The sequence below is a fragment of the Aromatoleum sp. genome, assembly GCF_036675785.1.
In the GTDB taxonomy this organism is placed as follows: domain Bacteria; phylum Pseudomonadota; class Gammaproteobacteria; order Burkholderiales; family Rhodocyclaceae; genus Aromatoleum.
In genome coordinates this window covers 1-55,734 of sequence record NZ_JAKFEF010000069.1, presented here as the reverse complement: position 1 = coordinate 55,734, position 55,734 = coordinate 1, and the positions used below count along the sequence as shown (strand labels likewise).

General features: G+C 67.7%; 51 protein-coding genes, 2 tRNA genes and 1 pseudogene (1 of these 54 only partly in view). 26 read left to right on the top strand and 28 right to left on the bottom strand.

Annotated elements, in window-relative coordinates:
- The 4 genes in view from mltB to V6M37_RS14665 are tightly spaced (at most 14 nt apart) and all read right to left on the bottom strand, a layout consistent with a single transcriptional unit that may run on beyond the window.
- On the bottom strand, window positions 1–831 hold the 5' portion of the coding sequence (mltB, locus tag V6M37_RS14680; RefSeq protein WP_332674542.1) for a lytic murein transglycosylase B. It extends 180 nt beyond the left edge of the window; only the first 831 of its 1,011 coding nucleotides appear in the window; the start codon lies at window positions 829–831; the stop codon falls past the left edge of the window.
- Window positions 828–2,774 carry a transglutaminase TgpA family protein gene (locus V6M37_RS14675; protein ID WP_332674540.1) on the bottom strand — a complete coding sequence of 649 codons (1,947 nt, stop codon included), beginning with the start codon at window positions 2,772–2,774 and terminating at the stop codon, window positions 828–830. The genes mltB and V6M37_RS14675 overlap by 4 nt, the downstream gene beginning before the upstream one ends.
- Window positions 2,767–3,726, bottom strand: coding sequence for a DUF58 domain-containing protein (locus tag V6M37_RS14670; protein WP_332674537.1), 960 nt, complete (start codon window positions 3,724–3,726; stop codon window positions 2,767–2,769). The genes V6M37_RS14675 and V6M37_RS14670 overlap by 8 nt, the downstream gene beginning before the upstream one ends.
- Window positions 3,727–3,740: 14 nt before the next feature.
- A complete protein-coding gene (locus V6M37_RS14665; RefSeq protein ID WP_332674535.1) occupies window positions 3,741–4,658 on the bottom strand; it encodes an AAA family ATPase in 918 nt (305 codons plus the stop codon).
- Window positions 4,659–4,790: 132 nt separating this feature from the next.
- Here V6M37_RS14665 and V6M37_RS14660 point away from each other — a divergent pair, with 132 nt between their 5' ends.
- From V6M37_RS14660 to bamC, 3 genes are all read left to right on the top strand, one after another.
- Entirely contained in the window at window positions 4,791–5,717 is a 927-nt protein-coding gene (locus V6M37_RS14660) for a histone deacetylase family protein (protein WP_332674533.1), read from the top strand.
- Window positions 5,718–5,823: 106 nt separating this feature from the next.
- Window positions 5,824–6,702, top strand: coding sequence for a 4-hydroxy-tetrahydrodipicolinate synthase (gene dapA / locus V6M37_RS14655; RefSeq protein ID WP_332674531.1), 879 nt, complete (start codon window positions 5,824–5,826; stop codon window positions 6,700–6,702).
- Window positions 6,703–6,726: 24 nt separating this feature from the next.
- On the top strand, window positions 6,727–7,866 hold the full coding sequence (bamC, locus tag V6M37_RS14650; protein ID WP_332674528.1) for an outer membrane protein assembly factor BamC: 1,140 nt from the start codon (window positions 6,727–6,729) through the stop codon (window positions 7,864–7,866).
- 111 nt (window positions 7,867–7,977) lie between these two features.
- Here the strand turns inward: bamC and V6M37_RS14645 are convergent, their stop codons facing one another.
- Both V6M37_RS14645 and V6M37_RS14640 read right to left on the bottom strand, forming a co-directional pair.
- Entirely contained in the window at window positions 7,978–8,250 is a 273-nt protein-coding gene (locus tag V6M37_RS14645) for a hypothetical protein (RefSeq protein ID WP_332674526.1), read from the bottom strand.
- A 175-nt stretch (window positions 8,251–8,425) separates the two neighbouring features.
- Window positions 8,426–8,914, bottom strand: a complete 489-nt coding sequence (locus V6M37_RS14640; RefSeq protein WP_442881018.1) for a DUF7931 domain-containing protein — start codon at window positions 8,912–8,914, stop codon at window positions 8,426–8,428.
- Between the two features lie 137 nt (window positions 8,915–9,051).
- On the opposite strand from V6M37_RS14640, the gene rlmD reads away from it, so the two are divergent.
- Both rlmD and V6M37_RS14630 read left to right on the top strand, forming a co-directional pair.
- Window positions 9,052–10,353, top strand: a complete 1,302-nt coding sequence (gene rlmD, locus V6M37_RS14635; RefSeq protein ID WP_332674520.1) for a 23S rRNA (uracil(1939)-C(5))-methyltransferase RlmD — start codon at window positions 9,052–9,054, stop codon at window positions 10,351–10,353.
- Between the two features lie 302 nt (window positions 10,354–10,655).
- A tRNA-Ser gene (locus V6M37_RS14630) sits at window positions 10,656–10,745 on the top strand.
- A 123-nt stretch (window positions 10,746–10,868) separates the two neighbouring features.
- Here V6M37_RS14630 and V6M37_RS14625 read toward each other — a convergent pair.
- Together V6M37_RS14625 and V6M37_RS14620 are read right to left on the bottom strand one after the other, a co-directional pair.
- Window positions 10,869–11,282, bottom strand: a complete 414-nt coding sequence (locus tag V6M37_RS14625; RefSeq protein WP_332674519.1) for a secondary thiamine-phosphate synthase enzyme YjbQ — start codon at window positions 11,280–11,282, stop codon at window positions 10,869–10,871.
- A gap of 198 nt (window positions 11,283–11,480) precedes the next feature.
- Entirely contained in the window at window positions 11,481–12,731 is a 1,251-nt protein-coding gene (locus V6M37_RS14620; RefSeq protein WP_332674661.1) for a DUF445 domain-containing protein, read from the bottom strand.
- Between the two features lie 247 nt (window positions 12,732–12,978).
- Between V6M37_RS14620 and V6M37_RS14615 the strand changes: the two genes are divergently transcribed.
- The gene (locus V6M37_RS14615) at window positions 12,979–13,434 is read left to right on the top strand and encodes a septal ring lytic transglycosylase RlpA family protein (protein ID WP_332674517.1); all 456 of its coding nucleotides are present in this window, start codon (window positions 12,979–12,981) and stop codon (window positions 13,432–13,434) included.
- Window positions 13,435–13,538: 104 nt separating this feature from the next.
- Here the strand turns inward: V6M37_RS14615 and V6M37_RS14610 are convergent, their stop codons facing one another.
- The 4 genes and pseudogenes from V6M37_RS14610 to V6M37_RS14595 form a co-directional block, all read right to left on the bottom strand.
- Window positions 13,539–13,751: a hypothetical protein gene (locus tag V6M37_RS14610; protein ID WP_332674515.1), complete on the bottom strand. Its 213-nt coding sequence runs from the start codon at window positions 13,749–13,751 to the stop codon at window positions 13,539–13,541.
- 120 nt (window positions 13,752–13,871) lie between these two features.
- Window positions 13,872–14,341, bottom strand: a pseudogene (locus V6M37_RS14605) (CaiB/BaiF CoA transferase family protein); the annotation flags it as partial.
- A 318-nt stretch (window positions 14,342–14,659) separates the two neighbouring features.
- Complete coding sequence (locus V6M37_RS14600) at window positions 14,660–15,061, bottom strand: cupin domain-containing protein (protein ID WP_332674513.1); 402 nt, start codon at window positions 15,059–15,061, stop codon at window positions 14,660–14,662.
- 71 nt (window positions 15,062–15,132) lie between these two features.
- Window positions 15,133–15,888 (bottom strand): SDR family oxidoreductase, encoded by a 756-nt coding sequence (locus tag V6M37_RS14595; protein WP_332674511.1) that lies wholly within the window; start codon window positions 15,886–15,888, stop codon window positions 15,133–15,135.
- A 168-nt stretch (window positions 15,889–16,056) separates the two neighbouring features.
- Between V6M37_RS14595 and V6M37_RS14590 the strand changes: the two genes are divergently transcribed.
- Both V6M37_RS14590 and V6M37_RS14585 read left to right on the top strand, forming a co-directional pair.
- A complete protein-coding gene (locus V6M37_RS14590; RefSeq protein WP_332674509.1) occupies window positions 16,057–17,646 on the top strand; it encodes a winged helix-turn-helix domain-containing tetratricopeptide repeat protein in 1,590 nt (529 codons plus the stop codon).
- A gap of 369 nt (window positions 17,647–18,015) precedes the next feature.
- Complete coding sequence (locus V6M37_RS14585) at window positions 18,016–20,661, top strand: AAA family ATPase (RefSeq protein WP_332674507.1); 2,646 nt, start codon at window positions 18,016–18,018, stop codon at window positions 20,659–20,661.
- A gap of 486 nt (window positions 20,662–21,147) precedes the next feature.
- On the opposite strand, the gene V6M37_RS14580 is transcribed toward V6M37_RS14585, so the two are convergent.
- From V6M37_RS14580 to V6M37_RS14570, 3 genes are all read right to left on the bottom strand, one after another.
- A complete protein-coding gene (locus tag V6M37_RS14580; RefSeq protein ID WP_332674660.1) occupies window positions 21,148–21,714 on the bottom strand; it encodes a LysR substrate-binding domain-containing protein in 567 nt (188 codons plus the stop codon).
- A 3-nt stretch (window positions 21,715–21,717) separates the two neighbouring features.
- Window positions 21,718–22,035 (bottom strand): LysR family transcriptional regulator, encoded by a 318-nt coding sequence (locus V6M37_RS14575; RefSeq protein ID WP_332674505.1) that lies wholly within the window; start codon window positions 22,033–22,035, stop codon window positions 21,718–21,720.
- 321 nt (window positions 22,036–22,356) lie between these two features.
- Complete coding sequence (locus V6M37_RS14570; protein ID WP_332674503.1) at window positions 22,357–23,166, bottom strand: DUF1835 domain-containing protein; 810 nt, start codon at window positions 23,164–23,166, stop codon at window positions 22,357–22,359.
- A gap of 210 nt (window positions 23,167–23,376) precedes the next feature.
- Here V6M37_RS14570 and V6M37_RS14565 point away from each other — a divergent pair, with 210 nt between their 5' ends.
- The 9 genes from V6M37_RS14565 to motD all read left to right on the top strand — a co-directional run bounded on the left by V6M37_RS14565 (window position 23,377) and on the right by motD (window position 32,894).
- The gene (locus V6M37_RS14565) at window positions 23,377–23,985 is read left to right on the top strand and encodes a pseudouridine synthase (RefSeq protein WP_332674502.1); all 609 of its coding nucleotides are present in this window, start codon (window positions 23,377–23,379) and stop codon (window positions 23,983–23,985) included.
- Window positions 23,986–24,022: 37 nt separating this feature from the next.
- Window positions 24,023–24,478 carry a DUF192 domain-containing protein gene (locus V6M37_RS14560; protein WP_332674500.1) on the top strand — a complete coding sequence of 152 codons (456 nt, stop codon included), beginning with the start codon at window positions 24,023–24,025 and terminating at the stop codon, window positions 24,476–24,478.
- Between the two features lie 209 nt (window positions 24,479–24,687).
- Window positions 24,688–25,827, top strand: a complete 1,140-nt coding sequence (gene flhB / locus V6M37_RS14555; protein ID WP_332674498.1) for a flagellar biosynthesis protein FlhB — start codon at window positions 24,688–24,690, stop codon at window positions 25,825–25,827.
- A gap of 35 nt (window positions 25,828–25,862) precedes the next feature.
- A complete protein-coding gene (flhA, locus tag V6M37_RS14550; protein WP_332674495.1) occupies window positions 25,863–27,959 on the top strand; it encodes a flagellar biosynthesis protein FlhA in 2,097 nt (698 codons plus the stop codon).
- A gap of 122 nt (window positions 27,960–28,081) precedes the next feature.
- The gene (gene flhF, locus V6M37_RS14545; RefSeq protein WP_332674493.1) at window positions 28,082–29,569 is read left to right on the top strand and encodes a flagellar biosynthesis protein FlhF; all 1,488 of its coding nucleotides are present in this window, start codon (window positions 28,082–28,084) and stop codon (window positions 29,567–29,569) included.
- A gap of 1 nt (window position 29,570) precedes the next feature.
- Window positions 29,571–30,380 carry a MinD/ParA family ATP-binding protein gene (locus V6M37_RS14540; protein ID WP_332674492.1) on the top strand — a complete coding sequence of 270 codons (810 nt, stop codon included), beginning with the start codon at window positions 29,571–29,573 and terminating at the stop codon, window positions 30,378–30,380.
- A 113-nt stretch (window positions 30,381–30,493) separates the two neighbouring features.
- On the top strand, window positions 30,494–31,270 hold the full coding sequence (locus V6M37_RS14535) for an RNA polymerase sigma factor FliA (RefSeq protein ID WP_332674658.1): 777 nt from the start codon (window positions 30,494–30,496) through the stop codon (window positions 31,268–31,270).
- 19 nt (window positions 31,271–31,289) lie between these two features.
- Complete coding sequence (locus V6M37_RS14530) at window positions 31,290–32,030, top strand: flagellar motor protein (RefSeq protein ID WP_332674490.1); 741 nt, start codon at window positions 31,290–31,292, stop codon at window positions 32,028–32,030.
- 30 nt (window positions 32,031–32,060) lie between these two features.
- Window positions 32,061–32,894: a flagellar motor protein MotD gene (motD, locus tag V6M37_RS14525; RefSeq protein ID WP_332674487.1), complete on the top strand. Its 834-nt coding sequence runs from the start codon at window positions 32,061–32,063 to the stop codon at window positions 32,892–32,894.
- 11 nt (window positions 32,895–32,905) lie between these two features.
- Here the strand turns inward: motD and parC are convergent, their stop codons facing one another.
- The 5 genes from parC to V6M37_RS14500 form a co-directional block, all read right to left on the bottom strand.
- Complete coding sequence (gene parC / locus V6M37_RS14520) at window positions 32,906–35,275, bottom strand: DNA topoisomerase IV subunit A (protein WP_332674485.1); 2,370 nt, start codon at window positions 35,273–35,275, stop codon at window positions 32,906–32,908.
- A gap of 242 nt (window positions 35,276–35,517) precedes the next feature.
- The gene (locus V6M37_RS14515; RefSeq protein ID WP_332674482.1) at window positions 35,518–36,309 is read right to left on the bottom strand and encodes a TIGR01458 family HAD-type hydrolase; all 792 of its coding nucleotides are present in this window, start codon (window positions 36,307–36,309) and stop codon (window positions 35,518–35,520) included.
- A gap of 83 nt (window positions 36,310–36,392) precedes the next feature.
- On the bottom strand, window positions 36,393–38,366 hold the full coding sequence (locus V6M37_RS14510) for a DNA topoisomerase IV subunit B (protein ID WP_332674480.1): 1,974 nt from the start codon (window positions 38,364–38,366) through the stop codon (window positions 36,393–36,395).
- Window positions 38,367–38,514: 148 nt separating this feature from the next.
- Window positions 38,515–40,446 carry a DNA mismatch repair endonuclease MutL gene (mutL, locus tag V6M37_RS14505; RefSeq protein ID WP_332674478.1) on the bottom strand — a complete coding sequence of 644 codons (1,932 nt, stop codon included), beginning with the start codon at window positions 40,444–40,446 and terminating at the stop codon, window positions 38,515–38,517.
- A gap of 35 nt (window positions 40,447–40,481) precedes the next feature.
- Entirely contained in the window at window positions 40,482–40,727 is a 246-nt protein-coding gene (locus V6M37_RS14500; RefSeq protein ID WP_332674475.1) for a hypothetical protein, read from the bottom strand.
- Here V6M37_RS14500 and purN point away from each other — a divergent pair.
- The 6 genes from purN to V6M37_RS14470 are packed head-to-tail and all read left to right on the top strand — an operon-like array spanning window position 40,711 to window position 47,191.
- Window positions 40,711–41,394 carry a phosphoribosylglycinamide formyltransferase gene (gene purN / locus V6M37_RS14495; RefSeq protein WP_332674474.1) on the top strand — a complete coding sequence of 228 codons (684 nt, stop codon included), beginning with the start codon at window positions 40,711–40,713 and terminating at the stop codon, window positions 41,392–41,394. The genes V6M37_RS14500 and purN overlap by 17 nt on opposite strands.
- Window positions 41,376–42,743, top strand: coding sequence for a DUF3108 domain-containing protein (locus tag V6M37_RS14490; protein WP_332674472.1), 1,368 nt, complete (start codon window positions 41,376–41,378; stop codon window positions 42,741–42,743). The genes purN and V6M37_RS14490 overlap by 19 nt, the downstream gene beginning before the upstream one ends.
- Window positions 42,744–42,756: 13 nt before the next feature.
- Window positions 42,757–44,040 (top strand): RsmB/NOP family class I SAM-dependent RNA methyltransferase, encoded by a 1,284-nt coding sequence (locus V6M37_RS14485; protein ID WP_332674470.1) that lies wholly within the window; start codon window positions 42,757–42,759, stop codon window positions 44,038–44,040.
- Window positions 44,033–44,611, top strand: a complete 579-nt coding sequence (locus V6M37_RS14480) for a phospholipase D family nuclease (protein ID WP_332674468.1) — start codon at window positions 44,033–44,035, stop codon at window positions 44,609–44,611. Before V6M37_RS14485 ends, V6M37_RS14480 begins: the two co-directional genes overlap by 8 nt.
- Window position 44,612: 1 nt before the next feature.
- Entirely contained in the window at window positions 44,613–46,007 is a 1,395-nt protein-coding gene (locus V6M37_RS14475) for a mechanosensitive ion channel family protein (RefSeq protein ID WP_332674465.1), read from the top strand.
- Between the two features lie 14 nt (window positions 46,008–46,021).
- Complete coding sequence (locus tag V6M37_RS14470; RefSeq protein WP_332674463.1) at window positions 46,022–47,191, top strand: DesA family fatty acid desaturase; 1,170 nt, start codon at window positions 46,022–46,024, stop codon at window positions 47,189–47,191.
- A gap of 56 nt (window positions 47,192–47,247) precedes the next feature.
- Here the strand turns inward: V6M37_RS14470 and queD are convergent, their stop codons facing one another.
- Window positions 47,248–47,697 carry a 6-carboxytetrahydropterin synthase QueD gene (queD, locus tag V6M37_RS14465; protein WP_332674461.1) on the bottom strand — a complete coding sequence of 150 codons (450 nt, stop codon included), beginning with the start codon at window positions 47,695–47,697 and terminating at the stop codon, window positions 47,248–47,250.
- A gap of 131 nt (window positions 47,698–47,828) precedes the next feature.
- On the opposite strand from queD, the gene V6M37_RS14460 reads away from it, so the two are divergent.
- Entirely contained in the window at window positions 47,829–48,683 is an 855-nt protein-coding gene (locus tag V6M37_RS14460; RefSeq protein ID WP_332674460.1) for a radical SAM protein, read from the top strand.
- A 22-nt stretch (window positions 48,684–48,705) separates the two neighbouring features.
- On the opposite strand, the gene V6M37_RS14455 is transcribed toward V6M37_RS14460, so the two are convergent.
- Window positions 48,706–49,011 (bottom strand): helix-turn-helix domain-containing protein, encoded by a 306-nt coding sequence (locus V6M37_RS14455; RefSeq protein ID WP_332674459.1) that lies wholly within the window; start codon window positions 49,009–49,011, stop codon window positions 48,706–48,708.
- Window positions 49,012–49,265: 254 nt separating this feature from the next.
- Here V6M37_RS14455 and V6M37_RS14450 point away from each other — a divergent pair, with 254 nt between their 5' ends.
- Together V6M37_RS14450 and V6M37_RS14445 are read left to right on the top strand one after the other, a co-directional pair.
- Window positions 49,266–50,489: an aspartate kinase gene (locus V6M37_RS14450; protein ID WP_332674458.1), complete on the top strand. Its 1,224-nt coding sequence runs from the start codon at window positions 49,266–49,268 to the stop codon at window positions 50,487–50,489.
- Between the two features lie 47 nt (window positions 50,490–50,536).
- A tRNA-Ser gene (locus tag V6M37_RS14445) sits at window positions 50,537–50,630 on the top strand.
- A gap of 117 nt (window positions 50,631–50,747) precedes the next feature.
- Here the strand turns inward: V6M37_RS14445 and V6M37_RS14440 are convergent.
- From V6M37_RS14440 to V6M37_RS14415, 6 genes are all read right to left on the bottom strand, one after another.
- A complete protein-coding gene (locus V6M37_RS14440) occupies window positions 50,748–51,077 on the bottom strand; it encodes a hypothetical protein (protein WP_332674455.1) in 330 nt (109 codons plus the stop codon).
- A 53-nt stretch (window positions 51,078–51,130) separates the two neighbouring features.
- Window positions 51,131–52,147 carry an RNA methyltransferase gene (locus V6M37_RS14435; RefSeq protein ID WP_332674453.1) on the bottom strand — a complete coding sequence of 339 codons (1,017 nt, stop codon included), beginning with the start codon at window positions 52,145–52,147 and terminating at the stop codon, window positions 51,131–51,133.
- Window positions 52,148–52,313: 166 nt separating this feature from the next.
- Window positions 52,314–52,817 carry a DUF4112 domain-containing protein gene (locus V6M37_RS14430; protein ID WP_332674452.1) on the bottom strand — a complete coding sequence of 168 codons (504 nt, stop codon included), beginning with the start codon at window positions 52,815–52,817 and terminating at the stop codon, window positions 52,314–52,316.
- Between the two features lie 193 nt (window positions 52,818–53,010).
- Window positions 53,011–54,162 carry an ABC transporter substrate-binding protein gene (locus tag V6M37_RS14425; RefSeq protein WP_332674450.1) on the bottom strand — a complete coding sequence of 384 codons (1,152 nt, stop codon included), beginning with the start codon at window positions 54,160–54,162 and terminating at the stop codon, window positions 53,011–53,013.
- Window positions 54,163–54,321: 159 nt separating this feature from the next.
- Window positions 54,322–55,050 carry an SDR family NAD(P)-dependent oxidoreductase gene (locus V6M37_RS14420; RefSeq protein ID WP_332674448.1) on the bottom strand — a complete coding sequence of 243 codons (729 nt, stop codon included), beginning with the start codon at window positions 55,048–55,050 and terminating at the stop codon, window positions 54,322–54,324.
- A gap of 48 nt (window positions 55,051–55,098) precedes the next feature.
- On the bottom strand, window positions 55,099–55,734 hold a 636-nt coding region (locus V6M37_RS14415), incomplete at its 5' end, for a cyclase family protein (RefSeq protein WP_332674447.1).

Below are 55,734 nucleotides of genomic sequence, written 5' to 3'. Positions count from 1 at the left end.
GGCCGGCGGTGTGCCGTTCGCCGTAGTGACGCCGGCGTGCGTGAGCGTCTCGGGCGGGAGCGCCGGCTCGATGCCGGCGTCAACGAGGGGCTGCGGATCCGCGCCCGCGATTCGAGCGGGTTCGGCGACCGGTTCCCCGCGTCGCCAGCCGTGTTCGGCGAGGTAGCGCGCGACGCTGCCGATCGCGTCGTCGGGCCCGGATTCGAAATCGATTCTCCCGTTGCCGTCGAAGTCGACCGCGTATGCCCGCATGCTGCTCGGCAGGAACTGCGGATAGCCGATCGCGCCGGCATATGAGCCTTGGTAGCTGAACGGGTCGCGCTCCTGTTCGCGCGCGAGGAGGAACAGGTTTTCGAGCTCGCGGCGGAACAACGGTCCACGCGGCGGGTAATCGAATGCGAGCGTCGCGAGCGCGGACACCGTCTCGAAGCTGCCGGCATTGCGGCCGTAAAACGTTTCGACGCCGAGGATCGCGACGACGATTTCGGGCGGGACGCCGTAGCGTTGGGCGGCTTCGCGCAACGCCGCCTCGTTTTCCTGCCAGAAAGCGACGCCGTTTTCGATGCGCGCGACGTCGAGAAAGCGCGCGCGGTAGCGCTGCCAGGAGCGCACGCCCGGCTCGCCGGGCGGCGTGATCAGCCGGATCACTCGCGGATCATGCTCGGCGCGGTGGAGCGCCGAGAGCAGTTCGGCGGTGTCGAAGCCGTGTTTTTCCGCCATCTCCCGCGCAAAGGCTCTGACGTCCTCGCGCTCGAGGTAGGACGCATCGGACTGCGCGGGACCCGCGAGCAGCAGGAGCGCGAGCAGCGCGCCGGTAATCGTGACCTTCATTGAAGCTTCAATCTCCTGATTCGCCGGTAGAGTTCAAGAACTGCTCCCGGTTCGGCGAGTGGTCCGTATCGCAAGCGGGCGTAGTTCGCCGCGATCGCGTGCAGTGCCGCAGCCTGGCGGGGAAAGGCGTTTGCCGCGCGAACGCCGTAGTCGACCGGGCCTTCCCACGGCTGTCGCGCGACGCCGCGCTTCGCGAGCTTCCGGCAAAAAGCGGACCACGCCCTGTCGAGCCGATCGGCGGTGTTCCGCTGCAGGAAGGCCCCCGCGAAGAGCAGCAGCATCAGTCCCGCACCGGTCGCGCCCAGCAGCACGGTGAGGGCTTGCCAGTCGGTACCGGGGAAACCGAGTCGAGCGAGCAGTTCGCGCTGCCGGTCCGGATTGTATCCAAGAACCCACTGGTTCCAGGTATGGGATGCCGCTTCCCACTGGTTGCGCACCGCAAGCAGCCACGCAAACTGCGTGCGCCTCATGAACGGCAGCGGTTCGCCTTCGGGCAGCGCCGCCCCAAGTCCGGCCTCGATCCGCAGCGGCGCGGCGAGCGCGGTCGGATCGACGCGGACCCATCCCCGTCCGGCGAGCCAGACTTCGGCCCACGCATGCGCATCCGACTGACGCACGACGAGGCTGCCGTCAATCGGGTTGATTTCGCCGCCCTGATATCCGGTGACGACGCGCGACGGGACGCCCGCGGCCCGTATCAGGAACACGAACGCCGACGAGAAATGCTCGCAGAAGCCCCGCCGCGTATCGAACAGGAACCCGTCGACGCTGTGCTTGCCTAGCCGCGGCGGGTTCAGCGTGTAGGTCAGGCGGCTCGCCCGCAGGTGGGCGAGCGTGCGCTCGAGGATCACGGCGGGCGAAGCGTCGCTTTCGGCGAATTTCCGGGCGAGCGCCCGCGCGCGCGGATTCGACTCGGGGGGAAGGTGGCGCGCGGCGGCGAGAACGGCAGAATTCTCGTCGAGACCGATCAGAGCGGATGGCGTGGCGACGAGGTCGAAGCGGCTGCGGCCGCGGAGCGGCGCGTCGGCAAGCAGGCGATGGTCGCTCGCATAGCGCGCGCCGCGAACCACACCCGCCGGATAGTCGAGCGCGAGCAGCCAGTTCTGCCCGTGAGGTTCGAGCGTGAGACGGTAGCGGTACGTCGGGCCGGCCGCGCGGTACGACGGCTGCGACGCGACCGTGTAACTGCCCGGCCGCCACGTTTGGCCGTCGAACGTCGTCAGCACGGGCCCGCGCCAGTAGCGCTGCGCCCGTGGCGGCGGGGCGGCGCGGAATGCTGCGCGGAACGCGATCGCGTCGGACAGGCCGAGTTGGCTGATCGACCCGGGCGTCATCGAATCCGACAGCCCGGATCGCCCGGCGTACGCGTCGGCCGGCAATCCCCACAGCGGCCCCTGCACACGCGGGAACAGCACGAACAGCGCGATCATGAACGGAAGGCCCTGGGCGAGCAGCAGGGCGCCAGTCCGCAACTGGGCGGCGAGCGGCGCTGCCGCGTCCTGAAGACTCGTCAGCGTGACAATCGCGAGCAGACTTCCGACGAGCGCGAGCGCGCCGATGGCCGGCGTCTGGTCGTAGAAGAACAGCCCGAGTTGCAGGAAAAAGCTTAGCAGCACGCAGGCGCGGACGTCGCGGGCGCTGCTGCTTTCGAGGACCTTGAGGCACAACAGCGCCGCGAGCAGCGCGACGCCGGAATCCCGTCCGAAGAAATGGCCGAAATGCAGCCTGACCCCCACCGCGGTGCCGAGCGCGAGGAACAGGATCGCGACGCGGTGACCGGCCGCGCCCTTCTGCCACGGCAGTTGCGACCGCCATGCGAGCAGCAGCGCGCAGATCGCCAGGAGCCACGGCGGCAGATGGATCGCGTGCGGCGCGAGCGTCGCGGCCGCGGTCGCCAGAAGCCAGCGCGCCGACTGGTGGTCGAGCGGGAACCATCTAACCATGCCGTGCTTCCGGCAAGCCGAACAGCGCGAGCCGCCTCAGGCAGGCTTCCTCATGGGCCACGCCGGCATCCGGACCATACCGGCCGTCCGGGAGTTTCAGCGAAAAAGCGACCGAAGCGGCTTCGGCGGCAACGACCCACGCGGCGAGCCGGCGAAGCCGGGCTTCGACGTCGAGGTCTTCCGGGAGGGCATGCCAGTCGAGGGTCACGTCGCCCCCTTCCGCGCCGGCAAACTCCTTCGTCAGCATCGGCCCGCCGCGGGCGACCGCCTTCCACGCGACGTGGCGCGGCGAATCCGTGGGTCGGTGCCGTCGCAGTCCCGCGAAATCCTCGTCGCCGGATCGCCGGGACCGCTCGCCGGAGTCATTCGCCGTCCGGCGAGGCAGCGGCGGCGCGTCGCGTTCCGGCGCCGGATAGACAAGGCAATCGAGATCGGGGACCAGCACGCACCACGCGCGGATCAGGCCGAGCGGATAGGCGGTTTCGAGCACGACACGGCCGAGCGGCTTCCAGCCGCGCCGCTTGCTCGGGACCGTCAGCGCGACGTCGATCGTCTCGCCCCCCGCGAGTTCGAACGACGTGCCCGCCCCGGGTGCTCCGAGCTTTAGCGCCGGCCGCCGGCCCTTTCGCGCATTGCCGACGAGAAGGTGGAATTGCGCCGTTTCTCCGGCAAACACCGGGGCGGCGCGGCCGGGCCGGACCGACAGGTGGAGCAGGTTGCGGAACGCATGGATCATGCTCGCGACCCCGACGCCGCCGAGCAGGAAAACGAGCGCGAAGCCGAGGCCGAGGTTGTAATTGATCGAGGCGATCAGCATCACCAGGAGCGCGCTGGTGAAACCGACGCCGGCTCGGGTCGGCAGCACGAAGATGCGGCCCTGGCCCAGGACGATCGGCGACGGTTCGGGCGGCCCCGCACGGAGCAGCCAGCCGGACAGCCGGTCGCGCAGCATCGCAAATCGCCGCATCAGACGACCGGGACGCTGCGGATGAGGCGGGTCAGGACGTCGGATCCGGCCGCGCGCCCGTCGGTGGTGAGATGCAGCCGATGTCCGGCAACATGCGGAAAGACCGCCTGCACGTCCTCCGGCAGCACGTGGTCGCGCCGGTCGATCAGCGCCCACGCGCGCGCGGCTGCGAGCAGCGCGAGTCCCGCGCGCGGGCTGAGGCCGACCGCGAGTTCGGCGTCCTGCCGCGTGCTCGCGAGCAGCGTCTGGACGTAATCGATCAGCCGCTCGGCGACGGTGACGTCGCGCGCGGCGCGCTGGAGATCGAGCAAATCGCGCGGGCGGATGACCTGTTCCTGGCGCTCCAGCAGCTGGCGCCGGTCCTCGCCCATCAGCAACGCGCGCTCGGCGCTGCGATCGGGATACCCGAGCCGGATGCGCATCAGGAAGCGGTCGAGCTGGCTTTCGGGCAGCGGAAAAGTGCCGATCTGGTGCGAAGGATTCTGCGTCGCGATGACGAAGAAGGGCTCGGGCAAGACGTGTGTCTCGCCGTCGGCGGTGACCTGCCGTTCCTCCATCGCTTCGAGCAGTGCGCTCTGCGTCTTCGGCGTCGCGCGGTTGATCTCGTCGGCGAGGATCAGCTGCGCGAAGATCGGGCCGGGGTGGAAACGGAACGCGCCGGTGTCGCGGTCGAAGACCGAGACGCCGAGGATGTCGGCCGGCAGGAAATCGCTCGTGAACTGGATGCGCTGGAACTGCAAACCGACGAGGCGCGCGAGCACGTGCGCCAGCGTCGTTTTGCCGACGCCGGGGATGTCCTCGATCAACAGATGGCCGCGCGCGACGAGGCAGGTGAGCGCCAGCCGCAGCTCCCGTTCCTTCCCGAGAATGATGCAGCCGGCCGCTTCGAGAAGGCGCGTCGCGTGGCGGTGGGGCATGGTTCGGCGTACTGTGAAATTGGCGGTGAAGCGGCGATAATAGACGACAAAGACCATCAGGCCGCGCCCGAGGCGGGACCGGCCAGTTCGAGGATCGAGGCGTGAGCTTGCCGCGCCGGATAGAGGGGGAGTATGACGACGACGGCGTTCATCACGCACCGCGAGTGCTGGCTGCACGACATGGGTAGTTTCCACCCGGAATGTGCGGACCGGCTCGCGGCCATCAACGACCGGCTGATCGCCGCCGGTCTCGACCTTTACCTGTCGTTCTATGATGCCCCCCAGGCGACGCCGGAACAGATCGCGCGGGCGCACCCCGAAAGCTACCTCGAAGAATTGAAGGCGAGCGTTCCCGAGCACGGCATCCGCCACCTCGATCCGGACACCGCGATGAATCCCGACACGCTGAAGGCCGCGCTGCGCTCGGCCGGTGCCGGCGTGCTCGCCACGGACCTCGTCCTGAAGGGCGAGATCGAGAACGCATTCTGTGCGGTGCGTCCGCCCGGCCACCACGCTGAGCGATCGAAGGCGATGGGATTCTGCTTCCTGAACAACATCGCGATCGCCGCGCGCCATGCGCTCGAGGCGCACGGGCTCGAACGCGTCGCGATCGTCGACTTCGACGTGCACCACGGCAACGGGACCGAGGACATCTTCCGCGACGACCCGCGCGTGCTGATGGCGAGCATCTTCCAGCACCCGTTCTACCCGTACAGCGGTGCGGACTGCACGTCCTCGCACATGGTCAATGTTCCGGTGCCGGCCGGCACGCGCGGCGACACTTTCCGCCAGATCGTCAGCGATATGTGGGTGCCGGCGCTGCGCGACCACAACCCGCAGATGATCTTCATCTCGGCGGGTTTCGACGGCCATTACGAAGACGACATGGGCTCGCTCGGGCTCGTCGAATCCGACTATGTCTGGGCGACGCAGCAGATCAAGGCGGTCGCCGAGGACTGCGGGCACCGGAACATCGTCTCGATCCTCGAGGGCGGGTACGCGCTGTCGTCGCTCGCCCGCTCCGTGGTTGCCCACATCAAGGCGCTGGCCGACCTGTGATGCCGTCCGCCGCCCGACCTCGTGTCGGCGGACGTTACCCGGACCCGCACTAGTCGTCGTGCGGCGATCGGGTAGAATCAGCGTTTTTAATCTTTCGGCCACTCCCATGATTACCGGATCGATTGTCGCCATCGTCACCCCGATGAACGAGGATGGCAGCCTGGATTTCCCGCGTCTGCGCAGCTTGATCGACTTCCACGTGGCCGAAGGCACCGACGGCATCGTCATCGTCGGCACGACCGGCGAGTCGCCGACGGTGGACGTGGACGAACATTGCGAGCTGATCCGGGTCGCCGTCGAACACGCGGCGGGGCGGATTCCGGTAATCGCCGGCACCGGCGCGAACTCCACGCGCGAAGCGATCGAGCTGGCGCGTTTCGCGGAGAAGGCCGGCGCCGCCGCGCATCTCTCCGTCGTGCCGTATTACAACAAGCCGACGCAGGAAGGCCTGTACCGGCACTTCCGCTCGATCGCCGAAGCGGTCGAGCTGCCGCTGATTCTGTACAACGTGCCCGGGCGCACCGTCGCCGACCTCGGCAACGACACTGCGCTGCGGCTTGCGGAACTGTCGAACATCGTCGGCATCAAGGACGCGACCGGCAGCATCGACCGCGCCTGCGACCTGATCGAACGTGCGCCGCGAGACTTCGCGCTCTACAGCGGCGACGACATGACGGCGGCCGTCTTCATCCTCCTCGGCGGCCACGGGACGATCTCGGTGACGGCCAACGTCGCGCCGCGCGCGATGCACGAGATGTGCGCCGCCGCGCTCGCCGGTGACACCCGGAAAACGCGCGAGATCAACGCCCGTCTCGTCCCGCTGCACCGCGACCTCTTCTGCGAGGCGAACCCGATCCCGGTGAAGTGGGCGGTGGCGCGGATGGGACTGATCCAGGCCGGCATCCGCCTGCCGCTTACGACGCTCTCGCCGGCGCAGCACGAGCGGGTGCAACTCGCGATGCGCCGGGCCGGCGTGAATGTTTGAATCCTCGAGGACCGCTTGAAACTCATGAACCGCACTGTCCGCACTTCTGCGTCACTCATCGCGCTATCGGTTGCCCTCGCAGGGTGCTCCGGTTCGCTTCTGGAATCGAAGAAGATCGACTACAAGAGTGCGCAGAAGCTGCCGCCGCTCGAAATCCCGCCGGATCTCACCGAGCCGACACGCGACGACCGTTACGCCGTTCCCGATGTTTCGCCGCGCGGCGTGGCAACGTTCTCGGCCTACAGCAACGAGCGCGCGGCCCAGCCGCAGGCGAAATCGGGCGCCGACGTCCTCCCTGCCGTCGAGCGCATGCGCGTCGAGCGCGCGGGCACGCAGCGATGGCTCGTCGTGCCGGGGTCGGCGGACATGCTGTGGCCGCAGGTCAAGGATTTCTGGCTCGAACTCGGCTTCATCCTCGACGTCGAGCGGCCGGAAGTCGGGGTGATGGAAACCGACTGGGCCGAGGACCGGGCGAAGATTCCGCAGGATTTCGTGCGCTCGACGCTCGGCAAGGTCCTCGACGGGCTGTTCTCGACGCCCGAACGCGACAAGTTCCGTACGCGCTTCGAGGCAGGCAAGGAGCCCGGCACTGTCGAGATCTACATCAGCCATCGCGGCATGATGGAGATCTACCCGAACGAAGCGAAGGACACGACAGTCTGGCAGCCGCGCCCCGCCGACCCGGAGCTCGAAGCGGAAATGCTGCGCCGGCTGATGGTTCGTCTCGGCGCGGACGAGGCACGCGCGCAGGCGATCGTCAAGGCCGCGCCGGAACCGCAGCGCGCGGAACTCAAGAGCGCGGCGGGCGGAAAGGTCAGTCTGGCGCTCGAAGAGTCCTTCGACCGGGCGTGGCGGCGAGTCGGCCTGGCGCTCGATCGAACCGGCTTCACGGTCGAAGACCGCGATCGTTCGAAGGGGCTGTACTTCGTCCGCTATGTCGACCCTGAAGTGGGCGCCCAGTCGAAGAAGTCCGAAGGATTCCTGTCGAAGCTCGCGTTCTGGCGGGACAAGGAGGATGCCGTCGCGGGCGGCAGCGAATACCGCATCCGGGTGCAGGGCGAGGGCGAGGCGTCGACGGTGTCGGTGCTCACGCGCGAGGGCGGCGAGGACCCGTCGGAGACCGCAGGCAAGATTCTCGGCCTGCTGCAGCAGCAACTCCGCTAGGAAAGAAGGGGGCGCTTCCGCGGCGCCCCGCTTCGCGAAACTCGACCGCTGCATGGCGAGGACACAAAAAAGCCGGCTCGCAGCCGGCTTTTCGTTGTCGCGAAGCGTGGATTACTTCGCTTCTTCCTTCGCGGCTTCGACGGCTTGCTCGGCGCCTTCCTTCGCAGCTTCGACGGCCTGCTCGGCACCTTCTTTGGCGGCTTCGACCTGGTCGGCCGCGCCTTCCTTGGCGGCTTCGACCGATTCCTTGGCGGCCTGCTCGACCGGCGCGGCCGCCGGGGCGGTCTGCTCGGAGGTCGGGGCGACAGGCGCGGCCTCTTCCTTGTTGCCGCAGGCGGAAACGGCGAGGGCGATCAGGGCGGCGGCGAGGAGCGATTGCTTCATGTTCTGAATCCTTTTTTTGACGGGGGTGAGGACAGCAGTTGATCAGCGTCGTCTGCCGATGGCATTGTCCGGATAAGCCGGACGAGTGGGCAGCCGAAAGACCAACGAAAATTCTAGCACGGACGCCTATTTCAAAGGCACCTTCGTGTTGCGCCGCCACAACGCCCCTTGTCCGCTAAATCCCAAGAGGGGCGCCGGTTGTCGTCGGCGTGCCACTCATCCACATCGTTTCGAATTGGGCGAGAAGCATCGACGAGGTCCGCTCATCCTCGACGGCCAGTTTGCCGCGCGGTCCGTCCCGGTCGAAGCGCGTGACGACATGCCGTTCGTCTGCGACGAGAAACGGTTGCGTCCAGCTCAGGAACGGGGTGCTCGTGACGCGCAGGGCGGCGCGGTGGGTGAACGCGCCGATCAGCGCGACGAGGCGAGGGCATTCGCGTTCGGCAAAATCGGCCGCGTGGACGAGGATGCGCACCGCTTCGCGGCGGGGCGACGTGCGGCACAGCCTGTCGAGGGCCACGATCGCCGCCGAATTCTCCAGGCCGGCGTCGCGAAGGTCGGGATCGAATATCGCGATCGTGCTTGTCGCCACGTCGAGCGCGGCGAGCATCGCCGAACGGTAGCTCGCATAGCTGTCGAACCGGCGCGGTGAAAATTCCTTCATCGGCTTGCTCCTGCGGTAGCAGTCGGTACTTCCGGATTCTCGCGCCACGCTGCGCGATTCGCCGCGGAATTATAGGCGGCAGTGTCAAAACCGGGCCGCCGGCCGGTAAAATCGCGCTCTTTTGGGGCGGGCCGTCCATGCCTACCGCAGTCATCGAGTCGCTGGATCATGAAGGCCGCGGCGTCACCCATGTCGACGGCAAAGTCGTCTTCGTCGAAGGTGCGCTGCCCGGCGAGCAAATTGAATACTCGGTGTATCGCAGCCGACCGAGCTACGACCTCGCGCAGGTGACCCGCATCGTCAAGTCCGGTGCGCAGCGGGTCGCGCCGCGCTGTCCGCATTTTTCGGTCTGTGGCGGTTGCTCGATGCAGCATCTGGACCCCGTCGCCCAGGCGGCAGGGAAGCAGCGGGTGCTCGAAGATGCGCTGTGGCACGTCGGCAAGGTGAAACCCGCGGTCGTTTATCCGGCGATTCACGGGCCGTCATGGGGCTACCGCTACCGCGCACGGATTGGAGTTCGGGTCGTGCCGAGCAAGGGCGGTGTGCTGATCGGCTTTCACGAGCGACGCAGCAGCTACATCGCCGACATGCAGCGCTGCGACGTTCTGCCGCCGCACGTGTCGGAAATGCTGCCCGCGTTGCATGAGCTGATCGGTGGGCTTTCGATCGCGGACCGGATTCCCCAGATCGAGGTTGCGGTCAGCGACGCGACGACGGTCCTCGTCTTCCGCAACCTGCTCCCTTTGACTCGGGAAGACGATGCACGGCTCGCCGCTTTCGCCGCGGAACATGGAGTGCAGGTGTGGCTTCAGCCCGGCCGACCGGAGAGCGCGCACCACCTGCACCCGAAGAACGTGCCGGAACTCGCCTACACGCTGCCGGAGTTCGACCTGAAGCTGGCCTACTTGCCGACGGACTTCACGCAGGTCAATAACGACGTCAACCGGCTCCTGATCCGCCGTGCGATGCAACTGCTCGACCCGCAGCCGGGCGAACGCATTGCCGACCTGTTTTGCGGTCTCGGAAATTTCAGCCTGCCGATCGCCCGCCGCGGGGCGCGGGTCATCGGCGTCGAGGGCAGCGACGCGCTCGTTGCGCGCGCGAGAGAGAACGCGCGTCGCAATGGTCTCGAAGCGCGAAGCGAGTTTCATGCGGCGAATCTGTTCGAGGTGACCGAGGACAGCCTCGCCGCGCTCGGGCCGCTCGACAAGTTGTTGATCGACCCGCCGCGCGAGGGCGCGATCGCGGTTGTCAAGGCGCTCGGTCCGCAGCAATTGCCGCCGCGCATCGTTTACGTCTCGTGCAATCCCGCCACGCTCGCGCGCGACGCCGCCGTGCTCGTGCGCGAGAAGGGCTACCGGCTCGCCGGTGCCGGCATCGCCAACATGTTTCCGCAGACCTCGCACGTCGAATCGATCGCGCTGTTCGAGCGCGACTGATGAGTCGGCGGTGCGAGCGTGCTCGCGCCGGAAGAGGACGTGTGGCGCGCAAAAGCGGCTGCTGCGCGACCGCACGAGGCTGCTGCGCGAGACGGCGAAGAATCGACGGCGACCGGCAGGAGTGCGGCCGCGTGTCGCCGGACTGAGACGGACTGAGATATACTCCGCCACTCCCCGAAACGGGGCAGAGTGGTCGATTGCACCGGTCTTGAAATCCGGGAAGAATCGCTTTGATTCTTAACCGCTTTTTCATCGAGTCTCCGCAATTTGCGGAAATCGTCTCCGCAACTCAGAGCAAAAACGGAAGCGTGGCCGAGTGGTTTAAGGCAGCGGTCTTGAAAACCGCCAGGGGTTCACGCCCCTCGTGAGTTCGAATCTCACCGCTTCCGCCAATCGGCGCCTACGTCCTTTCGAGCAGCTTCAGCAGGCTGTGCAGCAGCCGATTTTCGGCTGCGGGGCTGTCATCCTAACGCCATTGGCCGGCCGTCGAAGCGGAGGGCGCTGCGTGGCGGCTGTCAACGAAGCACTGTCACGACGATCTCGCGGACATGGCCGCGCGTGCGATGTTCCCACAGGTAGATCCCGTGCCAAGTTCCGAGCAGCAAGCGGCCGTCGCTCACCGGGACGGTGACGAAGGTGCCGCTCAGCATGCTGCGGGCGTGCGCAGCCATGTCGTCGGCGCCCTCGAGATTGTGCCGGTAGGCCGGGTCCCCATCCGGTGCCCAGCGTCCGGCCAGCGTCTCCAGATCCCGGCGCACGTCGGGGGCTGCGTTCTCGGTGATCAGCAATGAACAACTGCTGTGCCGCACGAATACGTGAGCGACGCCAGCCCCCGCCGGGCACCGCGCGACAATCGCCGTGACCTCGCCGGTGACTTCGCTCATGCCCCGGCCTTTGGTATGGAACTCGAACACTTCTTGATGCGTCATCGGTCACTCTCTTCGTTGGGCCCGGTCGCCGGGCAGCGGCACGAATCCGCGACGAGGCAGGCGTCCATGTTTCTGCCGTTGCGACTGGCTCCTGCACGGAGCGAGGCGTCCGCGGAGGAAACTTTCGCCATGCAGCGAGGAAAGCCCGCCGCGACGGGAGCACGCAGCGCTCGAATCGCGAGCGTTCAAAGGTCTCGCCTACCAGGCGCGCGAACCCAGCAACGTCAGCCCATGCAGGAGCAGTCCGATTCCTCCCCCGACGACCGTCCCGTTCAGCCGAATGAACTGAAGATCCCGTCCGACGCTCAGTTCCACCTCGCGCACGAGGTCCTCGTCCTTCCAGCCCCTTATCGTTGCGGCGATATGGCGGGAAAGCGCGTCGCGGAAGTCGTCCGCGAGGGCGACCACGGCGGATTCGAGATGGTCTTCGAGGGAGTGGCGCAACGCCTGGTTCTCGGCGAGGGTCGTGCCGAAAGCGCTCGCGGCGGCGCTGATCCTTTGTCTGAGACGCGAGTCCGATTGATGCAGGTCCTCGCGCAGCCAGGCTTTCAGCTCGTCCCAGAGACCATTCAGGTAGCCGGCCAGGACCGGGTGCGTCAGTACTTCCAGCTTCGCGGCGTTGGCCCGCGCCACAAAGCCGGCGTCGTTCGTCAGGCGAGCGATGAATTCGGCGACCGTTTCGTCGAAGGCCCTGCGACGCGGGTGGAGCGGGTCGTCGCCGATGTCGTGCAGCCAGCCGTTGATGCCCCGGACGATGCTGGCGGCGATCTTGCAGGAGAATTCTTCGGTGTCGGTGACGAGGCCCACGGCCTTCAAGGTCTTCGGATACTCCTTGCCGGCGATCTCGATGATCATCGCGGCGAAGGCGGTCTGCACCTCCGGGGCGTCGAGCCAGCGTGCCAATCTCCTGAGCCCCGCATCCAGCAATTCCTGGTGCCGATCGTCGATGGTCAGGGTGTCGAGGACTTGCCCCGCGACGCCTGACACGTCGATCTCTTTCAGCCGTTCGCGGATGCTCGCGGCCAAGAGGCTCCGCACGCGCTCGTCGTCGATGAAGTCCAGCCATCCGGCCAGGGCGGCGGCCAGCTTCTCGGCGACGATCTGCGCGTTGTCCGGCCGCTGGAGCCAGTCGCCCAGCCGATCGGCGGGGCCGAAGGCGCGCAGCTTCTGCACAAGGGTATCGGTGGCGAGGAACTTGTCGCGAACGAATTCCGCGAGGTTGTCGGCAAACCGCTCCTTGTTCGCGGGAATGATCGCGGTGTGGGGAATGGGCAGCCCTAGGGGATGCCGGAACAGCGCGACGACGGCGAACCAGTCGGCCAGAGCGCCGATCATCGCGGCTTCGGCAAACGCGGCGATCCAGCCCCAGATTCCGGCCCCGTGCTGCAGGCGCGCGACGACGAAAAGGGCCGTGACCGCGACCAGCAGCGCGCCGGCCAGCCGCTTCATCTTCGCCAATTGGCGCGCCTTCGTGTCACCGAACGTAGACGGCATATCAGCTCCCGCGGAGTGCCCGTGAGACTTGGGAACTCATGGGCGACGCACGAAGCGTAGCCTTCGGCGCGTGATACGGTAAGACGCGCGTGCGGCGCACACCGTCGTCGCCGGGCTGCGGGCGCACCGCTTGCTGGCACGGCACGGGAGCCTCCATTGGCGAAAGCGGGCGACTAGGAGGAACGACGGAAAGGAGAGCGGAATGTGTCCGGGATGCTGCAATGACGGGCCGAAGCGCCGGCTCGAGGCGTCAGTGTGCGCGTTCGCGGCCGCGGTACTGCTGGCGTTTCCCGCGCACGGCCACGACAAGGCGCGCGGCAAAGCGCAGGTGCTCGAAACCAGGCTCGGGCTGGCTTCGTACTATGCGCGCAGCCTGCACGGGCGGGAGACGGCGAGCGGCGAGACCTTCGACCGGACCGAGATGGTCGCCGCACATCCACGCTATCCGCTCGGGACGCGCGTGCGGGTGACCAACCGGAAGAACGGGCGCGCGACCGAGGTCCGCATCAACGACCGCGGGCCGACACGGCCGAACCGGAAGGAGGGCGTCATCATCGATCTCTCCCCGGCGGCCGCGGCGAAGCTCGGGATGATCAAGGACGGCCGATCGCACGTGAAGGTCGAGGTGCTGGAATGGGGCGACGACGAAAGGAAATGACATCCGCGAGGATTCCCGGAAGCGCGAGGTGAACGCGGGGCCGGTCTGTGCGCGGGGGCGGGCCCCGCGCGCCGCGTGGCGAGGACAACGAACTCCAGCTGCCTTCACGCGGCGCCTGGGGCATCGACCGATCTCCCGCGCCGTCCGACTATCGTCAGACGATCCCCTCCCGTCGAAGCGCCTCGATCTTCTCGGCCGTCGGGCAGCTCGAAGCGGCCGACCATCTCGCGCGCTGCGTAATGCGGGTCTTCGTGGATGTCGGCCGCGGTGGAGATCCGTCCGCTCGGCACGTCGGCTGCTTCGAGCACGTCGAGCATCTCGTCGAGATCGCGCTGCGACGTCCACGTGGTGATCGCGGCGTCGAGTTCACGCCGACCCGTACCGGCGGGCGGTCCGGGTAGCCGGCGAGGTAGCGCAGGCCGCCCATCGACTCGGCGATCGCCGCGAAGCCGGGGCGGTCCTTGTACGGGCCGGTCTGGCCGTAGCCCGACACGAGCACCGTCACGAGCTTCGGGTTGATCGCCGAGAGCACCTCCCAGCCGAGCCCCAACGCTTCGAACGAGCCCGGGCGGAAGTTCTCGATGACGATGTCGGCATCGCGGACGAGGTCGCGAACGATCTGCTGCGCGCGCGGCGACTTCAGGTTCAGCGTCACCGACTTCTTGTTGCGGCTCTGCGAATACCACCAGTACGACGTGCCCTTGTGCAGCTTGCGCCAGGTGCGCAGGGGGGCGCCCCCGGCGGGCGATTCGATCTTGATCACTTCGGCGCCGAACTGCGCGAGCAGGCTCGTGGCATACGGGCCGGCGATCAGCGTGCCGAGCTCGACGACCTTGACGCCGGCGAGCGGCAGCGGCCGCTGGTCGGTGCCGTTGCCGACATTTTCGTTGGGGTGGGGGTGTGCCATCTCGCTTCCGTCCTTTCGCGTCTGTCGAGGTCGGATGGCGGATCGCGATCCGTCCGTTTCGGGAAGCGATGGCTGGCGGATCGCGAGAAATGAATACCGCGGAACGGCGCGGTATTCCTGCTTTATGCATCGCAGCATTGCCGGAATCAGATGGCGAGAGGCGCGCTGAGTGGCAGGCCGGAGCGGTCTCACTCGCCGCGTGGCGGGATGCGCTTCGCTTTCCCGCCCTACGATTTCGTCATGGCGCGTAGTCGTAGGTCGGACCGAGCGCAGCGATGTCCGACGCCGCCTGCGACGCGCCGCAGGCGAGCTTCGAGGTCAATGCACCGGCGTCGAGATGGGTTCGCCGCTGTTCTTCATCAGGACGACCAGAAACTTGGCGGGATCGGTGACGCTGGCGTTGCGCGAGATCGTGTGGATATCGTCCGGGCCTTCGTAGAAGGTCTGGCCCGGTGTCAGCGTGACGGATTTGCCGCCGCGCACTCCCATCACGATGGACCCCTCCAGCACATAAACGAATGCGTGCGCATTGTGACGATGCACGGGGCTTTCTCCGCCGGGTGGATACTCGACCGTGATGACCGTCGCGTCCTTGCCCGGATAGTCGGCCAGGGCCTTGGTCATCAGCGGGGTCACGCGCGCCCCGGGCGGCGGCTGTTGTGCGTCGGCGGCGCCGGCTGCCAAGAGCAGCAGCATGGCGAAGGTTCTGAAATTGGGCATGGCTTGTTCCTCGTTGTCGTCGGGGAGGGGCGGTCGTGAGGGGGGACGGGGCGGGTCGATGAGGCGTCGGCTTATTCTTGCGCCGCCGAGCGGCTGAGCCAGTTCTGGAAACGCGTCGAGCCGATTCGCGCGTTATCGCCGGTGACCAGCGAGCGATCATCCAGCTCGCTGCCGAAATAGCGCGCATGAACGTCGGCGATGACCTCGCGCTGGTCGTCGCGGGCGGCGAGAAACTTGCGCGCCAGTTCGTCGAGCGGGAAGCGGTCCGGTCCGCCGACCTCGACGATGCCGTTCACCGGTGCTCCGACCGCGAGATCGGCGAGCACCGCCGAGACGTCGTCCGCTGCGATCGGCTGGATCAGGGCGGGCGAAAGGCGAATCGTGCCGCCGTCGACACTCGAGTTGATAATGCCTTCGATGAACTCGAAGAACTGCGTCGCGCGCAGGATCGTGTAGGGAATCTTCGACGCCTTGATCAGGGCTTCCTGCGCGACTTTTGCGCGGAAGTAACCGTTGTCGGGAAGGCGATCGGTGCCGGCGATGGAAAGTGCGACGTGATGCTCGACGCTGGCGGAGGCTTCCGCGGCAAGCAGATTTCGGGTCGACGTTTCGAAGAACTCCATGACTGCCCGGTCTTCGAACGAGGGCGAGTTCGACACGTCGACGACGACCTGCGCGCCTGCCAGCGCTTCAGCCAACCCTTGCCCGGTGAGGGTGTTGACGCCGGTACGGGGCGATGCCGCCACCGTCTCATGCCCGTGGCGCCGCAGCCTGCTTACAATGTTCGACCCGATAAGGCCGCTACCGCCGATCACTACGATTTTCATGCTCTGCTCCTCGATTCAGTTTCGATCACGACAGGACGGCGATCGATGGACGCAGTGTGCTCGGCGGGCGGGCGGAAGACTTTGCGGAAGCCTTGGGTTTTCATTGCATTTCGCTTGGACGCTTGTCCAAGAACCCGCCGATCGACCGTGCCATCGATAGGTCCCTGAATGCTTTTGGTCTTTGACGACTGCGTGCTCGACCTCGACCGGCGGGAGCTCAGCCGGGCGTCCCAGGCCGTTGCCACTGCGCCCAAGATTTTCGACCTGCTGGTCTGTCTGGCGCAGCACCGCGAGCGCGTCGTCAGCCGGGACGACCTGGTCGATGCCGTATGGGGCGGTCGAATCGTCTCGGAATCGACGCTCGCCAGTCACATCACCGCGGTGCGCAAGGCGGTCGGCGACGACGGCCAGCAACAGCGGGTGATTCGAACGATTGCCCGCAAGGGATTCCGGTTCGTCTCCGACCTCAGGGAAGCCGAGTCATTGGGGGGCGTCGGCCCGGGGGGCGCCCAGCCCGCCCCATCGATCGAAGTCCCGGCCTCCGCGCCGGACCTGCCCGCGAAACCGTCGATCGCCGTCCTGCCGTTCGTGAATCTGACCGGAGACCCGGAGCAGGATTACCTAGCCGACGGCGTCGTCGAGGACATCATCGCGGCCCTGTCGCAGCATCGCTGGCTGTTTGTCGTCGCGCGCAACTCGAGCTTCACCTACAAGGGTCGTGCGGTGGACGTGAAACAGGTCGGCCGCGAGCTGGGCGTTCGCTACGTGCTGGAAGGCAGCTGGCGCAAGGCCAACGACCGGGTGCGGATCACGGGACAGCTGATCGATGCGACCTCCGGCGCGCACCACTGGGCCGGCCGCTTCGAAGGTGTGCTGGGAGACATCTTCGAACTGCAAGACCAGATCACCGAGACCGTGGTCGGCGCGATCGCGCCGCAGCTCGAACGGGCCGAGATCGAGCGTGCGAGGCACAAACCGACCGGCAGCCTCGACGCCTACGACTACTATCTGTGCGGAATGGCCAAGCTGCATCAGGGAACCCGGGAAACCATCGACCAGGCGCTGCCGCTCTTCGAGAAGGCGATCGAGTTCGATCCGGATTTCGCGTCGGCCTACGCGATGGCGGCGTGGTGTCACTGCTGGCGGAAGATCAATGGCTGGATGACCGACCGCCCGCGCGAGGTCGCCGAGGGGATCCGGCTGGCTCGCTGCGCCGTGGAGGTGGGCAAGGGCGACGCGGTCGCGCTCACCAGAAGCGGCCACGTGCTTGCCCATCTGGCCGGCGACCTCCCGGGAGGCATCGCATTGCTGGACAAGGCGCTCGTGCTCAATCCCAACCTCGCGGCGGCGTGGTTTCTCGGGGCATTCCTTCGGCTCTGGCACGGCGAAACCGACGCCGCCATCGAGCACTTTTCGCACGCCATGCGTTTGAGCCCGCTCGACCCGGAGCTGTATCGAATGCAAGCCGGAATGGCGGCCGCGCATCTCTTCGTCGGCCGCTTCGATGCTGCGTCGTCATGGGCGGAAAAGGCGGTGCGGGATTTGCCGAGTCTATTGCTGGCCGTGGCCGTGGCCGTGCTCGCGGCGAGTCATGCGCTTGGCGGGCGGACGGGCGAAGCGCGGCGGGCGATGGATAAGCTGCGTGAGCTTGATCCTAAGTTGCGTATTTCCAATCTTGCGGATTGGCTGCCGATACGACGGGCGGAGAATCAGGCGATCTTGATGGACGGCCTGCGTAAAGCAGGGTTGCCGCAATAAGGGGCACAGAGCTTCTGTGCAAGAGCCGCGCTCCTTACATCCGTCGCGAGATGTTTCCCCCACTGGGTAGGTGTCGGTAATCAGCGTCGGCTCCATACCGAGTACACGACCGATTCGAACAACTGCCCTCGTAGTTGAAGCAGGCTTTCGCGGACGTGGCGATCAATGCCTGCTGCTCGGCCGAAGAGGACAGTCGACCGTATCGGGTTACACGTCCGCTACGGGCTAAAAGTCGCCGCTTGACGCCTCGCCGTCTTCCACGAAACGTCGAACACGGCTTTTTTCGAAAATACTTTGACATAGAATGGAGGCATCGTGCCGAACCCGCGCCCGACCGCATAACCGAAAACAATCGCTCCGCGAACAGACATGTCTAAATCCCTACCCGAATTCAAACGCTTCCTGGCCAAGTCGGCCCCGACTCTGTCCGAACACGAGAAAAAACTGGCCAACCTGATGCTGGGGGGGTTCGACGAAATCGCGGCGGTCGGGACGGCCGGAGGCCGACGCGGGAAGGTCTTGGCGAAACTCATCGTCGAGAAGGGGGACGCGGCGCCTCCGGCACTCGAAATCGAGGCCGACGAAGCGCACGCCAACGAGAGCGAGATCGTCCGGCTTACCAAAGTGGCGGTCGAGCATTTCCGGGGGTTTTCGGACAAGCACACTTTCGAGTTCAAGAACCCGTACACGTTCGTCTACGGGCCGAACGGGACGGGGAAGTCGAGCCTCTGCGAGGCGCTCGAATACGGATTGCTCGGCTCGATCCACGAAGCGGACTCGAAGCGGATCCCCGTCTCGGACTACATAAGGAACGCCACATCGAGGAAGTCGGCGAAACCCGTCCTGTACGGAGATACCGCGAAGGAGCAGGGAATCGAAGTGAAAGCGGACCCCCGCAGTTTCGAATTCTGCTTCATCGAAAAGAACCGGATCGACGGATTCGCGCGGGTGGCGGCCAATACCCCGGCCGCCCAGCAGGCGCGGTTGGCCGCACTGTTCGGGTTGGAAGAGTTCAACGCGTTCGCAACGCAGTTCAACGAGAGCCTCGACCCTTACCTGGACTGCGTCGGAAAAAAGGGGAAGGATCTCGCGGACCGGGCGAAGGGCATCGCCGGACACAAGGCGATCCTCGAAGGCCTCCCGGTGAAAGCCAAAGCCGCTGAAACGCGAGGCGCCGCGCTGCTCGCGAAATATCCGGAGTGCAAGGACCTCGAGGAAATCAAGGCCGCCCTAACCGGCCCCGAAGGGAACGGCGGCAAGCAAAAGGCGAACAACACCGAAATCGGCCGCCTTCAGAACCTTAAAACGGCCGCTGATCCCGGGACGGACGGCATCCTAGCCGACGCCGACGGACTGCTCCGGCTCATCAAAGAGAAGGCGGAATCGGAAGAGTTCCTCAACCAGTACAAGGACCAGCTTTCCCTTCGGGACCTTTACGGCGCGATCCTGGGGAACCGCGAAAGGTTCGGGAACGAGTGTCCCGCGTGCGCCTCCGAACTCTACCGCGACGGTCGACTCGCCGTTCCAGTCGATCCGTACGGCAACGCGGAGGAAAAGCTGAAGCAATTCGACGCCGCCCTGAAGGCCGAAGGGCGGGTCAAGGAAATCCGGGAGGCCTTCAACCTCGGCTGGCGGGATTTGCTTTCGAAAATCGCCAAGCTTACGGCGTCCGCCGCGGCCGTCGGGTTCGTCGGAGCGCCCGAGGTCGGCTCGTTCAGCACTGAGGCTTCCGACGCCAAGGATGCGGCGGGCATCGAGACCTTCCTCCGAGCCGTACCGGCCAAGCGTGAGCTCCTTCAGGCGCTGAAGGACGCGACCGCGACCCATAACGGAAAGGTCGAACATTCCAAAGCCGCGATCAAGAAGCTCGAGGACGATAACCTCGCGATCTCCAAGGACGTCGAGGAAATCGTGGCCATCTCGACCCTCGTCGCTGCGAACGCGAAGAGCGAGACGGAGGCGACGCAGGCTATCGAGAAGTTCAACCGGGAGAACGAGGAACTCATCAGGGAGGCGGAAGCCGAGAAACCGGGAGTCGCGAGAAACCTGAGCTACAGCCTCGCTTACGTCTCGCTCCGCGGCAAGCTCCTGGCCTACAACGCCGGACTGCCCTTGGCCTTGGCCGCGGACCTCAACGAGAAGACGCTCAAGTTCTACAACGAGATCAACAAGAACGACCACCCTTCCGACAGGCTCAAGTCCCTGAGGTTGCCGACGTCCGTCGGGGAGAGGATAGAGATCGAGTTCGAGAACGGGGATCGGTGCGACGCGCTCCAGGTCCTCAGCGAAGGGCACATTCGCTGCCTCGGGCTCGCGATCCTGCTGGCGAAGATCACCAGGGACGGCCTCCCGTTCCTGATATTCGACGACGTCGTGAACTCGATCGACGACGAGCACCGGGGTGCGATCATCGACCTCATCCTGAATCCGGAAGAGGTCGGCAAGAGGCAACTCATCGTCACGACCCACGGTGAGGATTTCGTGAAGCGCCTCGAGAACGCCGTGCCGATGAAGAAGTACAAGGGAACGGTGACCCGAATCGACTTCCTCGTGCCGTTCGCCGCCAAGAAGATCACCGTGAAGCTCGACTCGCCCCGCCACTACCTCACGGTGGCTGCCCGAAGCTACGAAGAAGGGCGTACGCGCGACTCCCTGAGTTACGTCCGGAAGGCCTTCGAAGAGGAACTCAACCGTCTCTGGAAGAAGATTGCCAATAAGAAGCTGTCGGCGCAGATAAGCGTCGGGATGAGGGGGCCGGGAGACCCCGACCTCAAGAGCTTGGCGACGGGGCTCCACCAGTTCCTCGTCAGGAAGGAGGTGACCGTGTTCCAAGAAGCCGTGCCGCACCTGGGCGAGATGCTTGGATACGACGAGAAGCACCAACTCGAGTGGAACTACCTGAACAAGGGAACCCATGACGAGGACCGGGCGGAAGAGTTCGACGCCGCAGTCGTTCGGCGCATGCTCGAGACCGTCATCAAGCTCGACGAGGCGATCGAGGCTCCGCAGGCCTGATAGTGGCCCCCGGACAACTGTCCGGGGTCGACGCTGTGCCGCATTCTTTATTTCGTTTCCGATAAGAATTTTCCGGGCGAATAGCCGCTTCGGCCCCGGTTCTGTACGTTTACAACGTGTGCCTCATGCGGACACCGCGGAGAGGAACGCTTGCCGGGCGACTCGCACGGCGGCCGGCGGTCGGGAATCCTGCCGATCAGACGGCAAGTGCGCTGAGTGAGAGAAGGCTGTCACATAGCAGCCTTTCTTTCCGCTGAACGCGAACGTCAGCTCCGGCCGACTACCGGTCGAACATCACCGCCCGTCGACGAATAGGGCCAACGCAAGCAGACCCCGATTCGCAGAGCGGGGCTGCCGGAACAAGCCGGGCGCTGCGGCTTTGGCGGCATCAGCCCGCCAGCAGCTTGCGGCGAATTCCACGCCAACTTCCACACCCGCCGCGACATGGTCGTCCGCCGACCGCCGAATCTCGTGCCATCCCGCGACTCAATCCTCGTGCCGCAAATGATCCACCAGCCGCCGCGCCGCGACCGGTAGCGCCGCGTACGAGCGCACGCACAGCTTCAGTTCGCGCTCGGCCCACGGCTCGTCGAGGCGGACCTGCGCGATGTCGAGTGTGCTGAGGTAGCGGCGCGCGACCGCTTCGGGGAGGAAGCCGATGCCCGGCCCCGTCTCGACCATCAGGCATAGCGCCTCGTAGCTCGTGACCTGGATGAGCATCCGCACGGCGCGGTCGAGTTCGGTCGCGGCTTTCACCAGCTGCAGGTTGATCGCACTGCCGGCGTGCAGCCCGACGCAGTCGTAGTCGAGCGTGTCGGCGAAGCGCACCGCGTCGCGGCCGGCGAGGAGGTGGTCGCGCGGCGTGATCAGCACGAGGTGATCGTTGCGGTAGTGGAAGGTCTCGACCTCCTGGCCGAACGGCAAGTGCGCGAAGATGCCGATGTCGGCCTGGTTCTCGGCGACCGCTTTTGTGACGCGCGTGCTGATCCGCTCCTCGAGGTGGATCTGCACCTGCGGATGCAGCGCGAGGAACTGCTTGATCTCGCCGGGCAGGAACTACGTAATCGCCGACAGGTTCGCCGCGACGCGCACCTGACCGCGTACGCCGGTCGAATACTCGGCCATCTGCGCGGCGATCTCGTCGAGGCTGTGCAGCACGCCGCGCGCGAGGTTCAGCAGCGCGATGCCCGCGTCGGTCGGCTCGACGCCCTTGTTCGTGCGCCGCAGCAGCGTCGTCTTCAGCGCCGCTTCGAGGTCGCTGATGCGCCGGCTGACCGCGGACGCGGCGACGTGCTCGCGGTCGGCCGCCGCGGCGATCGTGCCGGTCTCGACGATGCTGACGAAGAGCTTCAGCGAGACCGGATCGACGCGCATGGAAGGTTCGGAAGAGGCTCAAACACGGCGAAGACGGGTCCTTTCGATGGGAAGCGGGTCGCATCTTCGCCGATCTCGGCCCGCGTTGGGAAGGGCGACGGGGAGGCACCCGTCGCGTTCGCCGGGCTCGCCCAGTCAGTCGGCTCAGGTCGCCGCGACGCGGTCGGGCATCACCCCCCAGAGCGTCTCGTACGGCTGCCGCATCACCGACGGTCGCGAAGCGGGGCGCGGCCGTATCGCGAGGAACGAAGCGCTGGCAGATCCGGCGCGCGCGATCCCTGACGTACGACGACTGCGCCGGCGGCGGCGGGCATGACGTCCTCAGTGCGGCGTGCCGTCCGCGCCGCCCGCTCCCGGCAGCCGGACCGCGGCCTCGGCGAGCGATCCGGCAGGGCCGCTACACAGCAGGCGTCCGCTTCGCATGAGGCAGCGCAGGCGCCACGCGAAGAACACGTCGCCGAGGAATTCGTCGCATTCCCACTGCGCCGAGCCGATCGCCTGCTCGGCCGGCTGCCAGTCGTCATCGCATTGCGCGAGCAGCAGCCCGTCGTAGAAGTCGTCGCCGTGGTGGCTGATGCGGCCGCCGGCCCAGCGCCGCACGCCGGATGTGCACGCCGCGTTGCGCTGCCATTCTCGGGTGAGCCGCAAGATCTCCGCGGCGTCGAGCATCCGCGCGCGCGCAAGCAGCTCCCCGAACTCACCCGGTTCGAACTGGCTGACCGTGCGCCGGCCGCCCGGATCGGCACCGGGGTCGACGGCCTCGACGACGCGGATGTCCGCTGCCTGCGGCGGCAACACCGCGCATAAGCGCTGCAGCCACAATTGCGACGAACTGTGCGCGCCGGTCCAGACGAATACCGTGCCTTGGCGCGCTGCGTCGGTCGCCTGCGCATAGCGCGCCTCCTCCTCGTCGAAGTCGCCGACTGCCGGCGGCGCGTCGGGCAGCAACTCGGCCCAGTAGCGCGCGCGGCTGGCCGGGCCGTCGGCAGTCCCCAGCGCGCCGAGCGGGCCGAGGCAGTAGATGTCGCGAAAGCGCACGATCGTTGCCGCCGGCGCCATGCCGATGTTCATCGCATCGCGGAGCACGCCCGCGGCGGTGTCGCCGAGCACCAGATGGACTGCGTCTGTCATGGCCTGTCCGGTATGCGGCCTGCACCGCGTCGGTCGGTAGACCCGGCGGGCGCGACCCGGTTCGCCGGTCCGCCGGCGGGAAAGCGCCGGCGACTGCGTATAATCCGCGCGTCGTGAATCGTCGAACCGCCGCGCGGAAGCGCCTTCGCTTTCGTCGGGTTCGACTTGCTCCGCGAGCCTCCGGCCCGCCCCAAAACCTGCGGCGTCCGCATGTCCCGTCTGATCCTCCTCAACAAACCCTACGGCGTGATCTGCCAGTTTTCGGGCGAGCCCGGCCGCGCGACGCTGAAGGATTTCGTGCCGGTGCCGGACGTGTATCCGGCGGGCCGGCTTGATACCGACAGTGAAGGTCTGTTGCTATTGACCGATGACGGCGCGCTGCAGCACCGGGTCGCCGACCCTCGGCATAAATTGCCGAAGACCTATCTCGTCCAGGTCGAGGGCGAGCCCGGCGAGGAAGCCGTCGCCCGCTTGCGGGCGGGGCTCGACCTCGGCGATTTCGTCACGCGCCCGTGCGACGCGCGTGTCGTCGGCGAGCCCGACTGGCTGTGGCCGCGCGACCCGCCGGTGAGGTTTCGCAAGAGCGTGCCGACGTCGTGGCTCGAGATCGTCCTGCGCGAGGGAAAGAACCGGCAGGCCAGGCGGATGACGGCGAAGATCGGGTTTCCGACCTTGCGTCTCCTGCGGGTCGCGATCGGTCCGTGGTCGCTCGCGCGGCTCGGTCCGGGCGAGTGGCGCGAGGAATCCGGATTGGCGCTGGAAGGACGCGCCGCCGCCGCTCAGGTGACGAGAGCGCGCAGTCGCGGCGGGCGGCGGTAGAATCCCGGGTCGAATTTCACAACGGACGGTTGAAGCAATGGTTCGTCGGGCAGCGCGTCGTCTTGCCGGGCTCCTTATTGCCGGTGCCATTTTCAATGCGCCTGTCGTTGGCGCCGAACTGCCGGTCGTCGAACTCGGCGCCGGGATGTACCGCGTCGAGGCGGAGCTCGCGCACACTGACAAGGCGCGGCAGATCGGGTTGATGCACCGGACGTCGATGCCGGCGCACCGGGGCATGATCTTCGTCTTCCCGCAGGACGCTCGCCACTGCATGTGGATGAAGAACACGTTGATCCCGCTGTCCGTCGCGTTCCTCGACGCCGAGGGACGCATCCTCAATATCGAGCGCATGCTCCCACGGACCCAGGACTCGCACTGCGCCGCCGATCGCGCCCGTTATGCGCTCGAAATGAACGCGGACTGGTTTTCGTCGCGCAAGATCGCGGTCGGCGAGCGCATTCGCGGCGTCGAGCGCCTGCCGGCCGGGCGCTGATCGCGCAGCACGCGGCGGGCGGGAGCCGGAGCGTCGTTCCCGCCGTGGTCCGACGCGCGCCCGTCGTGCCAACTTCCGAAATAGGGGTTTTTCCGGTCGCTTATCCGACGGTCCCGATTGCCGGCGTCCCTTGATAATCGCTGCATCTCGTTGTTCGTCCGTTTCGCGCGGGCGACTCGCGACGCGGCGGTGCAGGCAAGGAGTCGGCGATGGCCGAAGACAGCGATCTCGAAAAAACGGAACAGCCATCATCACGGCGCCTTGAACAGGCGCGTGAGGAAGGGCAGGTTCCGCAGTCGCGCGAGCTGTCGACCTTTCTCGTGCTGATCGCCGGCGTCAGCGGCCTGTGGCTGATGGGCGGCTGGATTTCCGAGCGCATCCTCGGCCTGTTGCGCCGCGGCTTCACGTTCGAGCGCGCGGTCGCGTTCGACCCGCAGTTGATGGTCAAGGACTTCGGCGACCTCTTCACCGAGGCGCTGCTGACGATGTTGCCGCTGTTCGGCATGCTGATGATCGCCGCGGTCGGCGCGCCGGTCCTGATCGGTGGTTTCGTGTTTTCGCCGAAGGCGCTGGGACTGAAGCTCGAGCGGATGGATCCGCTGAAGGGTCTGGGGCGGATGTTCTCCGTGCACGGCCTCGTCGAGCTGCTGAAGTCGGTGCTGAAGGCCGCCGTCGTCGGTGGCGTCGGCGCGTTCGCGGTGTGGCGCGAGCGCGAGCACATCTTCGCGCTGATGTTCGAGAACGTCGAAACGGCGGTGCCGGACTTCCTGCAGGCCGTGTTGTTTTCCGCGCTGCTGATCATCATGGGGCTCGCGATCCTCGCCCTGATCGACGTGCCGTTCCAGCTTTGGCAGTACCACAAGAAGCTGCGCATGACGAAGGAAGAGGTCAAGCGCGAGGCCAAGGAGCAGGAGGGCGATCCGCACGTCAAGGGGCGCATCCGCAGCATGCAGCGCGAGCTGGCGCGGCGCCGGATGATGGCCGAGGTGCCGAAGGCGGACGTCGTCGTCACGAACCCGACGCACTTTTCGGTCGCACTGAAGTACGACGCGAAGAAGATGAGCGCGCCGATCGTGATCGCGAAGGGCCGCGGCGAGATCGCGCTGAAGATCCGGGAACTCGCGAAGGAACACAAGGTGCCACTGCTCGAGGCGCCGCCGCTCGCGCGCGCGCTCTACAAGCACTGCGAGCTCGAGCAGGCGGTGCCGGGCGCGCTCTACACGGCGGTCGCCGAAGTCATGGCCTACGTGTATCAGCTCAACCAGTGGATGACCCAGGGCGGCCTGCCGCCCGCGGCGCCGGCGAAGCTGCCGGTGCCCGAAGACATGGACCCCGGCGCGCCCGATTGAAACCGCGGCCGCACGGAAAACGATAGAGACTAGCGATGCCCGAAACCCTGACCCTGCGCGCGCTGATGACGCCGGCCAACCTGCGGCTGCTCGGCGCGCCGATCTTCATCATCATGATCCTGTCCATGATGGTGCTGCCGTTGCCGGCATTCGCGCTCGACGTCTTCTTCACGTTCAACATCGCGATCTCCGTCATGGTGATGCTGGTCGCGATGTACACGAGGAAGCCGCTCGACTTCTCGGTGTTCCCGACGGTGCTGCTCGTGACGACGCTGCTGCGTCTCGCGCTCAACGTCGCCTCGACGCGGATCGTGCTGCTCGAAGGGCACAACGGCCCGGATGCCGCAGGCAAGGTCATCGAGGCGTTCGGGCACTTCCTCGTCGGCGGCAACACAGCGATCGGCATCGTCGTGTTCGTGATCCTCGTGATCATCAACTTCGTCGTGGTCACGAAGGGCGCCGGGCGGATCGCGGAAGTCAGCGCCCGTTTCACGCTCGACGCGATGCCGGGCAAGCAGATGGCGATCGACGCCGACCTCAATGCCGGCCTGATCGAGGAGGCCGAGGCGAAGCGCCGCAGGAAAGAGGTCGCGCAGGAGTCCGAGTTCTACGGCGCGATGGACGGTGCCTCGAAGTTCGTCCGCGGCGACGCGGTCGCCGGCATCCTGATCCTGCTGATCAACATCCTCGGCGGCTTCATGGTCGGCGTCGTGCAGCACGGGATGAGCGCGAGCACGGCGATGGAGACCTACACGCTGCTGACGATCGGCGACGGCCTCGTCGCGCAGATCCCGGCGCTCGTGATCTCGATCGCGGCCGGCCTCGTCGTCGCGCGCGTCGGCGACGAAGGCGACATCGGCGGCCTCGTCGTCGCGCAGGTGTTCTCGAACCCGCGCGTGCTGATGCTGACCGCGGGCATCATCGGGGTGCTCGGCCTGATTCCGGGCATGCCGAACCTCGTCTTCATCCTGATCGCGGGCGCGCTCGGCTGGTTCGCATGGAAGCGGATCGGCGCCGAGCAGCGCGAGGCGGCGGCCGCAGCGCAGGGGAAGCCCGAAACGGCCCCGCAGCCGGCGGCGGAAAACCTCGAAGCGAGCTGGAACGACGTCGCACCGGTGGACGTGCTCGGCCTCGAAGTGGGCTACCGGCTGATTCCGATGGTCGACAAGGGGCAGGATGGCGAGCTCCTGAAGCGCATCCGCGGCCTGCGCAAGAAGTTCGCGCAGGACGTCGGCTTCCTCGCCGCGCCGGTGCATATCCGCGACAACCTCGAACTGAAGCCGAACGCGTACCGCATCGCGTTGAAAGGCGTCGAGATCGGGGGCGGCGAGGCGTATCCCGGGCAGTTTCTCGCGATCAATCCGGGACGCGTCAGCGGTCCGCTCGCCGGCCGCGAGACGCGCGATCCGGCGTTCGACCTGCCGGCGTTCTGGATCGACATCGGCCAGCGCGAGCAGGCGCATGCGCTCGGCTACACGGTCGTCGATGCGAGCACCGTCGTCGCGACGCACCTGAACCACCTGATCCTGAACCACGCGGCGGAACTCCTCGGGCGCCAGGAGACGCAGGCGCTGCTCGACCATATCGGCAAGAGCGCGCCGAAGCTCGTCGAGGACCTCGTTCCGGCGCTGCTGCAGGTCGCGACCGTGCAGCGCGTGCTGCAGAACCTGCTCGACGAGGGCGTCAACATCCGTGACATGCGCACGATCATCGAGACGCTCGCGGAGAACGCGCCGCGCACGCAGGACCCGCTCGACCTCACGTCGCGCGTGCGCCAGGCGCTCGGCCGCTCGATTCTGCAGGGCCTGTTCCCGGGCAACGCCGAGATCCAGGTCATGACGCTCGAACCCGCGCTCGAACGCATCCTGATGCAGGCGATGGGCGGGGGCGGCGACGGCGGCGCGATCGAGCCGAGCCTCGCCGACGGCCTGCTGCGGCACACCGCCGAAGTCGCGCAGCGCCAGGAGGACATCGGCCTGCCGCCGGTGCTGCTCGTGCCGCCGCAGCTGCGCTGGCTGCTGTCGCGCTTCCTGCGCCGCGCGGTGCCGTCGCTGAAAGTCATCGCGAACTCCGAAGTGCCCGAGACGCGCACGATTCGCGTCACCAGCATGGTCGGCGCGGGCGCGAACTGAGCGCCGCAGGCGGGACGGAATAGACGGGGGAAACCCGGTTTATTCCGCGCAAGCGGGCCCGGGCCCGAACCGCATAATCGGACCAACGATGCGCCATGAGCGCCGCAGTCCGGAGAATCCACATGAACGTCAAGCGCTATTTCGCCCAAACCGCCCGCGACGCCCTGCGTGCCCTGAAGGCCGAGCTCGGAGCCGATGCGATCGTGCTGTCGAATCGCGCGGTCGAAGGCGGCGTCGAGATCCTCGCGCTGCCGGCCGACGCGGTCGGCGCGTTGCAGTCCGCGACGCGGGCTGCAGCCCCTGCGGCGGCACCGGCAACGCGGGCGGCGCAACCGGCCGCGCTCCCCGACATCGACGACGATTTTCACATCCGGCTGTCGACCCGTGCGCCGGCGCCGACGCGCCACGAGGTTCAGCGCCCGGTCGCGGCGCAGCCGGCGAGCCCGGTGATCCGACCGTTCAACCCGCCGCGGATGGAGACGCCGGATTACCTGATGCGTACGCGCGAGCGGGCTTCCGCGTTCGTGGAGGACGCCGCGAGCGACGCGTTGGCGGCGGCGACGCTGTCTCGCCATCCGCGCGTCACGGACGCCGTGCCGTCGCGGCCGGAAACCGCCGCCCCCGCCGCGCGGGAAACGCGCGAAGAGCGTGACGATCCGCGAATCCGCGACCTGCAGGAAGCGAACGCGAAGCTGATGGGCGAACTCGCCGGCATCCGCGAGCTGATCGAGCGCCAGTTGTCCGGCTTCGCGTGGGGCGAGACGCGCCGCAAGGCGCCGGCCCGCGCGGACACGGTCGGCGAACTGCTCGAAGCGGGCTTTTCCGGCGTGCTCGCGCGTCGCCTCGCCGACGTCGTCGGCGACGGCGCGAGCGCCGAGGAGGCGCGCGCGGCCGTTAAGGCGGCGCTCGCCCGCGAGCTGCGCTCGATGTCGTCCGACGCGGACATCATCGACCGCGGCGGCGTCTATGCGCTCGTCGGCCCGACCGGCGTCGGCAAGACGACGACGACGGCGAAGCTCGCGGCGCGCTGCGTCGTGCGCCACGGCGCCGAGAAGCTCGCGCTGATCACCACCGACGGCTACCGGATCGGCGCCCAGGAGCAACTGCGCATCTACGGCCGTATCCTCGGCGTGCCGGTGTTCTCGGTCCGTGACGGCGCCGACTTGCGTCAGACGCTCGCCGAGCTGCGCAACAAGCACATGGTGCTGATCGACACCATGGGCATGAGCCAGCGCGATCGCATGGTCGCCGAACAGGCCGCGATGCTGACCGGCGCCGGCAGCGTGCGCCGCCTGCTGCTGCTCAACGCGACCTGCCGCGGCGACACGCTCGCCGACGTCGTGCGCGCGTATCGCGGCCCGGATCTCGCCGGCTGCATCCTGACGAAGATCGACGAGGCGGCGTCGCTCGCCCCGGCGATCGACGTCGCCGTCACCAATGCGCTCGACGTGTACTACGTCGCGAACGGCCAGCGGGTGCCCGAGGACCTGCACCTGCCGAACCGTGCCTATCTGCTGCATCGCGCGCTGCGCGCGCAAACCGCCGACTCGCCGTGGAAACTCGAAGGCGAGGAAGCAGGGCTGATGCTCGCGGCGGGCGCGGGAGCCTGAAATGATCGACCCCCGCGAAGACCAGGCGGCAGGATTGCGGCGGCTCTTTCGCCGTGCGCCGCCGACCGTCGTGGCGCTGTACGCGACCGGACGCTCCCGCGCGTCGACCGCGCTGCTGGCCGCACACCGTATCGCGGGCCAGTCGAGGCCGGTGCTGCTGCTCGACGAGGCAGTCGGGGACGCGTCGCTCGCCGGCGCCCTCGGCCTGCCCGACGGACCCGATCTCCTCAGCGTGCTCGGCAGCCAGATCGGGTTGCGCGACGTGCTGCAGCCGGTGCCCGGGCTCGTCGGACGTGTCCCGGTCTCGGCCGCCGCGCTCGCGTTGCCGCTGCTCGACGAGGAGCGCCGCGCGCGGCTCGTCGGCACGCTGCGCGAGCTCAACCGGCGCGCCGCCTTCGTGCTGATCCACGCCGGCTCCGGCACGGCCGGCGATCCATCGCCGTTCGTTTTCGCCGCGCCGCGCCGGCTGATCGTCGCCGAAGCGAGCCGTTCCGGCGCGACCGAGGCGTACCGCGTGATCAAGCAGCTCGCCGCCGCGGGAGCCGGGTCGCTGCACGTCGCGGTCGCCAGGGCCCGCAGCCGCGACGAGGCGCGCGATTTCTTTGCCGCGCTCGGCCAGCTTGTCCGCCGCCATATCGGCGTGCCGCTCGCATGGCTCGGGGAAGCGGAGCGGGACGACCTCGCGGCCGGCCTCGACTGCGATGCGATGGAGTCGTCGCCCGGGGAAGCGGCCGCGGCGTTTCTGCGCCGGCTTGCCGCATTCGGCCAGCCGCGCGCACGAGGCGCGACGAATCGGGGAGTACAGCCATGATTGCAGCAACGTATTCGATGCGGCAGGACTGTGCCGAGGAAGGCCTCGTTCGCGGGCGCGGCGGGTCGCCCTCCGAAGGCGCGGCCGGGCGCAAGAAGCCACAGGCAGAGTGGATGTACGACGCGCAAGGCAATCCCGACCAGAATCACCTGGTGGAAACCTGCGCGCCGCTGGTGAAGCGGCTCGCCTATCACCTGATGGCGAAGCTGCCGGCGAGCGTGCAGATCGACGACGTGATCCAGAACGGCATGCTCGGCCTGCTCGATGCGATCAACCGTTTCGAGGACGGCCTCGGGGCGCAGTTCGAGACCTATGCGGTCCAGCGCATCCGCGGCGCGATGCTCGACGGGCTGCGCGAGAACGACTGGCTGCCGCGCAGCGCGAGGCGCGACATGCGCCGGATCGAAGGCGCGATCCACAGCCTCGAGCAGAAGAACGGCCGGCAGCCGACCGAAATCGAGCTGGCCGAGGCGCTCGACATGCCGCTCGCCGACTACCAGCGGATGCTGCAGGACGCCCGCGGCCATCAGCTGGTGCATTTCGAGGACTTCACCGACGAGAACGGCGAGGACTACTTCGAACGCCACCTCGGCGAGCACGAATCGAATCCCCTCGACCTGCTCGAACAAGCCGACACCCGCGCCGCACTCGTCCGCGCGATCGGCGACCTGCCCGAGCGCGAGAAGCTGATGATGGCGCTGTACTACGACGAGGAACTGAACCTGCGCGAAATCGGCGAAGTGCTCGGCGTGTCCGAGTCGCGCGTATGCCAGCTGCACAGTCAGGCGGTCGCGCGGTTGCGCGCGCGCGTCGTCGGCGCAGTCGCTGCGAAGGTGCCCGCCAGCGGGCCGCGCCGCGGCCGCCCGCCGAAGAAGCCGGCGGTCGCCTGAGGGCGGCGGAGTATCCGCAATGGACAAGACCAGCTTCATCGGCCTCACGCTCGGCGTCGCCGCGATCCTGCTCGGACAGGTGCTCGAGGGCGGCCACATTTCGTCGCTGATCCAGCCGACCGCGTTTCTGATCGTCATCGGCGGCACGCTCGGCGCGGTGATGCTGCAAAGCCCGCTGCGCGTGTTCCGCGACGGCGTGCGGATGACGAAGTGGGTGTTCGTGCCGCCGCCGTCGTCGCATGCCGAATTGATCGCGCTCGCGTCGGCGTGGAGCCACGCGGCGCGCAAGGAAGGGCTGCTCGCGCTCGAAACGCGCCTCCCGGCGCTGTCCGACCCGTTTGCGCGCAAGGGGCTGCAGCTCGTCGTCGATGGCGTGGAGCCGCAACGGCTGCGCGAAGTGCTCGAAGTCGAGATCGATGCGTGGGGTGCGCAGATGAAACAGGGCGCGAAGATCTGGGAAGCGGCCGGTGGCTACGCGCCGACGATCGGCATTCTCGGTGCCGTGATGGGCCTGATCCACGTAATGGAGAACCTGTCGGACCCGTCGAAGCTCGGCTCGGGCATCGCCGTCGCGTTCGTCGCGACGATCTACGGCGTCGGCTTCGCGAATCTCGTGTTCCTGCCGATCTCGAAGAAGCTGATGGCGCACGTCGCGACCGGCGTCTCGCAGCGCGAGATGCTCGTCGACGGGCTCGTCGGCATCGCGAACGGCGACAACCCGCGGATCATCGAGAACCGGATGCAGGGCTACGTGCCCTGATCCGAAGGTCTCCCGCGAGGGCCGACACTTATGGCGCGACGCCGCAACCACGAAGAAGAGCACGAGAATCACGAGCGCTGGCTCGTGTCCTACGCCGACTTCATCACGCTGCTGTTCGCGTTCTTCGTCGTGATGTACTCGCTGTCGTCGGTCAATGAAGGCAAGTACCGCGTGCTGTCCGAGTCGCTCGTCAGCGCCTTCCGCAGCGGCGCGATCGTGCCGGACGGCGCGCCCTCGGCACCGGCGGTCGTTCCCGCGGTCGCGCCGGTGCTCCCGCCCGCGCAGCAGCCCGTCGAGCGTGCCGCCGACGTTGCCCGGCGCGAGGCGGCGCTGCACCGGATGACGAACATGGCCGACGAGATCCGGCGAGTGCTCGCGCCGCTGACTCAGGGCGGGCAAGTCCGCGTGACCGAAGGCGCGCGCGGGATCAGCGTCGAGATCAACGCGAGCGTGCTGTTCGCGCCCGGCGACGCGGCGCTCGACCCGTCGGCAGTCGCTGCCCTGCGCGCTGTCGCCGACGTGCTCGCGCGAGCCGACTTCCCGATCACGATCGAGGGACATACCGACAACCTACCGATCAGCACGTCCCGCTTTCCGTCCAACTGGGAGCTCTCGGCCGTGCGTGCGTCGTCGGTCGTGCGGCTCTTCATCGAAGCGGGCGTCCGCGGCGCGTTGCTGACCGCGGCCGGCTACGGTGACCAGCGCCCGGTCACCGAGAACTACACGGAGGAAGGCCGCGCGCGCAATCGCCGCGTCACGATCCTCATCGAATCGATGCTCGGCGACCTGCCGCCGCGCGCTCCCGGCACCATCCCCCGCGACGATCCGATCCGCGCGATCCTCCCGCCCGCGGGCGACGCCTGAGCGCCGCGGCGTCAGCGCAGTGCCGTCGGCTTCAGTTTGATCGTGAGCGCGACGCCCTTGCGTGCGCGCCGGTGGACCAGCGTCGTGAGCTGCGCGGGTTTCACGTCGACACTCGCAGGCTTGTTGCCGCGGCCGATGCCTTCGACTTTGAGCACCGAGTCGTCGGCCGGCACCGCGATCGCGACGAGCCCCTCGTTGTCGTCGAGCGCCATGACGATGACGCCGCGGCCGCCGGCCTGCACTTTCATCTCGCTCCTCGGGAACACGAGGATGCGGCCGTTTTCCGACACTGCGGCGATCCGTTCGCCGGCGACGCGTGCGGGGGCGAGCACCCTCTCGCCCTTTTCGAGCGTCATGAACGCCTTGCCCGCGCGCTGGCGGCTCGTCGCGTCGGCGACGGTGCAGATGAAGCCGTAGCCCCCGGAGTTCGCGAACATCCAGCTCGATTCGGGCTCGGCCGAGACGACCTGCGCGAGCTTGCCGCCGTTCTGGAAGTCGACGAGCGTCGTGATCGGGGTGCCGTCGCCGCGGCCGCCCGGGAGATCCGACACGCGCACGGTGTAGGCGCGGCCTTGCGTGTCGATGACGACGAGGGGCCACGTCGTGCGCGTCTCGATGACCGCGAAGCCGAAGTCGCCCGCCTTGTAGGTGATCGCGGCGGCGTCGATGCCGTGGCCCTGGCGCGAGCGCACCCAGCCGTTCTTCGACACGATCACGGTGACCGGCTCGTCGGGTACGCTGAGCTCGGCCGGCGCGACGGCCGCGACGCTTTGGATCAGCGTGCGGCGGTCGTCGCCGTATTTCTTCGCGTCGTCGGCGATCTCCTTCAGGATCAGTTTCGTCATCGCCGGGCGGCTGTCGAGCAGGTGCTGCAGGCCCTCGCGCTCGGCCTTCAGCTCGGCGAGTTCCTTCTCGATCTTGAAGCCTTCGAGTCGCGCGAGCTGGCGCAGCCGGATCTCGAGAATGTCCTCGGCCTGGATCTCGGTGAGGCCGAACGCGGCGATCAGCGCCGGCTTCGGCTCGTCTGACTCGCGGATTACGCGGATCACTTCCTCGATGTGCAGGAACGCGATCATGCGGCCTTCGAGGATGTGCAGGCGCCGGTCGACCTCGTCGAGGCGGTGGCGCGTGCGCCGCTCGACCGTCACGTAACGGAAGTCGATCCACTCGCGCAGGATCTGCACGAGATTCTTCTGCTGCGGACGCCCGTCGCGGCCGATCATCGTCAGGTTCACCGACACCGAGCTTTCGAGGCTGGTGTGCGCGAGCAGCACCGACATGAACTCGTCGCGGCTCTGTCGCGACGAGCGCGGCTCGAGCACGATGCGCACCGGCGACTTGTCGCTCGATTCGTCGCGCACCGTCTCGAGCACGCCGAGCACGAGTTGCTTGAGGTTCTTCTGCTCCTGGCTGACGTCCTTCTTGCCGGCGCGTGGCTGCGGGTTTGTCAGCGTCTCGATCCCGGCGAGCACGCCGGCTGCCGACACGCCGTGCGGCAGCTCGTCAACAATCACGCGCCACTGGCCGCGCGCGAGCTCCTCGACGTGCCAGCGCGCGCGCATCCGCAGGCTGCCGCGCCCGCCGGAATAGGCGTCGCGGATCACGTCGGGCGACGAGATCAGCTGGCCGCCGCCGGGAAAATCCGGGCCCGGCAGCAGCGGCAGGATGTCGTCGAGGCCCGCGTCCGGGTGGCGGATCAGGTGGGTCGCCGCGTCCGCGACTTCGCGCAGGTTGTGCGGCGGGATCTCGGTCGCCATGCCGACCGCGATGCCGGACGCGCCGTTCAGCAGCACGAACGGCAGGCGCGCCGGCAGGAGTTGCGGCTCCTCGAAGGCGCCGTCGTAGTTCGGCACGAACTCGACGGTGCCGCGGTCGATTTCCGACAGCAGCAGCTCGGCGATCGGCGTCAGCCGACACTCCGTGTAACGCATCGCCGCCGCCGAGTCGCCGTCGCGCGAGCCGAAGTTGCCCTGGCCGTCGACGAGCGGATAGCGCAGCGAGAAATCCTGCGCGACGCGGACCATCGCGTCGTAGACGCTGGTGTCGCCGTGCGGATGGTATTTGCCGATGACATCGCCGACGACGCGCGCGGACTTGACGTGCTTGGAGGCCGCGTTGAGCCGCATCTCGCTCATCGCGTACAGGATGCGCCGCTGCACCGGCTTCATGCCATCCTCGACTTGCGGCAGCGCGCGCGACTTCACGACGCTCATCGCGTACGCGAGATAGGCGCGCTCGGCGTAGCGGTCGAGCGGCAGCGGGCCGTCGCCGGTCATGCCGTCGCCCGGGGCGGGCGGGGTCGGAGGCGAGGGCGGGGCGGCGTCGGCGGGCGCTTTCGGCGTGCCCGACGGGCCGAACAGATCGAGAGTGTCGTTGCTCATGAAAGACTTGGCATTGCAGCTTCGGGAGCGGGTGCGCCGGCTGCCGAAAATCGGTTATCGAACCGGCAATCCAGGACAAGCGTTCGCTTCGACCTAGTCGAAGAGCGGTAGCAAGGCTTGGACGAGCCTATCCCGGGAAAGCCGAAGGGCCAGCCCGAACGGTATCGGGTTGCCGCGTTAACAGCGGCGCATTGTACGCGACGCCTCCGCGGGAGGACGGGCGCTGTTCGCGTCGCGGCCGTTCACGAGGGGTTCCGGGCGAGCAGGAGTTCCACTGCCCGCGCGAAATCGTCGACGACGAGATCGGGCCGGATTGCAGGGTCCGCGTCGTCGCCCGCGCGATATTTGCCGGTGCGCACTAGGATCGCCGGGATGCCCGCAGCGAGCGCCGCGCCGACGTCGTCGTGGAGATCGTCGCCGATGACGACCGCGTCGGCCGGCGCGACGCGGAGCGTGGCGAGCGCCGTGTGGAAGAACGCGGCGGCGGGCTTGCCGACGATCTCGGCGTCGCGGCCGCTGCTGAATTCGAGGCCCGTGACGAACGCGCCCATGTCGAGCGACAGCCCGTCCTCCTCCATGAAATAGCGGTTCTTCGCCATCGCGATGAAGGGTTTCCCGTCCATCAGCAGGCGGAACGCGGCGTTGAGTTGCCGGTAGTCGAGAAACGGGCCCATGTCGCCGAGGACGACCGCGTCGGGCTGCGCCGCGCTCGGGCCCACCTCGGCGGCGAGGTCTGGATGCACGAGGTAGAGCGGATGCAGGCCGCGCTCGCGCACGAGCTGCAGGGCAGCCTGCGCGGCGGTCTGCACTTCGTCCTCGTCGATGTCGAAACCCATCCGGCGGAGCTTCTCGACGATCTTCCGGCGCGGCGTGCGCGTCGTGTTCGTCAGGAAACGCAGCGGCAGGTCCGCGGCGCGCAGCCTCGCGAGCGCCGCGACGGCGCCGTCGATCGCCTGGTCGCCAACGTGCAGTACGCCGGCGAGGTCGATCAGCGCGGCTTTCGGGCGCCTCATGGGGTTCGTCGCAGCAGTCATCGCGGCCTCCGTCGCCGGGATCGGATCTCCCATTTATAGGAGCCCGCGCAGTGCGCGGCCAAACGGGCGCGCCGTTCGCGCTGTCAGACGTCCGCCTCGACCGTGTCGCCCTTCGCCTCCATCCACGCGCGCCGGCCGGACGCTTCGCCCTTGCCCATCAGCAGCGTGAACATCTTCAGCGTGTCGTCGAGCGCGTCGGCGCGCACTTCCACCGGCAGCACGCGCCGCGTCGCGGGGTCCATCGTCGTCTCGCGCAGCTGGTCCGGGTTCATCTCGCCAAGACCCTTGAAGCGGCCGACTTCGATCGCGTCGGGCTTGAAGCCTTCCTTTTCAAGGCGGTCGCGGATCGCGGCGAGCTCGCCGTCGTCGAGCGCATACAGCCGCCGCGCCGGCCGCTTCTTGCCCTGCGCCGGCACGTCGATGCGGTACAGCGGCGGCTGCGCGACGTAGATGTGCCCGCGCGCGATCAGCTCCGGGAAGTGGCGGAAGAACAGCGTCAAGAGCAGCGTCTGGATGTGCGCGCCGTCGACGTCGGCGTCCGACATGATGACGACCTTGCCGTAGCGCAGGCCGGACAGATCCGGCTGGCTGCCGGCGGCGTGCGCGTCGACACCGAGCGCGACCGCGATGTCGTGGATCTCGGCGTTTGCGAGCAGACGGTCGGGGTCGATCTCCCACGCGTTCTGCACCTTGCCGCGCAGCGGCAGGATCGCCTGCGTCTCCTTGTTGCGCGCCATTTTCGCCGAGCCGCCGGCCGAGTCGCCCTCGACGAGGAAGAGCTCGTTGTCGGCGAGGTCCTCGGACTCGCAGTCCGAGAGCTTGCCCGGCAGCACCGCGACGCCCGAAGTCTTCTTCTTCTCGACCTTCTGCGCGCTCTTCTGGCGTGCGAGCGCCTGCTTGATCGACAGCTCCGCGATCGCGCGGCCGGCCTCGACGTGGTTGTTGAGCCAGATCTCGAACGGGTCGCGGATCATCGTCGACACGAGTTTCACCGCTTCGCGCGAGTTGAGCTTCTCCTTCACCTGGCCTTGGAACTGCGGATCGAGCAGGCGCGCCGACAGCACGAAGCTCATCCGCCCGGCGACGTCGTCCTGCTGCAGCTTCACGCCGCGCGGCAACAGCGCGTGATGCTCGATGAAGCTCTTCACGGCGTCGAACACGCCGGCGCGCAGGCCGCTTTCGTGGGTGCCGCCGGCGACCGTCGGGATCAGGTTCACGAAGGATTCGCTCGGCACCGCGTGCTCGAACCAGCCGAGCACCCAGGCGGCGCCTTCGCCGGGTGCGAACGTCGCGTCGTCGCGGTCGGCGTATTTCTCGGTGGCGAAAAGCGGGGCGACCGGCTCGATGTCGCCGGCCTGCTCGCGCAGGTAACCCGCGAGGCCTTCGGGGTAGGACCACGTCTTCGTCAGCACCGGTCCGGATGCCTGCTCGATGTCGAGGCGCACCGACACCCCCGACAGCAGCACCGCCTTCGAGCGCAGCAGCCGTTCGAGCTCCGTCTGCGGCACGCGCGGGTTGTCGAAGTACTTGCCGTCCGGCCACACGCGCACGCGCGTGCCGCTCTGCCGGCCGCAGTCGCCGATGACCGAAATCGGGCTGATCTTCTCGCCGCCATCGGAAAAGTCGATGTGATGGACTTTGCCGTCGCGCTTGACCTCGACTTCGACGCGCGTCGACAGCGCGTTCGTCACGGCGACGCCGACGCCGTGCAGACCGCCCGAGAACGCATAGGCGCCGTGGCCGTCGCGCTTGTCGAACTTGCCGCCGGCGTGCAGTCGCGTGTAGGCGAGAACGACGACCGGCACGCCTTCCTCGGGGTGCAAGCCGACCGGGATGCCGCGCCCGTCGTCGGCGACGCTGACCGAGCCGTCGAGGTGCAGCGTCACGTGGATCTTCTTCGCGAAGCCGCCGAGCGCCTCGTCGGCCGAGTTGTCGATGACTTCCTGGATGATGTGGGCAGGCGAGTCGGTGCGGGTGTACATGCCCGGCCGCTCGCGCACCGGTTCGAGCCCCTTCAGGACGCGGAACGAGGATTCGTCGTATTGCTTGGCTGTCATGGATGTCTGCGCTGCATGGCCGACACGGGAGGCGGCCGAGGGGGTGCAAGGATACCCGCTGATGGTGAATCTGGCATCCGCCTGCCGGGGCGGGCGTAGGTCGGACATTGCTTCGCTCAGTCCGACCTACGCGTCGGCCCGCTGTCCGTCACTGCCCGCGCATGAAGAAGCGGTCGAGCTCGGCCATCGTCAGCTGGGTCCAGGTCGGGCGGCCGTGGTTGCACTGGTCGGCGCGCGCGGTCGCTTCCATGTCGCGCAGCAGCGCGTTCATCTCCGGGACCGTCAGGCTGCGGTTCGCGCGCACCGCGCCGTGGCAGGCCATCGTCGCGAGGAGTTCGTTGCGGCGCGCGGTGACGACTTCGGACGCCGGGAATTCGCGCAGCTCTTCGAGCAGCTTGCGCAGCAATTCGCCGACCGGCGCGTTCGCGAGCAGCGCGGGGACGCTGCGCACGACAAGCTCGGCCGGGCCGTCCGCCGCGACGTCGAAGCCCATCGCCGCGAGCACGTCGCGGCATTCCTCGGCGACGGCCATGTCCTTCGCGCCGACCGACAGGACGGCCGGAATCAGCAGGCGCTGCACCGACGGGCGGCCGTCGAGCACGGTCTTGAGCTTCTCGTAGAGGATGCGCTCGTGCGCTGCGTGCATGTCGACGAGCACGAGCCCGGCGGCGTTCTGCGCGAGGATGTAGATCCCGTGGAGCTGGGCGACGGCGTAACCCAGCGGGGCAGCGTCGACGGCGGACGGCAGCGTCGGAGGCGGCAGCGCAGCACCGGCAGCGGCGTCCCTGTCGGGGTGCGGCGCCCCGCGCGATGCGGGAAACGCGGTCGGGCGGAAGCCGGCCGACAGGGCTTCGTCGCCCGCCGGTCGCGCGCTGGCGGCGAAGTCGTAATAGCTGCGGCTCGCGGACTCCATCGCGAGACGGCCCTGCACCGGCAGCCGGTGCGCATCGCCTGTCGCGTAGCCGGCCGCGGGGAACGACGGTTTCGGCGTGTCCGCTCCGTACCCGGCGTCGCGCGGAGCGCCGGTCTCCCGCGATGCGTCGCCTCGCATCGCGCTGGCTACCACGTCATCTATCGCTCCGTTCGCAACCCCGGCCGCGGCGCCCGATTCGGCGAGCGTGCGTGACAGCGCATGGAAGACGAACTGATGGACGGCGCGGGATTCGCGAAAGCGCACTTCGATCTTCGCCGGGTGCACATTGACGTCGACCCCGGCCGGGTCGAGCTCGAGGAACAGCACGTAAGCCGGATGCCTCGCGCCATGCAGGATGTCCGCGTAGGCCTGGCGCACCGCGTGCGTCAGCAGCTTGTCGCGGACGAAGCGGCCGTTGACGAACAGGTATTGCGCGTCGCGGTTCGCGCGCGAGTAGGCCGGCAGCGCGGCGAAGCCCGACAGCCGCAGCGCGCCGGCGTCGGCGTCGAGCGGGCGCGCGTGCTGCAGGAAATCGTCGCCCATCAGCGCGCCGACTCGCCGGAGCGGCTCGTCGGGCGGCAGCCGATGGACGACGCGGCCGTTGTGCGCGAGCTGCAGCCCGATGTCGGGGCGCGCGAGCGCGACGCGGCGGAACACCTCGTCGCAGTGTGCGTACTCGGTCGCCTCCGACTTCAGGAACTTGCGCCGCGCGGGCGTGCTGTAGAAGAGATCGGCGACGTCGACGACGGTGCCCGCGTTGAGCGCCGCCGGTGCGAGGCTGCGGTCCGCGCCGTCGATCCGCCACGCGTGCGCGCTGCCTTCGGCGCGGCTCGTCAGCGTCGTGCGGGCGACGGCCGCGATCGCGGCCAGCGCCTCGCCGCGAAAACCCATCGTGCCGACCTGCTCGAGATCGTCGAGCGTCGCGATCTTGCTCGTCGCGTGGCGCTCGAGCGCGAGCGCGAGCTCGTCGCGCGCGATGCCGCAGCCGTCGTCGGCGACGCGGATGCGGCGCACGCCGCCTTGCTCGAGTTGCACTTCGATCGCCTGCGCGCCGGCATCCAGCGCGTTTTCGAGGACTTCCTTCAGCACCGACGCCGGGCGTTCGACGACCTCGCCGGCGGCGATCTGGTTGACGAGCAGGTCGGACAGCGGGCGGATTGCGGGCATCGGCGAGGAACGGTTTTCGGCGGCGGAGCCGCGGATTATACGAGCCGGGAGCCGCTTTCCGCGGCGGCGGCGTGAAGTTGGGGCGGTCGTTCCGGTATCATCGCGGCACCCGGCGTCGCCCGCGTGAAATCGGATCGCCTGCGTCGCAGCGCAGCCGAGGCGAGGGCGAACGCAATGTCGTCGCGATGGTCAAGAAATCGCCTTCGCGACTTTCCAGCGGCTGCGTCGGCAGCCCGCGTCGAATCGAACCCAAGAACCCCGAACATGAAGTCGATCGTCATTCTCGTTTCCGGCCGCGGCAGCAACATGGAAGCCATCGTGCGTGCCGGTGTTCCGGGCGCCCGCATCAGCGCGGTGATCAGCAACCGACCCGATGCGAAGGGGCTCGAGTTCGCGACCGCGAACGGCATTCCCGCGATCGTCGTCGACCACAAGGCGTTCCCGACGCGCGAGGCCTTCGACCGGGCGCTCGCCGAGGCGATCGACGCGCACGCGCCGGACCTCGTCGTGCTCGCCGGCTTCATGCGCGTGCTGACCGAGGAGTTCGTGCGGCATTACGAGGGGCGCCTGCTCAACATCCATCCGTCGCTGCTGCCCGCGTTCCCGGGGCTCCACACGCACCGGCGCGCGCTCGAAGCCGGCGTGCGGGTGCATGGCGCGACTGTTCATTTCGTCACCGCGGCACTCGACTGCGGGCCGGTCGTGATCCAGGCCGTCGTGCCGGTGCTGCCCGGCGACGACGAAGAGACGCTGTCGGTGCGCGTGCTCGCGCAGGAGCACCGGATCTATCCGCAGGCCGTGCGCTGGTTCGTCGAAGGACGGTTGTCGGTCGCGGCGGACGGACGCGTCGCGCTGCATGGCGAATCCGCCGGCGCCGCGGCATGGACCGTGCCGGCGCTCGACCCGCTCGCGGGAGACCGGAGCGAGGCGTGCGGCACCGGCTCCTGATTGCCGCGCTCGGCGCCTCGGTGCTCGCGCATGCGGCCGTCCTCGGCTCGACCGCGGGCTTCGGCCGCGCACACGAGCCGCCGGTGAGGCCGCTCGCGCTCGACGCTCGGCTCGTCATGCCCGAACCGGAGCCTGTTGCCGCGCCGCCGGCGGCCGAGGCGCCGAACCGGCCCGCTGCGGTACAGCCCGTCGCGGCGCCGAAGCCCCGGCCGCAGGCGAAGATGAAGCGGCAGCCGGAAGTGAAGCCGGTCGCGGCGATAGCCCCCGCCGGTGAGCAAGCCGTGGCGCTCGCGGTGCCGATGCGGACGCCCGAGCCCCCCTCCGAATCCGTCGTCGACGCGTCCGCTCCCTCGGCGGCGCCGGAGGTGGATGCGGACGCGCTGTCAGCCTCGTCCGCGGATTCGGTGACAAACCTGGCAGTCGAGCCCGCCGCCCAACCCGTTGCGGCGCCCGCGGATTCCCGCAAGTTCAGTTCTGCCGGCTGGCCGCGCCGGGGCGACATCCGCTTCCGCGTGATGCTCGGCGAGCCCGGGTTCGAGGTCGGCGAGGCGCACCACGAGTGGTCGCACGACCGCAAGCGCTACCGCATGTCGGTGTCGCTCGAGACGACCGGCGTCGTCGACCTGTTCCGCAAGCTGCGCTACCAGCAGCACAGCGAGGGGCGCGTGGGGCCGAAGGGACTGCAGCCGGAGCGGTTCGGCGTCGAACAATCCGGCCGGAAACCCGAGTCCGCGGAATTCGACTGGCAGGGGGGGCAGGTGACGATGCGGCGCGGCGACCGCACGCGCACCGCGCCGATCGAGCCGGGCGACCAGGACGTGCTGAGCCTGTGGCACCAGCTCGGCATCGTCGGTGTCGCCGGCCTGCCGCACGAGCTCAACGTCGTCAGCGGCAAGTCGGCGAAGCGCTCGGTTCTCGAAGCGGTCGGCGTCGAACGGCCCGCACTGCCGATCGGCCAGCTCGAAGCCTTGCGCGTGCGGGCGAGGGCGCTCGACGGCAAGCTGTCGATCGACATCTGGCTAGCGCGCGACTACGGGATGCTGCCGGTGCGCATCCGCATCGTCGACGACAAGGGCGAAGTGCTCGACCAGCAGGCGGTCGAGCTGCGCCTCGCGCCGACCGGGAAGAACAAGGCCGCAAACCCGAAAGCCGACGACGACTTCGACGGCGAGCCGGGTGGTGGCGCGTTGCCGGCCGGCGACGACGTCGCGCAATACGCGGGCGGGGGCGACGAGCCCGCGGCCGAACCGGGGGCCGGCGCCGATCCCGATGCGCCGGACGCGGCCATCGAAACCGACATGATCGAATTGCGGGAAGCGCAGCACGAGCCCGCGTCCATTTACCAGTGAGAACCGAATAAAGATGTCCAGACACGACGAGGCCGCTTCGCGCAGCCTGCTGATCCACGCCGCCCAGGTCCTCGGCACGGTACTGACCTTCGAACATCCGGCCGACGCGGTGCTGTCGCGCCATTTTCGCGAGCACCGCGAAATCGGCCACCGCGACCGGGCGTTCATTGCCGAAGCGGTCTACGGCATCGTGCGGCGCCTGCGCTGGCTGCGGCGGCTCGTCGGCGACGATGCGCGCCCGCGCACCTTGCTGCTCGCGTGGCTCGCGCGCGGCGAAGGCTGGCCGATGCGGCATTTCGAAGGGCTCGCGTCGGCGACCGAGCGCGACTGGATCTCCGGGATCAAGGCGCGCGAACTCGATGAAGGCTCGCTCGGCGAGCGCACCGACCTGCCCGACTGGCTCGCCGAGCGCCTGCTCGCGACGCACGGCGAGGCGGAACTCGTCGAACTCGCACACAGCCTCAACCGCCCCGCGCCGCTCGACCTGCGCGTCAATGTGCTGAAGACCGACCGCGACGAGCTCGTCGGCAAGCTGAAGGCCGACGGCATCGACGCGAAGCCGTGCCGGTTTTCTCCTCAGGGCATCCGCCTCGCCGGGAAGCCCGCGCTGCAGAAGCACCCGCTGTTTCTCGAAGGCGCGTTCGAAGTCCAGGACGAAGGCAGCCAGCTTCTCGGCTTCCTCGTGCAGCCCAAGCGCGGCGAGCTGGTCGTCGATTTTTGCGCCGGCGCGGGCGGCAAGACGCTACAGCTCGGCGCGATGATGCGTTCGACCGGGCGGCTCTACGCGTTCGACGTGTCCGAGAAACGCCTCGCGAAGCTCAAGCCGCGCTTCGCGCGCGCCGGGCTGTCGAACGTGCATCCGGTGCTGATCGCGCACGAGCGCGACGCGAAGGTCAAGCGCCTCGCCGGCAAGGCCGACCGCGTGCTCGTCGACGCTCCGTGCAGCGGCCTCGGCACGCTGCGGCGCAACCCCGACCTCAAGTGGCGGCAGACGCCAGAATCGGTCGCCGAGATGGTCGCGAAGCAGGGCGCGATCCTCGAGTCGGCGGCGCGCCTCGTGAAGCCAGGCGGCCGCCTCGTGTATGCGACCTGCAGCCTCCTGGCGGAGGAGAACGACGGGGTCGTCGACGCCTTCCTCGCCGCGCATCCGGAGTTCCGCCAGCTGAGTGCGAAGGACGTGCTCGACAAGCAGGGCATCGCGCTTGACACCGGCGAGCGGCTGCGGGTGTCGCCGCGCGAACACGATACGGACGGGTTCTTCGCCGCGCTTCTCGAGCGCGCGCCGGCCGATGCGTAAGGGGCCGCGCCACCTGGCGCTGGCCGTGCTGGTCGCCATCGCGACGCTGGGGAGCGGCGCGGCCGGCGCGAGCGACACGCTCGCCGCGCGCGGCTCGATCGAACTCGCATTCTCGCCGGCCGACGATCCCGAGGCGGCGCTGCTGCGCGTCATCGACGGCGCGCGCGAGTCCCTCCACCTCCAGGCCTACGTGTTCACGAGCCGGCCGATCGCGAAGGCGCTCGTCGCCGCGCATCGCCGCGGCGTGCGGGTCGAGGTGCTCGCCGACGCCGACATGAACCGCCGCGGCAAGGGGAACGCGATCCCGCAGTTGCTCGAAGCGGGCATTCCAGTCGCGTTCGAGACCCGTTTCGCGGCCGCGCACAACAAGGTGCTGATCGCGGATGCCGAGGCACGCAGCTGCGCGGTCGCCACCGGCTCCTACAATTTCACCTGGTCCGCGAACCACCGCAACGCCGAGAACCTGTTGATCCTGCGGGACAACTGCCCGCTCGCGAAGGCCTATCTCGACAACTGGCGACGCCATCGCGCGGATGCCGCTCCCGTGACCCGACTGCCGTGGAAGCCGTGACGTGCCGGACGACAAAGAGTTTGCGTTCCTGCTGAAAAACACCTGGCGCGACCTGCAGAGCCCGGACGTCCTGTGGCAGCTCGCGGCGCTCGCGGTTTGCCTCGGCCTCGCGTGGCTCCTCGAGCGCTACATGCTGTCACGCGTCGACGGCCGCGGCGAGCCGCTGTCGGCGACGCAGCGTTTCGGTCGCAGTTGGCTGCGTCGGATGCTGTTCCCGCTGTCGGGGCTTGTCCTGGTCGCCGCCGCGCGTCCGATCCTCGCCACGTTCCAAAACGTCACGATCCTCAACCTCGCCGTGCCGCTGCTGACGTCGCTGGCAGTGATCCGGTTCGTCGTGTTCTCGCTGCGGGAGGCCGTCGGCCGGACGAGCTGGATCGCCGGTTTCGAGCGTGTCTTCGCGCTGCTCGCCTGGAGTGTCGTCGCGCTGCATATCCTCGGCTGGCTGCCCGAAGTGCTCGCCAGCCTGGAGGCCGTCTCGTTCACGGTCGGCAAGCAGCGGCTGTCGATCCTGACGCTGCTGCAAGGCATCGCGGTCGCACTGCTGACGCTCCTCGTCGCGCTATGGGTGGCCGGTCTGTTCGAGCGTCGGCTGATGGCCACCGCAGGACTCGATGCGAATGTCCGGCTGGTGATGCTACGCGTCGTCAAGACCGCGCTGATCGTCGTCGCGGTGCTGGTCGCGCTGCCGGCGGTCGGCATCGACCTGACGACGCTGTCGGTGTTCGGCGGCGCGCTCGGCGTCGGCCTCGGTTTCGGCCTGCAGAAGATCGCGGCGAACTACGTGTCGGGTTTCATCATCCTGCTCGACCGCTCGCTGCGGATCGGCAACATGATCAGCGTCGGCGCCGAGCGCGGCATCGTGACGCAGATCAACACGCGCTATACGGTGATCCGCGCCGGCAGCGGCGTCGAGTCGCTGGTGCCGAACGAAACGCTGGTCGGTTCGATCGTGCAGAACGAGACCTATACGGACACGCATGTATCGGCGTCGCTGAACTTTCAGGTGAGTTACGACTCCGACGTCGAGCGTGCGATGGAAATCCTCGTCGACGTGGCGCGGGAGCATCCGCGAGTGTTGAAGGTTCCGGAGCCGAAGGCATTTCTCGTCGCGTTCGGCGAGAGCGGAATCGACCTGCGCGTCGGCGTGTGGCTTCAAGATCCGGAAAACGGCACGCTGGGCGTGACGTCGGACGTCAACCTCGAAGTCTGGCGCCGATTTCGGGCCGCCGATATCGAGATTCCGTTTCCGCAGCGCGAAGTGCGACTTCTGCCGCCGCTGCCGCGGGTCGCGCTCGAGCCCGGCCCAAACGGCGCGGCTGGGGCGCCCGAGGGAGGAAACAAGGTGGAGCGGCCTGCGGCCGTGCTCAGGGACGATTCGGAGGGCAGCTTTTTTTGAAGGACTGGTTCCCGATGCATGCAGGACTGATCGACCTTCCGTGGTGGGGCTACGTGCTCGTCACGCTCGCGCTGACGCACGTCACGATCGCATCGGTAACCATTTTCCTGCATCGGCACCAGGCGCACCGCGCGCTCGACCTGCATCCGGTCGCGAGTCATTTTTTCCGTTTCTGGCTCTGGCTGACGACCGGGATGGTGACGAAGGAATGGGCCGCGATCCATCGCAAGCACCACGCAAAATGCGAAACCGTGGACGACCCGCACAGCCCGCAAATCGTCGGAATCCGCAAGGTGCTGTTCGAAGGCGCGGAGTTGTATCGCGCCGAGGCGAAGAACGCCGAGACGCTCGCACGGTACGGACACGGCACGCCCGACGACTGGATCGAGCGCCGCGTCTATCGGCACTCGGTCGTCGGCGTGTCGGCGATGCTGGTCGCGGACCTCGCGCTGTTCGGGCCGATCGGCCTGACGATCTGGGCCGTGCAGATGATGTGGATTCCGTTCTGGGCCGCGGGCGTCGTCAATGGCCTCGGGCACTACGCCGGCTATCGCAATTTCGACTGCAACGACGCGGCGACCAACCTCGTTCCGTGGGGCATCCTGATCGGCGGCGAGGAACTGCACAACAACCATCACGCGTTCGCGACGTCGGCGAAGCTGTCGGCGAAATGGTACGAATTCGACATCGGCTGGCTGTATATCCGCATCCTCGCGGCATTGCGCTTGGCGACCGTCAAGAAGGTGATGCCGTCACCGAGGTTCGTCGAAGCGAAGGGCGCGCCGGATTTCGACACCCTGCAGGCGATCATCACGCACCGCTACGACGTGATGACGCGCTATGTCGCGTCGCTGAAGCGCATGTGCAGCGACGAGGTCGACCGGCTCGTCGCCGCGCACGGACGCAGTTTCGACCCGCGCGCATTGCGCCGCTGGGTGCTGTCGGGTGAGGAGCGGAATCTGCGCGAGGAGGACCGCCGCCGGTTCGAAATTGTGTTGAAGGACAGCGTGCTGCTCGCGACGATCGCGTCGATGCGCGAGGAACTTGCCGCGATCTGGGCCCGTTCGAACGCGTCGCGCGAACAGCTGCTCGCGCAGCTGCACGCGTGGATCGTCCGCGCCGAACAAAGTGGTATCCAGCAGTTGCAGGAGTTTTCGCTGCGGCTGCGGCAGTACGCCGCGTGAGCGAGGCCGGCCGGGCGCTTCGCCGCCGCGCCGGACCGGCGCCGGCGGGTGCGGCGTTAGATTTCGCTGCGCACGGCGTCGGCCCAGCAGTTCGGCGTCTCGTACAGGCGCACGCGTTCGAGCTGTAGATGGTTTCCGAAGGTGTCGCGGTAATGCGAATCGAGGATCCGGAAGGCTTCGCTCGCGAGGTTTTCTGCGGTCGGCACGACGTCGAGCACGACTGTCTTGTGGCCGGGCATTGCGGCGAGAAAGTCGACGACCGGCCTGTCTTCCCGATAGACGAGGAAGGCGTGGTCCCACGCGTCGACAACGTACGTCGTCGCGATGCTCTTGATCTCGCCGAAGTCCATCACCATTCCATTGACTGCCTGTCCGGCGGCGGCAATGATTTCGCCGGACAAGGTGATCTCGATCGCGTAGCGATGGCCGTGCAGATGACGGCACTGGCTGGCGTGATCCGGAATTCGATGGCCGGCATCGAACTCCAGGCGGCGGGTGACGCGCATGATTGATCTCGGATGGCAGGCCTGAAATTATAGCACCAGGCCTCGAAGGCCCTTTTCGGCGGCTCCCGGCGACCGCTCGGCGAAGCTTCCGCGTTGTTCCCCGCCGCTTCATTATTCATCGGCTCTCGTATATGGCTTCACGTGACCCCGTTCTGAATGTCCGCAACCACGACCGCGATTTCGCGGGTATGACTTATGTCTATCCGGTGCTCTCCCGCCGGGCCGGCGGTGTCTCGGTCGGCATCAACCTGAATCCGAATAACGCCTGCAACTGGCATTGTGCGTATTGCCAGGTGCCGGATCTCGTGCGCGGGAAGGCGCCGGCCATCGACCTGGCGCGGCTCGAAGCGGAACTGTCCGGCTTCCTCCGTGCGCTGGTGCACGGCGACTATCTCGAACGGCATGTGCCGGAAGGGCTGCGGACCATCCGGGACATCGCCTTTTCCGGCAATGGCGAGCCGACGAGCGCGGCCGAATTCCCCGAAGTCATTGCGCTCGTCCGGCGCCTGCGCGATGGATACGGACTCGGATCGAGCGTCCCGCTGCGGGTGATCACGAACGGCAGCCTGATGCGCCAGGCCCGCGTGCAGGAGGCGGTGCGCGCCCTCGGGGAGGCCGGCGGCGAGGTGTGGTTCAAGGTCGATGCGGGAACGAAGGCGTCGATCGAGCGTATCAACGGCGTAGCGCTCGATCCCGCGACCGTCGCGCGCAATCTCGCGACTTCCGCCGCGTTGTGCCCCACCTGGGTGCAAACATGCATGTTCCGCTGGGACGGCGTCCCGCCGGCCAATGACGACATCGACGCCTATCTGGACGTGCTGGAAGCGGCCGGGAGCGACCGCCTCCGCGGCGTGCTGCTGTACGGCGTCGCGCGGCCTTCGATGCAGCCCGAGGCGGTCCGGCTTTCGCCACTGACCGTCGTCGAGCTCGAGGCGATCGCCGCGAAGATCGCAAAAAAAGGGCTGACGGTTCGCGTCAGCCTTTGAGGGAACAGCGGCGTCGCGAGCTTCAGCGGCCGGTGCGTTCCTTGCGCTTTGCCCGCGCTTCTTTCTTTAGCGTCTTGTACAGCTCGGGGTTGGAGGTCTTCAGGAACTCCGCGACTTCGACGTCCTCTTTCTTGACCTTGTTGATGTCGATCTGTTCGATATGCACCAGGCGGAGCAGCGCCTGAACCGGCCGCGGAATGTTGCGGCCGCTCTCGTAACGCGAGCCGCCGCTCTGGGTGACACCGATCTTCGACCAGAACTGCGACTGATTCAGCCCGAGCTTGCGCCGGATCTCGCGAACGTCGATGCTTTCGTTGGTTTTCGTCATGCTCTTATCCTCTGGAGGGAATTCAGCCGGCTTATGAGACAAGGCTGAGCGTTGCCGGGTTCCTACGACTTAAGTTGTAGGATGGTCAAAGTATAGATCACTATTCCGTGCACATACAATGAAAAAGTCCAGGAGGCTAAAAATAACCGCTATCGATAAATCGGGAGTGCCGGGGGCGAAGTTATAACCGCCTGCAAAATTTCCTCGCATTCGATAGAATTCACCCCTTTATCCACAAGTACTTGGATGCGACGATGGCACTGATAGTTCAGAAGTACGGCGGCACCTCGGTGGGCAACCCGGAGCGCATCAGGAACGTCGCGCAAAAGGTCGCGAACTTCCACGCGCAGGGACACAAGGTGGTGGTGGTCGTGTCGGCGATGAGTGGCGAGACGAACCGCCTGATCGCGCTCACGAAGGAAGTCGCCGCGAACCCCGACCCGCGCGAGCTCGATGTCGTCGTGTCGACCGGCGAACAGGTCACGATCGGCCTGCTGTGCATGGCGCTGCACGACGTCGGCGTCAAGGCGAAGAGCTATACCGGCGGCCAGGTCAGGATCCTGACGGACAGCGCGCATACGAAGGCGCGCATCCTCAACATCGACGAGGCGCCGATCAAGAAGGACCTCGACGAGGGCAACATCGTCGTCGTCGCCGGCTTCCAGGGCGTCGACGAGCACGGCAACATCACGACGCTCGGCCGCGGCGGCTCGGATACCACCGGCGTCGCGCTCGCTGCGGCGCTGAAGGCCGACGAGTGCCAGATCTACACCGACGTCGACGGCGTCTACACGACCGACCCGCGCGTCGTGCCGGAAGCCCGCAAGCTCGACAAGATCACGTTCGAGGAAATGCTCGAACTCGCGAGCCTCGGCTCGAAGGTGCTGCAGATCCGCTCGGTCGAATTCGCCGGCAAGTACAAGGTCAAGTTGCGTGTCCTGTCGAGCTTCCAGGAGGAAGGCGAGGGCACGCTCATCACAGTCGAGGAAGATCAGAACATGGAACAACCCGTCATCTCCGGCATCGCCTTCACGCGCGACGAGGCCAAGCTCACGGTGCTCGGCGTGCCCGACAAGCCCGGCATCGCGTACCAGATCCTCGGCCCGGTCGCGGACGCGAACATCGACGTCGACATGATCATCCAGAACGTCGGTCATGACGGCACGACCGACTTCTCCTTCACCGTCCCGCGCGGCGAGCTCGAAAGGGCGACGAAGGTCCTCGAAGGCGTGCGCACGCACATCGGTGCGCGCGCGCTGGAGAGCGACAAGACGATGGCGAAAGTCTCGGTCGTCGGCGTGGGCATGCGCTCGCACCCGGGCGTCGCGTCGAAGATGTTCCGCACGCTCGCCGAGGAAGGCATCAACATCCAGATGATCTCGACCTCCGAAATCAAGATCTCGGTCGTGATCGAAGAGAAATACCTCGAACTCGCTGTGCGCGTGCTGCACAAGGCGTTCGGCCTCGACGCCGCCTGAGTTTGACCGCCCGCGACAGAGTCGCTATTATCGCGGGCTCGAAGGTTGGAGAGTTGGCCGAGAGGTCGAAGGCACTCCCCTGCTAAGGGAGCATACGGGCTAAAACTCGTATCGAGGGTTCGAATCCCTCACTCTCCGCCAACCAGCTTAAAAAAGCCCTTGAAGTTTCAAGGGCTTTTTTATTTTCCCGGAACGCTTCGCTACTCCCGCGGAGTTCCGCCGCGCGGACGTCCCGAGGGACGGCGACATCCGTGCGCGTCAGTCCCGACCGTGGTCGTCGCGGACCTCGCGCACTACCTCGCCCTCGATGACGATGCCGCCGGCGTTGGCGGGCGGGCGGCCCGGACGGTGCGCCTGCGCCTGTCGCATCGCCTTGCGCAGATCGCGCGTTTTCCACCACACGTAGAGGCCGATCACGAGCGCAATCGCCGCGACGACCGCGAAGAACATCACCGAGAACGCGAGCGCGATGCCGAAGAGGATGACCGCCGCGGCCGCTGCGCCGAACTTCTGCAGCGGGCCCACCGGCTTGCCGGCGTTGCGATTCAGGTTGTCGAAGAGGGCGTCGAGATTCGGGTTGCGGTGCATGCTCGTTCCTGTTGTCGGGGGTGTCGAAGGTGGACCGCCGTCCGCGGAAAGATTCAAAAACTGACCCGCCGCATCCCACTTTCGCGCGCCCGGAGCTGGCCGCAGCCGCCGTCGACGTCCTGCCCGGCCGACTGGCGCAGCTTCGTCAGCACGCCGCGCGCATTCAGCGACCGGGCGAGCGTCAGCGCGCGCGCGTCCGATGGGCGGCGGAAAGCGAGCCCGTCCACGCTGTTGTACGGAATCATGTTCATGACCGCGTACTTGCCGCGCAGCAGGCGGACGATCGCGTCGAGTTCCGCGTCGTCGTCGTTAATGCCTTCGAGCAGCGTCCATTGATACTGGATCGGGTAGCCCGTCGCGCGCGCGAACCGTTCGGCGAGCTCGACGAGCTCTTCCGGGTCGATGCGCGGCGCGCGCGGCATCAGCCGGGCGCGGAGCTCCGCCCGCGTCGAGTGGAGCGACAGCGCGAGTGCCGGCTTGACCTTGCCCTGTGGCAGGCGCTCGAATACACGCCGGTCGCCGACGGTCGAGAACACGAGGTTCTTGTGCCCGATCCCGCCCGTCGTGCCCAGGAACTCGATCGCGTCGAGCACGTTGTCGAGGTTGTGCGACGGCTCGCCCATGCCCATGAACACGACCTTCCTGACCGTGCGTCGCGTGCGGGCGAGCGCGACCTGCGCCACGATCTCGGCGCTGCCGAGCTGGCGCAACAGGCCGTCGCGCCCGGTCATGCAGAACGCGCAGCCGACCGCGCAGCCGACCTGCGTCGACACACAGAGGCCGTCGCGCGGCAACAGGACGCTCTCGACCGTCTGGCCGTCGGCGAGCCCGACGAGCAGGCGCTCGGAACCGTCCGCGGCCGGATGCACCGAGCGCAGTCGCGCGAGGCCGCGCAGTTCGTCGGTCAGTTGCGGCAGCGCGTTGCGGACTTCGAGCGGAAGATAGTCCTCCGGGCGCACGCGTCCCCCGTCCTGCGGGCGCCCCTGCGCCCACAGACGCAGCACGTGATCCGCGTGACACGGCTTTGCGCCGTGGGCGTACAGGCGTTGACGGATAGGGTCGAGGCGCATCGGGAAGATTCTGCGAGGAGGTCCGCTTTTGAACGGGCGACGAAAGACGGGCATTCTAGTCTTGACCCGGGTGCTTTCGAAGTCGGTGCTTCGCCGCAGACACGAGACGGAGATCCGGACGGCGCTGTGCAACGAGGACATCGGCGAGCCCTAGCGGAGCGGCGTGTCAGCCGCCGAGCGCGCTGATGACCCAGCCGACGATGAGCGCCGACAGCGCGCTCATCACAACCAACAGCAGGACCAGCAGAAGCAGCACGACGCCGACGAGGCGGCGGCTGGTGCGCGCGGTCTCCTGCGGGGCGTTCAGGTGACTTTCGAGCAGCGCGACGTTCCGCTGGTTCGCCTTCCACGCCGCGTCGAAGATGTCGCCGGCGATCGGGACGAGGCCGACGACGGCCTCGATCGCGACGTTCAGCATCATGCGGAGCAGCACGCTCCGGGGTACGCCGAGGCGGGCGGCACGGCTCACGATGAAACCGGAAAGCAGCACGCCTGCCGCGTCGCCGATGAACGGAACGAGGCCAAGCAGCGCGTCGACGCCGATCCGAAAGCCTCCGGGCAGACGGATCGAGCTGTCGAGCAGCCACGCGAGCGCCTTGAGTTGTTCGCGCGTACGCACCGACGGGGCCGCTTTGGTACGCGCCGCGCCCGAATTGCGGTTCGTCTTCATCCCCGCTTCCTCTAACGTCCGTGCTCTCCGAGGTGCTTCGGACGCAAAAGTTTCCGGCCGGCCACGATCGCGACGTTCAGGCGCAGCGTGTCGATCATGTCCGTCCGGTTCGCGAGGCGGGCGCCGCGGCCGGAGCGGGGTGGATCACTCGTCCGTGAAGGCCTTGTCTCGCTCCCCGCCCCCCGTCATCCCGTCACTTCGCCAGCGTCCAGTTGCCGCCCTTCACCGCGATCATCACGCGGCCGCGCTCGTCGAAGCCGCTGTGGTCGCCGCTGGTCATGTTGTACACGCCCTGTGTGCCGACGAGTTCCTTCGTCTGTTCGAGACTGTCGCGCAGCGCGGCGCGGAACTCCTTCGTGCCGGGCTTCGCGGACTTCGCGGCGACGGGGATCGCCTGCTGCAGCAGCAGGCCGGCATCATAGACGTTGGCGCCGAAGGTGGCCGGTTTCGAGCCGTGCAGCTTTTCGTACGCGCCGATGTAGTCCGCCGCGACCTTCTTCGACGGGTTGTTGTCGGCGATCTCGGGCAGCACCAGCATCAGGCTCGCGGCGAGCACGGTGCCCTCGATCTTCTTGCCGCCGAGCTTCAGGAAATCGGGCAGCGCGGCGCCGTGCGTCTGGTAGATCCGGCCCTTGTAGCCCTGGTCGTGCAGCGTCGTCTGCGGCAGCACCGAGGGGCCACCGGGCGCGGCGACCAGCACCGCGTCGGGGCGCGCGGCGAGGAGCTTGAGGCTCTGTCCGGTCACCGAGGTGTCGGAGCGCTGGAAGCGCTCGTTCGCCGTGACCTTGAGGCCGTTCTTCTCCGCGAGCGCCGAGAACACCTTGTGCCAGTTCTCGCCGTACGGATCGCCGGTGCCGATGAAGCCGACGGTCTTCACGCCGCTCGCGACCATGTGCTCGACGAGCGCGCTGGCGATGATGTCGTCGTTCTGGGTGGTCTTGAACACCCACTTCTTCTTGTCGTCCATCGGCGTGACGACGGCCGCGGTGCCGACAGGCGCCAGCAGCGGCACGCCCGCCTCGGCGACGAACTGGATCACGCCCATCGCGTTCGGCGAGCCCGACGGCCCGATGATCGCGTCGACGTTCTGCTCGGAGATCAGCTTCTTGACCGCGGTAACCGACGCGGTCGGGTCGCTCGCGTCGTCGAGCGCGATGTATTCGACGGTGAGGTCGCCGATCTTCGTCGGCAGCAGCGGCACCGTGTTCTTCTGCGGAATGCCGACCAGCGCGGTCGGGCCGGTCGCGGACGACACGACGCCGACCTTGACTTGCGCGAGCGCGGACTGCGAGGCGGCGGCGAGCGTGGCCAGGGCGAGGGCGGCGGGAAGTTTCTTCAGCATCATGGTTCGTCTCCGTGGGTTGGCGCCATGCGGCGCCTGATAGTTATGGAACTGCTCGACAACCTGCGGTCGGTCGGACTGGCCGCCGCGACGAAATCGCGCGCGTCGGCTTCTTCTTGCCGTCCGACGGGCAATGCGGCGCTTCTGCGGCGCCTCCATTTTTCAGATCGTGATCGTGCCGACGCTCGCGCCGCCGCAGACGTACAAGGTCTGGCCGGTGACGAAGCCGTTGGCCGGATCGGCGAAGAACATCACCGCGCGCGTGACGTCGTCGGCCCGGCCGATGCGCCCGACCGGGATGTTCGCCGTGAGCCGGCTCTCGCGTTCGCTGCCCGCGGGGACGACGTCGTGGAACATGTCGGTCGCGATCGGACCGGGCGCGACGACGTTGACGGTGATCCCCTTCGGCGCGAGTTCCAGCGCCCAGGTGCGCGCCATGCCGATCATGCCGGCCTTCGTCGCCGAGTACGCGGTGCGTGTCGCGAGGCCCAGCGCGCCGCGCGACGACATCAGCACGACGCGGCCGAAGCCGCGCGCCTCCATCCCGGGCAGCACCGCCTGCATCAGGCTGATCGCCGCGCCGAGGTGGATCTGCGTCAGGCCTTGCAGCTCGTCGAGCGTGACTTCCGGCAAGAGCTTCGGCCAGATCACGCCGGCGTTGTGGATCAGGTGGCTCACCGGAAAGTCGCGCGCGATTTCCCGCGCGGCAGCTTCGGTCGCCGCCGCATCGAGCAGATCGACCTGCACGTTCGTCAGCCGCGGGTGGTTCCAGTCGGCCGCGCGGCGCGCGAGCGACACGACGTCGTAGCCATCGTCGAGCATCCGCCGGCAGATGTCGGCGCCGATCCCGGCGCTGCCGCCGGTGACGACGGCGACTCTTCTTTCGCTCATCGGCTTGTCCTCATTGGTTGTGGCTGAAATGGCGACTCGGCTCGAAGCTCAGACGGTCGGCGCGAGCGCGAGCACGCGCAGCGGGCTGCCGGAGCCGTTGCGGATCTTCAGCGGCGCCGCGAAGATCACCGCGCCTTGCGGCGGCAACTGGTGGAGGTTCGTCAGGCACTGCAGGCCGTAGCGGTTGTTGCCGTGCATGAAGTAGTGGCACGGGTAGGGCGGGTTCAATTGGTGCGCCTGGCCGGCGTCGGTGCCGATCGACTCGGTGCCGAAGCCGTGGACGTTGCGCTCGCGGATCAGCCACGGCACGACGTCGGCGTCCGGCCCCGGCGAATGTGCGCCGTCCTCGGCCATGTTCAGGTACTCCTTCGCTCCGCGGCGCTTCGACCAGTCGGTGCGCAGCAGCACCCACGCGCGTTCGGGGATGCGGCCGTGCTTCTGCTCCCACTTTTCGACGAAGCCGATCGTCAGCAGGAAGTCGGGGTTCGCCGCGGCCTCGGCCGAAACGTCGATCACGCAGGCGGCGGCGATGAAGTTCTCGACCGGGATCGAGTCGACCGCGTTGTTCGGCTGGTCCTTGCCGGTGACCCAATGCACCGGCGCGTCGAAGTGCGTGCCGGTGTGCTCCGAGCACGAGAAGTTGTTCCAGTACCACGCCGGGCCGCGCTCGTCGTAGCGCGAGAT

Excerpts from the sequence above, each read along its gene's own strand:
- V6M37_RS14620 (WP_332674661.1), bottom strand. The coding sequence starts at position 12,731 with ATGAAGCGGCTGGCCGGCGCGCTGCTGGTCGCGGTCACGGCCCTTTTC.
- V6M37_RS14500 (WP_332674475.1), bottom strand. The coding sequence starts at position 40,727 with ATGACGATCGACTTCATGTTCGGGGTTCTTGGGTTCGATTCGACGCGG.
- purN (WP_332674474.1), top strand. The coding sequence starts at position 40,711 with ATGAAGTCGATCGTCATTCTCGTTTCCGGCCGCGGCAGCAACATGGAA.
- V6M37_RS14450 (WP_332674458.1), top strand. The coding sequence starts at position 49,266 with ATGGCACTGATAGTTCAGAAGTACGGCGGCACCTCGGTGGGCAACCCG.
- parC (WP_332674485.1), bottom strand. The coding sequence starts at position 35,275 with ATGAGCAACGACACTCTCGATCTGTTCGGCCCGTCGGGCACGCCGAAA.
- V6M37_RS14540 (WP_332674492.1), top strand. The coding sequence starts at position 29,571 with ATGATCGACCCCCGCGAAGACCAGGCGGCAGGATTGCGGCGGCTCTTT.
- V6M37_RS14470 (WP_332674463.1), top strand. The coding sequence starts at position 46,022 with ATGCATGCAGGACTGATCGACCTTCCGTGGTGGGGCTACGTGCTCGTC.
- V6M37_RS14600 (WP_332674513.1), bottom strand. The coding sequence starts at position 15,061 with ATGCCCAATTTCAGAACCTTCGCCATGCTGCTGCTCTTGGCAGCCGGC.
- V6M37_RS14625 (WP_332674519.1), bottom strand. The coding sequence starts at position 11,282 with ATGACGCATCAAGAAGTGTTCGAGTTCCATACCAAAGGCCGGGGCATG.
- V6M37_RS14435 (WP_332674453.1), bottom strand. The coding sequence starts at position 52,147 with ATGCGCCTCGACCCTATCCGTCAACGCCTGTACGCCCACGGCGCAAAG.
- V6M37_RS14530 (WP_332674490.1), top strand. The coding sequence starts at position 31,290 with ATGGACAAGACCAGCTTCATCGGCCTCACGCTCGGCGTCGCCGCGATC.
- V6M37_RS14510 (WP_332674480.1), bottom strand. The coding sequence starts at position 38,366 with ATGACAGCCAAGCAATACGACGAATCCTCGTTCCGCGTCCTGAAGGGG.
- V6M37_RS14565 (WP_332674502.1), top strand. The coding sequence starts at position 23,377 with ATGTCCCGTCTGATCCTCCTCAACAAACCCTACGGCGTGATCTGCCAG.
- V6M37_RS14670 (WP_332674537.1), bottom strand. The coding sequence starts at position 3,726 with ATGCTGCGCGACCGGCTGTCCGGCTGGCTGCTCCGTGCGGGGCCGCCC.
- V6M37_RS14460 (WP_332674460.1), top strand. The coding sequence starts at position 47,829 with ATGGCTTCACGTGACCCCGTTCTGAATGTCCGCAACCACGACCGCGAT.
- V6M37_RS14535 (WP_332674658.1), top strand. The coding sequence starts at position 30,494 with ATGTACGACGCGCAAGGCAATCCCGACCAGAATCACCTGGTGGAAACC.
- V6M37_RS14570 (WP_332674503.1), bottom strand. The coding sequence starts at position 23,166 with ATGACAGACGCAGTCCATCTGGTGCTCGGCGACACCGCCGCGGGCGTG.
- V6M37_RS14485 (WP_332674470.1), top strand. The coding sequence starts at position 42,757 with ATGTCCAGACACGACGAGGCCGCTTCGCGCAGCCTGCTGATCCACGCC.
- V6M37_RS14425 (WP_332674450.1), bottom strand. The coding sequence starts at position 54,162 with ATGATGCTGAAGAAACTTCCCGCCGCCCTCGCCCTGGCCACGCTCGCC.
- queD (WP_332674461.1), bottom strand. The coding sequence starts at position 47,697 with ATGCGCGTCACCCGCCGCCTGGAGTTCGATGCCGGCCATCGAATTCCG.
- V6M37_RS14560 (WP_332674500.1), top strand. The coding sequence starts at position 24,023 with ATGGTTCGTCGGGCAGCGCGTCGTCTTGCCGGGCTCCTTATTGCCGGT.
- V6M37_RS14660 (WP_332674533.1), top strand. The coding sequence starts at position 4,791 with ATGACGACGACGGCGTTCATCACGCACCGCGAGTGCTGGCTGCACGAC.
- V6M37_RS14480 (WP_332674468.1), top strand. The coding sequence starts at position 44,033 with ATGCGTAAGGGGCCGCGCCACCTGGCGCTGGCCGTGCTGGTCGCCATC.
- flhB (WP_332674498.1), top strand. The coding sequence starts at position 24,688 with ATGGCCGAAGACAGCGATCTCGAAAAAACGGAACAGCCATCATCACGG.
- mutL (WP_332674478.1), bottom strand. The coding sequence starts at position 40,446 with ATGCCCGCAATCCGCCCGCTGTCCGACCTGCTCGTCAACCAGATCGCC.
- V6M37_RS14430 (WP_332674452.1), bottom strand. The coding sequence starts at position 52,817 with ATGAAGACGAACCGCAATTCGGGCGCGGCGCGTACCAAAGCGGCCCCG.
- V6M37_RS14645 (WP_332674526.1), bottom strand. The coding sequence starts at position 8,250 with ATGAAGCAATCGCTCCTCGCCGCCGCCCTGATCGCCCTCGCCGTTTCC.
- V6M37_RS14640 (WP_442881018.1), bottom strand. The coding sequence starts at position 8,914 with ATGAAGGAATTTTCACCGCGCCGGTTCGACAGCTATGCGAGCTACCGT.
- V6M37_RS14665 (WP_332674535.1), bottom strand. The coding sequence starts at position 4,658 with ATGCCCCACCGCCACGCGACGCGCCTTCTCGAAGCGGCCGGCTGCATC.
- V6M37_RS14420 (WP_332674448.1), bottom strand. The coding sequence starts at position 55,050 with ATGAGCGAAAGAAGAGTCGCCGTCGTCACCGGCGGCAGCGCCGGGATC.
- rlmD (WP_332674520.1), top strand. The coding sequence starts at position 9,052 with ATGCCTACCGCAGTCATCGAGTCGCTGGATCATGAAGGCCGCGGCGTC.
- V6M37_RS14675 (WP_332674540.1), bottom strand. The coding sequence starts at position 2,774 with ATGGTTAGATGGTTCCCGCTCGACCACCAGTCGGCGCGCTGGCTTCTG.
- V6M37_RS14610 (WP_332674515.1), bottom strand. The coding sequence starts at position 13,751 with ATGCTCGACGTGCTCGAAGCAGCCGACGTGCCGAGCGGACGGATCTCC.
- V6M37_RS14515 (WP_332674482.1), bottom strand. The coding sequence starts at position 36,309 with ATGACTGCTGCGACGAACCCCATGAGGCGCCCGAAAGCCGCGCTGATC.
- flhA (WP_332674495.1), top strand. The coding sequence starts at position 25,863 with ATGCCCGAAACCCTGACCCTGCGCGCGCTGATGACGCCGGCCAACCTG.
- V6M37_RS14595 (WP_332674511.1), bottom strand. The coding sequence starts at position 15,888 with ATGAAAATCGTAGTGATCGGCGGTAGCGGCCTTATCGGGTCGAACATT.
- bamC (WP_332674528.1), top strand. The coding sequence starts at position 6,727 with ATGAACCGCACTGTCCGCACTTCTGCGTCACTCATCGCGCTATCGGTT.
- V6M37_RS14585 (WP_332674507.1), top strand. The coding sequence starts at position 18,016 with ATGTCTAAATCCCTACCCGAATTCAAACGCTTCCTGGCCAAGTCGGCC.
- V6M37_RS14575 (WP_332674505.1), bottom strand. The coding sequence starts at position 22,035 with ATGCGCGTCGATCCGGTCTCGCTGAAGCTCTTCGTCAGCATCGTCGAG.
- V6M37_RS14615 (WP_332674517.1), top strand. The coding sequence starts at position 12,979 with ATGTGTCCGGGATGCTGCAATGACGGGCCGAAGCGCCGGCTCGAGGCG.
- dapA (WP_332674531.1), top strand. The coding sequence starts at position 5,824 with ATGATTACCGGATCGATTGTCGCCATCGTCACCCCGATGAACGAGGAT.
- motD (WP_332674487.1), top strand. The coding sequence starts at position 32,061 with ATGGCGCGACGCCGCAACCACGAAGAAGAGCACGAGAATCACGAGCGC.
- flhF (WP_332674493.1), top strand. The coding sequence starts at position 28,082 with ATGAACGTCAAGCGCTATTTCGCCCAAACCGCCCGCGACGCCCTGCGT.
- V6M37_RS14590 (WP_332674509.1), top strand. The coding sequence starts at position 16,057 with ATGCTTTTGGTCTTTGACGACTGCGTGCTCGACCTCGACCGGCGGGAG.
- V6M37_RS14455 (WP_332674459.1), bottom strand. The coding sequence starts at position 49,011 with ATGACGAAAACCAACGAAAGCATCGACGTTCGCGAGATCCGGCGCAAG.
- V6M37_RS14440 (WP_332674455.1), bottom strand. The coding sequence starts at position 51,077 with ATGCACCGCAACCCGAATCTCGACGCCCTCTTCGACAACCTGAATCGC.